The 57671-nt window shown below is 37.1% G+C and carries 65 protein-coding genes, 1 other RNA gene, 1 riboswitch and 1 other annotated feature (2 of these 68 cut by a window edge); of the genes, 56 read left to right on the top strand and 10 right to left on the bottom strand.

Annotation, left to right across the window (positions count from 1 at the left end):
- On the top strand, positions 1-1497 hold the 3' portion of the coding sequence (locus ABM34_RS05190; RefSeq protein WP_048704007.1) for a M13 family metallopeptidase. 729 nt of this gene lie to the left of the window's left edge; only the last 1497 of its 2226 coding nucleotides appear in the window; its start codon lies off the left edge, out of view; the stop codon is at positions 1495-1497.
- An 87-nt stretch (positions 1498-1584) separates the two neighbouring features.
- On the opposite strand, the gene ABM34_RS05185 is transcribed toward ABM34_RS05190, so the two are convergent.
- The gene (locus ABM34_RS05185) at positions 1585-2301 is read right to left on the bottom strand and encodes a DUF5067 domain-containing protein (RefSeq protein WP_048704005.1); all 717 of its coding nucleotides are present in this window, start codon (positions 2299-2301) and stop codon (positions 1585-1587) included.
- A 216-nt stretch (positions 2302-2517) separates the two neighbouring features.
- On the opposite strand from ABM34_RS05185, the gene ABM34_RS05180 reads away from it, so the two are divergent.
- The 4 genes from ABM34_RS05180 (at position 2518) to ABM34_RS05165 (ending at position 4878) form a co-directional block, all read left to right on the top strand.
- The gene (locus ABM34_RS05180; protein ID WP_048704003.1) at positions 2518-2730 is read left to right on the top strand and encodes a hypothetical protein; all 213 of its coding nucleotides are present in this window, start codon (positions 2518-2520) and stop codon (positions 2728-2730) included.
- A gap of 133 nt (positions 2731-2863) precedes the next feature.
- Positions 2864-3742, top strand: coding sequence for a cation diffusion facilitator family transporter (locus ABM34_RS05175; protein ID WP_048704001.1), 879 nt, complete (start codon positions 2864-2866; stop codon positions 3740-3742).
- Positions 3743-3759: 17 nt separating this feature from the next.
- Positions 3760-4119 (top strand): carboxymuconolactone decarboxylase family protein, encoded by a 360-nt coding sequence (locus ABM34_RS05170; protein WP_048703999.1) that lies wholly within the window; start codon positions 3760-3762, stop codon positions 4117-4119.
- Between the two features lie 81 nt (positions 4120-4200).
- Positions 4201-4878 carry a 2,3-bisphosphoglycerate-dependent phosphoglycerate mutase gene (locus tag ABM34_RS05165; RefSeq protein WP_048703997.1) on the top strand — a complete coding sequence of 226 codons (678 nt, stop codon included), beginning with the start codon at positions 4201-4203 and terminating at the stop codon, positions 4876-4878.
- Between the two features lie 37 nt (positions 4879-4915).
- Here ABM34_RS05165 and ABM34_RS05160 read toward each other — a convergent pair whose 3' ends face one another.
- Positions 4916-5350 carry an Lrp/AsnC family transcriptional regulator gene (locus tag ABM34_RS05160; RefSeq protein WP_048703996.1) on the bottom strand — a complete coding sequence of 145 codons (435 nt, stop codon included), beginning with the start codon at positions 5348-5350 and terminating at the stop codon, positions 4916-4918.
- 154 nt (positions 5351-5504) lie between these two features.
- Between ABM34_RS05160 and ABM34_RS05155 the strand changes: the two genes are divergently transcribed.
- Positions 5505-6875: an aspartate ammonia-lyase gene (locus ABM34_RS05155; protein WP_048703994.1), complete on the top strand. Its 1371-nt coding sequence runs from the start codon at positions 5505-5507 to the stop codon at positions 6873-6875.
- A gap of 250 nt (positions 6876-7125) precedes the next feature.
- Here the strand turns inward: ABM34_RS05155 and ABM34_RS05150 are convergent, their stop codons facing one another.
- The 5 genes from ABM34_RS05150 to ABM34_RS05130 form a co-directional block, all read right to left on the bottom strand.
- Positions 7126-9213, bottom strand: coding sequence for a KUP/HAK/KT family potassium transporter (locus ABM34_RS05150; protein ID WP_048703992.1), 2088 nt, complete (start codon positions 9211-9213; stop codon positions 7126-7128).
- Positions 9214-9337: 124 nt separating this feature from the next.
- On the bottom strand, positions 9338-11779 hold the full coding sequence (locus tag ABM34_RS05145) for a Xaa-Pro dipeptidyl-peptidase (protein WP_048703990.1): 2442 nt from the start codon (positions 11777-11779) through the stop codon (positions 9338-9340).
- Positions 11780-12269: 490 nt separating this feature from the next.
- Complete coding sequence (locus tag ABM34_RS05140; protein ID WP_048703989.1) at positions 12270-13613, bottom strand: C1 family peptidase; 1344 nt, start codon at positions 13611-13613, stop codon at positions 12270-12272.
- Positions 13614-13632: 19 nt separating this feature from the next.
- Positions 13633-14322, bottom strand: a complete 690-nt coding sequence (gene rpiA, locus ABM34_RS05135; RefSeq protein WP_048703988.1) for a ribose-5-phosphate isomerase RpiA — start codon at positions 14320-14322, stop codon at positions 13633-13635.
- On the bottom strand, positions 14322-14645 hold the full coding sequence (locus tag ABM34_RS05130; protein ID WP_048703987.1) for a GNAT family N-acetyltransferase: 324 nt from the start codon (positions 14643-14645) through the stop codon (positions 14322-14324). The genes rpiA and ABM34_RS05130 overlap by 1 nt, the downstream gene beginning before the upstream one ends.
- Before the next feature lie 123 nt (positions 14646-14768).
- Here ABM34_RS05130 and ABM34_RS05125 point away from each other — a divergent pair, with 123 nt between their 5' ends.
- From ABM34_RS05125 to ABM34_RS04970, 35 genes are all read left to right on the top strand, one after another.
- Positions 14769-15314 carry a dCTP deaminase/dUTPase family protein gene (locus ABM34_RS05125; RefSeq protein ID WP_048703986.1) on the top strand — a complete coding sequence of 182 codons (546 nt, stop codon included), beginning with the start codon at positions 14769-14771 and terminating at the stop codon, positions 15312-15314.
- 14 nt (positions 15315-15328) lie between these two features.
- Entirely contained in the window at positions 15329-16699 is a 1371-nt protein-coding gene (radA, locus tag ABM34_RS05120) for a DNA repair protein RadA (protein WP_048703984.1), read from the top strand.
- Positions 16700-16709: 10 nt separating this feature from the next.
- Positions 16710-17909, top strand: a complete 1200-nt coding sequence (locus tag ABM34_RS05115; protein ID WP_048703982.1) for a PIN/TRAM domain-containing protein — start codon at positions 16710-16712, stop codon at positions 17907-17909.
- A complete protein-coding gene (gltX, locus tag ABM34_RS05110; protein WP_048703980.1) occupies positions 17890-19386 on the top strand; it encodes a glutamate--tRNA ligase in 1497 nt (498 codons plus the stop codon). Before ABM34_RS05115 ends, gltX begins: the two co-directional genes overlap by 20 nt.
- Before the next feature lie 82 nt (positions 19387-19468).
- Entirely contained in the window at positions 19469-20875 is a 1407-nt protein-coding gene (cysS, locus tag ABM34_RS05105) for a cysteine--tRNA ligase (RefSeq protein WP_048703978.1), read from the top strand.
- Complete coding sequence (locus ABM34_RS05100; RefSeq protein ID WP_048703977.1) at positions 20868-21272, top strand: Mini-ribonuclease 3; 405 nt, start codon at positions 20868-20870, stop codon at positions 21270-21272. The genes cysS and ABM34_RS05100 overlap by 8 nt, the downstream gene beginning before the upstream one ends.
- Positions 21262-22020, top strand: coding sequence for a 23S rRNA (guanosine(2251)-2'-O)-methyltransferase RlmB (gene rlmB / locus ABM34_RS05095; RefSeq protein ID WP_048703975.1), 759 nt, complete (start codon positions 21262-21264; stop codon positions 22018-22020). The genes ABM34_RS05100 and rlmB overlap by 11 nt, the downstream gene beginning before the upstream one ends.
- A 127-nt stretch (positions 22021-22147) precedes the next feature.
- On the top strand, positions 22148-22720 hold the full coding sequence (locus ABM34_RS05090) for a sigma factor (RefSeq protein WP_048703974.1): 573 nt from the start codon (positions 22148-22150) through the stop codon (positions 22718-22720).
- A 93-nt stretch (positions 22721-22813) separates the two neighbouring features.
- On the top strand, positions 22814-22963 hold the full coding sequence (gene rpmG, locus ABM34_RS13045) for a 50S ribosomal protein L33 (RefSeq protein ID WP_083988266.1): 150 nt from the start codon (positions 22814-22816) through the stop codon (positions 22961-22963).
- A 13-nt stretch (positions 22964-22976) separates the two neighbouring features.
- Entirely contained in the window at positions 22977-23162 is a 186-nt protein-coding gene (secE, locus tag ABM34_RS05085) for a preprotein translocase subunit SecE (protein ID WP_048703972.1), read from the top strand.
- Positions 23163-23258: 96 nt separating this feature from the next.
- Positions 23259-23804 (top strand): transcription termination/antitermination protein NusG, encoded by a 546-nt coding sequence (gene nusG, locus ABM34_RS05080; RefSeq protein ID WP_048703971.1) that lies wholly within the window; start codon positions 23259-23261, stop codon positions 23802-23804.
- A 117-nt stretch (positions 23805-23921) separates the two neighbouring features.
- Positions 23922-24347 carry a 50S ribosomal protein L11 gene (gene rplK / locus ABM34_RS05075; protein WP_048703969.1) on the top strand — a complete coding sequence of 142 codons (426 nt, stop codon included), beginning with the start codon at positions 23922-23924 and terminating at the stop codon, positions 24345-24347.
- 102 nt (positions 24348-24449) lie between these two features.
- Positions 24450-25130 carry a 50S ribosomal protein L1 gene (gene rplA / locus ABM34_RS05070; protein WP_048703968.1) on the top strand — a complete coding sequence of 227 codons (681 nt, stop codon included), beginning with the start codon at positions 24450-24452 and terminating at the stop codon, positions 25128-25130.
- A 33-nt stretch (positions 25131-25163) separates the two neighbouring features.
- Positions 25164-25282: a sequence feature (ribosomal protein L10 leader region), on the top strand.
- Positions 25283-25329: 47 nt separating this feature from the next.
- Positions 25330-25836, top strand: a complete 507-nt coding sequence (gene rplJ / locus ABM34_RS05065; RefSeq protein WP_048703966.1) for a 50S ribosomal protein L10 — start codon at positions 25330-25332, stop codon at positions 25834-25836.
- 43 nt (positions 25837-25879) lie between these two features.
- Entirely contained in the window at positions 25880-26248 is a 369-nt protein-coding gene (rplL, locus tag ABM34_RS05060; protein WP_048703964.1) for a 50S ribosomal protein L7/L12, read from the top strand.
- Between the two features lie 74 nt (positions 26249-26322).
- Positions 26323-26931 (top strand): class I SAM-dependent methyltransferase, encoded by a 609-nt coding sequence (locus ABM34_RS05055; protein ID WP_048703962.1) that lies wholly within the window; start codon positions 26323-26325, stop codon positions 26929-26931.
- A 17-nt stretch (positions 26932-26948) separates the two neighbouring features.
- Positions 26949-27251, top strand: coding sequence for a hypothetical protein (locus tag ABM34_RS05050; RefSeq protein WP_048703961.1), 303 nt, complete (start codon positions 26949-26951; stop codon positions 27249-27251).
- Between the two features lie 2 nt (positions 27252-27253).
- Positions 27254-27730, top strand: a complete 477-nt coding sequence (locus ABM34_RS05045; RefSeq protein ID WP_048703959.1) for a nucleoside deaminase — start codon at positions 27254-27256, stop codon at positions 27728-27730.
- A gap of 40 nt (positions 27731-27770) precedes the next feature.
- An RNA gene (gene ffs, locus ABM34_RS13000) (signal recognition particle sRNA small type) lies at positions 27771-27859 on the top strand.
- Positions 27860-27937: 78 nt separating this feature from the next.
- A complete protein-coding gene (dnaX, locus tag ABM34_RS05040) occupies positions 27938-29665 on the top strand; it encodes a DNA polymerase III subunit gamma/tau (protein ID WP_048703958.1) in 1728 nt (575 codons plus the stop codon).
- Positions 29666-29677: 12 nt separating this feature from the next.
- A complete protein-coding gene (locus tag ABM34_RS05035) occupies positions 29678-30028 on the top strand; it encodes a YbaB/EbfC family nucleoid-associated protein (RefSeq protein WP_064505401.1) in 351 nt (116 codons plus the stop codon).
- Position 30029: 1 nt separating this feature from the next.
- Positions 30030-30629, top strand: a complete 600-nt coding sequence (recR, locus tag ABM34_RS05030; RefSeq protein WP_048703957.1) for a recombination mediator RecR — start codon at positions 30030-30032, stop codon at positions 30627-30629.
- A gap of 2 nt (positions 30630-30631) precedes the next feature.
- Complete coding sequence (locus tag ABM34_RS05025) at positions 30632-30919, top strand: YaaL family protein (protein WP_048703955.1); 288 nt, start codon at positions 30632-30634, stop codon at positions 30917-30919.
- Between the two features lie 555 nt (positions 30920-31474).
- The gene (tmk, locus tag ABM34_RS05020; RefSeq protein WP_048703953.1) at positions 31475-32125 is read left to right on the top strand and encodes a dTMP kinase; all 651 of its coding nucleotides are present in this window, start codon (positions 31475-31477) and stop codon (positions 32123-32125) included.
- A gap of 2 nt (positions 32126-32127) precedes the next feature.
- On the top strand, positions 32128-32448 hold the full coding sequence (locus ABM34_RS05015; RefSeq protein ID WP_048703950.1) for a cyclic-di-AMP receptor: 321 nt from the start codon (positions 32128-32130) through the stop codon (positions 32446-32448).
- Positions 32449-32450: 2 nt separating this feature from the next.
- Positions 32451-33404 (top strand): DNA polymerase III subunit delta', encoded by a 954-nt coding sequence (locus ABM34_RS05010; RefSeq protein ID WP_048703948.1) that lies wholly within the window; start codon positions 32451-32453, stop codon positions 33402-33404.
- 11 nt (positions 33405-33415) lie between these two features.
- Positions 33416-33754 (top strand): initiation-control protein YabA, encoded by a 339-nt coding sequence (locus ABM34_RS05005; protein ID WP_048703946.1) that lies wholly within the window; start codon positions 33416-33418, stop codon positions 33752-33754.
- 16 nt (positions 33755-33770) lie between these two features.
- Positions 33771-34646: a 16S rRNA (cytidine(1402)-2'-O)-methyltransferase gene (gene rsmI / locus ABM34_RS05000; protein ID WP_048703943.1), complete on the top strand. Its 876-nt coding sequence runs from the start codon at positions 33771-33773 to the stop codon at positions 34644-34646.
- Positions 34646-35389, top strand: coding sequence for an acyl-[acyl-carrier-protein] thioesterase (locus ABM34_RS04995; RefSeq protein WP_048703941.1), 744 nt, complete (start codon positions 34646-34648; stop codon positions 35387-35389). The genes rsmI and ABM34_RS04995 overlap by 1 nt, the downstream gene beginning before the upstream one ends.
- 66 nt (positions 35390-35455) lie before the next feature.
- Positions 35456-35552, top strand: a riboswitch (THF riboswitch).
- A 61-nt stretch (positions 35553-35613) separates the two neighbouring features.
- Positions 35614-36147 (top strand): folate family ECF transporter S component, encoded by a 534-nt coding sequence (locus ABM34_RS04990; RefSeq protein WP_048703940.1) that lies wholly within the window; start codon positions 35614-35616, stop codon positions 36145-36147.
- Positions 36148-36209: 62 nt separating this feature from the next.
- Positions 36210-36932 carry a tRNA (adenosine(37)-N6)-threonylcarbamoyltransferase complex dimerization subunit type 1 TsaB gene (gene tsaB, locus ABM34_RS04985; RefSeq protein ID WP_048703938.1) on the top strand — a complete coding sequence of 241 codons (723 nt, stop codon included), beginning with the start codon at positions 36210-36212 and terminating at the stop codon, positions 36930-36932.
- The gene (gene rimI / locus ABM34_RS04980) at positions 36916-37452 is read left to right on the top strand and encodes a ribosomal protein S18-alanine N-acetyltransferase (RefSeq protein WP_048703936.1); all 537 of its coding nucleotides are present in this window, start codon (positions 36916-36918) and stop codon (positions 37450-37452) included. The genes tsaB and rimI overlap by 17 nt, the downstream gene beginning before the upstream one ends.
- 10 nt (positions 37453-37462) lie before the next feature.
- Positions 37463-38476 (top strand): tRNA (adenosine(37)-N6)-threonylcarbamoyltransferase complex transferase subunit TsaD, encoded by a 1014-nt coding sequence (gene tsaD, locus ABM34_RS04975; RefSeq protein ID WP_048703934.1) that lies wholly within the window; start codon positions 37463-37465, stop codon positions 38474-38476.
- Between the two features lie 218 nt (positions 38477-38694).
- A complete protein-coding gene (locus ABM34_RS13170; RefSeq protein ID WP_157023222.1) occupies positions 38695-38859 on the top strand; it encodes a hypothetical protein in 165 nt (54 codons plus the stop codon).
- Positions 38860-38889: 30 nt separating this feature from the next.
- A complete protein-coding gene (locus ABM34_RS04970; protein WP_048703932.1) occupies positions 38890-39087 on the top strand; it encodes a hypothetical protein in 198 nt (65 codons plus the stop codon).
- 73 nt (positions 39088-39160) lie between these two features.
- On the opposite strand, the gene ABM34_RS04965 is transcribed toward ABM34_RS04970, so the two are convergent.
- The gene (locus ABM34_RS04965) at positions 39161-41080 is read right to left on the bottom strand and encodes an ABC-F family ATP-binding cassette domain-containing protein (RefSeq protein WP_048703929.1); all 1920 of its coding nucleotides are present in this window, start codon (positions 41078-41080) and stop codon (positions 39161-39163) included.
- Between the two features lie 137 nt (positions 41081-41217).
- Here ABM34_RS04965 and ABM34_RS04960 point away from each other — a divergent pair, with 137 nt between their 5' ends.
- The 6 genes from ABM34_RS04960 to ABM34_RS04935 all read left to right on the top strand — a co-directional run bounded on the left by ABM34_RS04960 (position 41218) and on the right by ABM34_RS04935 (position 46813).
- Complete coding sequence (locus ABM34_RS04960) at positions 41218-41865, top strand: redox-sensing transcriptional repressor Rex (protein WP_048703927.1); 648 nt, start codon at positions 41218-41220, stop codon at positions 41863-41865.
- Positions 41866-41895: 30 nt separating this feature from the next.
- Complete coding sequence (gene manA / locus ABM34_RS04955) at positions 41896-42861, top strand: mannose-6-phosphate isomerase, class I (RefSeq protein WP_048703926.1); 966 nt, start codon at positions 41896-41898, stop codon at positions 42859-42861.
- A 680-nt stretch (positions 42862-43541) separates the two neighbouring features.
- A complete protein-coding gene (locus ABM34_RS04950) occupies positions 43542-44525 on the top strand; it encodes a PTS sugar transporter subunit IIB (RefSeq protein WP_048703925.1) in 984 nt (327 codons plus the stop codon).
- A 46-nt stretch (positions 44526-44571) separates the two neighbouring features.
- On the top strand, positions 44572-45393 hold the full coding sequence (locus ABM34_RS04945; RefSeq protein ID WP_048703923.1) for a PTS mannose/fructose/sorbose transporter subunit IIC: 822 nt from the start codon (positions 44572-44574) through the stop codon (positions 45391-45393).
- An 18-nt stretch (positions 45394-45411) separates the two neighbouring features.
- Positions 45412-46323, top strand: coding sequence for a PTS system mannose/fructose/sorbose family transporter subunit IID (locus tag ABM34_RS04940; protein ID WP_048703922.1), 912 nt, complete (start codon positions 45412-45414; stop codon positions 46321-46323).
- Between the two features lie 97 nt (positions 46324-46420).
- A complete protein-coding gene (locus tag ABM34_RS04935; protein ID WP_048703920.1) occupies positions 46421-46813 on the top strand; it encodes a DUF956 family protein in 393 nt (130 codons plus the stop codon).
- 39 nt (positions 46814-46852) lie between these two features.
- Here the strand turns inward: ABM34_RS04935 and ABM34_RS04930 are convergent, their stop codons facing one another.
- On the bottom strand, positions 46853-47149 hold the full coding sequence (locus tag ABM34_RS04930; RefSeq protein WP_048703917.1) for a hypothetical protein: 297 nt from the start codon (positions 47147-47149) through the stop codon (positions 46853-46855).
- 21 nt (positions 47150-47170) lie between these two features.
- Complete coding sequence (locus ABM34_RS04925) at positions 47171-47800, bottom strand: CPBP family intramembrane glutamic endopeptidase (RefSeq protein ID WP_048703915.1); 630 nt, start codon at positions 47798-47800, stop codon at positions 47171-47173.
- A gap of 94 nt (positions 47801-47894) precedes the next feature.
- Here ABM34_RS04925 and ABM34_RS04920 point away from each other — a divergent pair, with 94 nt between their 5' ends.
- From ABM34_RS04920 to mutL, 9 genes are all read left to right on the top strand, one after another.
- Positions 47895-48179 (top strand): bacteriocin immunity family protein, encoded by a 285-nt coding sequence (locus tag ABM34_RS04920; protein WP_048703913.1) that lies wholly within the window; start codon positions 47895-47897, stop codon positions 48177-48179.
- A gap of 505 nt (positions 48180-48684) precedes the next feature.
- On the top strand, positions 48685-48969 hold the full coding sequence (gene groES / locus ABM34_RS04915) for a co-chaperone GroES (RefSeq protein WP_048703911.1): 285 nt from the start codon (positions 48685-48687) through the stop codon (positions 48967-48969).
- Positions 48970-49024: 55 nt separating this feature from the next.
- The gene (groL, locus tag ABM34_RS04910) at positions 49025-50659 is read left to right on the top strand and encodes a chaperonin GroEL (RefSeq protein ID WP_048703910.1); all 1635 of its coding nucleotides are present in this window, start codon (positions 49025-49027) and stop codon (positions 50657-50659) included.
- Between the two features lie 194 nt (positions 50660-50853).
- Complete coding sequence (locus ABM34_RS04905) at positions 50854-51531, top strand: DUF554 domain-containing protein (protein ID WP_048703908.1); 678 nt, start codon at positions 50854-50856, stop codon at positions 51529-51531.
- 263 nt (positions 51532-51794) lie between these two features.
- Positions 51795-52769 (top strand): ketopantoate reductase family protein, encoded by a 975-nt coding sequence (locus ABM34_RS04900; protein ID WP_048703906.1) that lies wholly within the window; start codon positions 51795-51797, stop codon positions 52767-52769.
- Positions 52770-52868: 99 nt separating this feature from the next.
- Entirely contained in the window at positions 52869-53810 is a 942-nt protein-coding gene (locus ABM34_RS04895; RefSeq protein ID WP_064505400.1) for a restriction endonuclease, read from the top strand.
- 404 nt (positions 53811-54214) lie between these two features.
- Positions 54215-55018 carry a TIGR00282 family metallophosphoesterase gene (locus tag ABM34_RS04890; protein WP_048703904.1) on the top strand — a complete coding sequence of 268 codons (804 nt, stop codon included), beginning with the start codon at positions 54215-54217 and terminating at the stop codon, positions 55016-55018.
- A gap of 15 nt (positions 55019-55033) precedes the next feature.
- On the top strand, positions 55034-57649 hold the full coding sequence (mutS, locus tag ABM34_RS04885) for a DNA mismatch repair protein MutS (RefSeq protein ID WP_048703903.1): 2616 nt from the start codon (positions 55034-55036) through the stop codon (positions 57647-57649).
- Positions 57650-57663: 14 nt separating this feature from the next.
- Positions 57664-57671: the 5' end (the start) of a DNA mismatch repair endonuclease MutL gene (mutL, locus tag ABM34_RS04880; protein WP_048703901.1), read on the top strand. Its footprint extends 1921 nt past the window's final position; 8 of the gene's 1929 nt are visible here — the first part of the coding sequence; it begins with the start codon at positions 57664-57666; its stop codon lies off the right edge, out of view.

Genomic DNA, 57671 nt, shown 5'->3' with positions numbered 1-57671 from the left:
GGAGCAGGTGGGACCTTAGCTGATTATAATAAGGAGTCTAGAGATACAATCGGCGGTTTTTTGAGTACAGCTGGTGTGGATATTCAGACCGTTGAAAATATTGTTAAGAACACTGAAAAGTTTGATTTATTACTTTTCCAAAATTCATCAAAAACAGATCGCGATATAAGTGAAATGCAAGATGTCACGAATGTTAATGGTATTTATCGAACTGGAAACTATGCGCCTGAAAAGTATACTGACTTTTCAAATATCAGTAGTTATATGAATATTGATAAGTTCATTAATACAACATTTGGCGTCACACCAGGTTATGTGTTTAACATGACTCCAAGCTTTTATGAAAACTTTGATAAAATAATTAATCCTGATAATTTCCAAATGATTAAATCATGGATGATTTCAAATTATGTTTTAGACAATGCGTCACGTTTATCTGCATTACAAGTTAATTTTCCAACTGTTCAAGGTGAAACTCCAACACAGTTCCGTGACAGGTATGCTTACTACTTGACCCTTGATACCTTTGGGGAAGTGTTCAGCAAATATTTTGGGGATGTACTTATTAGTACTGAAACGAAGAATGCTGTTAACAATATGACAGAAAATATTTTGTCAGCATATCAGAAAGAAATTAGTGATAGCAGCTGGTTGAGTGAAGACGGCAAGAAGGCTGCTCTTAATAAATTGAACAATATTACAGTTAACGTAGCTGCTCCTTCAGATTCATATTCATACATGAAGAACGTTACTGCAGATCCAAGAACCACTGATCCGTTTAAAATTGCGTTAGACGTTAGAAATGGATCAAATTACCAACCATATGCAGATTATCAAAAACCAGTTGATAGGACTGAATGGGACACATTGTCAAGCCTTTTAACTGGAGCTCAATATGTTCCTACTAAGAATGCAATTTATATAGGTGCAGGAATTATTCAGGATCCATTTTTCGATGTGAATCAATCAGATTCTAAAAATTATGGTGCTTTGGGAACTGTAATTGGACACGAATTGACTCATGCGTTTGATTCAAAAGGTTCATTGTTTGATGCCAATGGTCTATTAAAAACTTGGTTACCAGCAAGTGATCAAGCAAATCTTGAAAATAAAAAAGAACAAATGGTCAAAAAATATGACAATATTGTATTCGATCAAGTCTCATTAAGCGGTAACTTAGTTGTAAATGAAGCTATGGCAGATAATGCGGGACTACAAGTATCTGAATTAGCGTTACAACAAACAGGTGGGGAAAACTGGAAACAATTTTTTGAGAATTATGCGAAAGCTAACAGACAAAAATATTTCATTTCAACAACCGATTCTAAAGCTGCTGAATTAGCTAGGATAAATATTGGCGCTGCGGATCACGCACCATTCCCAGTCCGTGTTGATGTAACTTTGCAAAACAATGAGATTTTTGACAAAGCATATAACGTTAAACCAAATGATGGTATGTGGATAGACCCTGCAAATAGATTTGATTTGTGGAATTAATTATAGTTTTAACATTACGGAAAAAAGCACACTTTCCATTTTTATGGAAAATGTGCTTTTTAATTATCTAGATTTTATAAACTTACATTAAGAAAGTTTAAATGGCTGCATAGTGTTGAGGTATTGACCAGTTTGAATATTCTTGAAATACATATTAACATCTGCATTTGCATCAGGAACTTGGACCAATAGTGCACCTTCAAAAGTAGCTCCAGGAATAACTTCTCCCATGTTTGACTTACTTACGAGTTCAGAATAATCTCCATCCCCACCAGTAGGAACTAATTCTTTATCATTTTGTTTCAGAATCATATTGGCGTATTGAACTTTTTGAGGAATCTGATTTTTCTTTGACTTATTAGTATAAGTGTATTGGATTAATAAAGCTGAATTACCAGTTGAATCTTTAACAAGCTTTACATCATTACCGATTTTAAATTCAAAATCGTCGGTCTTGTAATCCAGATTGTTATAAGAACCGGGATTGCTATATGTTTTCTTTTTGTCAGTCTTTTTGTCGTCAGATTTCTCTTTTGAATCCTCTTTAGCTACTTTTTGGCTGGCAGCTGACTTGGTACCCGAATTCTTCTTCTTAGTTGATTTATTCGATTGAACATTTTCAACTCGATTAGAATTGTTTTCAGCATTTTTTTTATGAGTGTTTCCAACACTCCAATAAATTATACCCGCTATAATAGCTATGAGGATGACCACAAGTGTGATTATGAACGGAGCTTTTTTGTAAAAAGGCGTACGCTGTTTACGATATTGGCCACGTGTCATAGTTGGCTTTTGATTGTCCATATTACTCTCCCATCAGATATGTGTATACCTACTAATGATAACTCTATACGTTACATTTTAGCATATTTCTTTTTCCAAATTTATTCACTAAAAGTTGAGTAAATTTTTTTTACGAAAACGAGCGAAAAGTGTTGAACGTTTTTTTAAAAAATGGTATAAATATCTGGTTGAAACATCAGGGGTGTTTTTTATCAATTTACGAGGGGGTAACACACAATGTTGTTTTTTGGTAATCATGGCGACTATGAAGTCACATGTAAGTTTTTAGATAAGAAAGGCCAAAGAATCGCTAAGAAGCGCATTTGCCACAATGTTTCTAAAAAAGAAGCACGTGACGGCATGATGAACTATATCACGAATCAATTCTCTGAATCGATTGATATCGCCCATCCAATTAAAGTAGTTGCTAAACCTACAACTTCAAGATAGTAAATTAATTTGTATCAAAGACCAGCAGACTGAGAATAATCAGTCTGTTTTTTTATTTCCACAATAATTCTTCTTTGATAGTTTTTCGCGCTCAGTTTGTTATCATAGAAACGTGTAGAGGGGAGCAATTTGTATGGAACACTCAGAAGTTACTGGTAGAAGATTTTTTGCCGTAACATTATTAAATATTATTATCACCATCGCAGAATTCTTTGGTGGTATCATCTCCGGTAGTTTAGGCTTGCTTTCCGACGCCGTGCACAATTTGGAAGACTCACTTTCAATTGTGATTTCCTACGTTGCCAACCTAATTGGACGTAAGAGCACCGACTCTGCCAAAACTTTTGGTTACAAGCGAGCTGAAATTTTGGCCGCATTCGTCAACTCTAGCATCTTGATTGTAATAACCATTCTGATGATTATAGAGTCAATAAGAAGATTTAGAACTCCACAACACATCAATGGTACCTTGATGATGGTCGTTTCACTTATTGGCTTAATAGCCAACTTTATATCTATGGCAGCATTGTGGGGCGGTTCAAAAGATAATCTAAACATCAAGGCAACATTCTTGCACATGCTTTCTGACACTTTGTCATCAGTCGGCGTGGTTATTGCTTCAATCTTTGTTACTTTGTTTCAATGGTATTGGGTTGATCCATTTATTACTATTGTCATCGCCGTGTGGTTGTTAAAAGAAGCTTTTGACGTAGTTAAAGAGACAATTAACATCTTGATGGAAGCCAGTCCGGATATCGATCTAAATGAGGTTAAAAAGGCAGTATTGACTGTTCCTGATGTTGTAGGCATCCATCATATTCACGATTGGATGATCGATGAGAATTATATTATTTTTGATGCTCACATTAATGTTACGAAAAATTGTAATATGGATGAGCTCGAAAAAATTTATTCTCAAATAGAAAAAATTTTGAAAGATCAATTTAATGTATCTCATGTCACACTTCAGGCTGAATGTACTCGGGGCTTGAAAGAACCACTAATTTTTTAAAAAAAGAGGGGCTTAATATGAGTGAAGGAAAAGATTATCAAGAATTTTTAAAACATGCCAAGGAAAATACATCAAGATTACAAAAACAGACTAAAGCTGTAGGTGCAGATTATTTCAAAATGCATACTGATGCGATGAAAGACGGAGCATTGAGTCAAAAGGAAAAAGAATTGATGGCATTGTCGATTGCTATTTCAACGCGTTGTGAGGGATGTATTGTTAGTCATCTTGCTGAAGCTAAAGCATCAGGTGCCTCTGTTCAAGAAGTTGTTGAAACGGTTAATATCGCAATCATGATGAGTGGTGGCCCAGCAATTGTTTATGGTGGAATTGCTTTGGAAGCTGCTGAACAATATTATGGAGCTGATTTAAAGTAAATACTCCTGAGCTTTAAATTAATATTGAATTAGTGATAACATTGTTAGCGTTAATTCATTTGTAAAGTAGGAATTTATTTAATGGTAAAACTAATTTTAGTAAGACATGGCGAAAGTATCGCAAATGCGGAAAATCGTTATACTGGCTGGAATGATGTCGATTTGACTGAAAAAGGAATCGAACAAACTCATGAAACTGCTAAAAAGCTTCAGAATCTCGATATCCGGCATGTCTGGACATCAGTTTTGAAACGAGCAATCTCGTCAGCGTACATAATTCAAGATGACTTGGATTTAAATTATCTGCCAATCACCAAGGCCTGGCAGTTAAATGAACGTCACTACGGAGCTCTTAGAGGGCAAAATAAGGATGCAACTAGAAGGGAGTATGGAGCTAAGCAAGTTCAGATCTGGAGAAGAAGTTTTTATGCATTTCCTCCCAAGTTGGATGCACCTGATCTGCGAGTAGGACCATATAAGTATGTGGATCCTAAAGCAATGCCTGCTTCTGAAAGTCTTCATGCAGCATATTTGCGAATAATTCCTTATTATCTTGATAACATTGTTCCTGAATTAAAAGATGGCAAAGACCAGTTAGTAGTTGCTCATGGAAGCACTATTAGAGCCATGATTAAATATTTGGATAATGTAAGTGATACGGATATTGACGGTGTTGAAGTTGCAAACGGGGAACCTTTAATCTATGAATTTGATGATTCTTTCACCTTAATCAATACAAATAGGACAATAAAAAAATAGTTTTGGAAAATTTCAAATTTTTCCAAAACTATTTTTTTTACTCTATATAATATCCACGGTCTTGAACTGGCGTTGAAAAGACGATTTGTGTGTTTGTACTTCCAAAACGGTGTAATTCTGTAACCAGATCATCTAGGTCTTGTGTAGATTCAAACACAGTTTTAAGCAACATGGAATAAGGACCAGTGATACAATCACATTCCAAAACGTTAGGAATGGCTTTGATGTATTTATAAAATTCAGGTTTTCGGTCAGGTCCGACTTCAAGTTGGATAAATGCTTTGATATTTAAACCGATTTTAGTCAAATCTAGGTTAGCATTATATGACTTGATATATCCGTTTTCTTCCAGTTTTTTGATGCGTTGAGAAACAGCTGGAGCCGTGATAAATAAGGCTTCACTTAATTTTTTTATTGACAATCTTCCGTTAGCTTGTAGGTAGTTTAATATCTTTTGGTCTATATCATTCATAGTTTTCTCCCGGTAGCAAAATTGGTTTGAAACTTTATATTATGTAGCAAATAAAAAAACTATTTTTGTTTTTCAAATTATACCAGTATTACTATTCACTTGTTAAATGCAAGGTGTTAAATTCTTCGCATACATAAATGTGGAGGCATTAATTATGACATATCGAATTGAAAAAGATTTAATTGGTACACTTAAAATAAGTGATGATGATTATTACGGAATCAATACTGAACGAGCCTCAAGAAATTTTAAATTACAAACTAAAAAAACTGATCTAGATTTTATTAAACAAGTCGCTAGAATTAAAAAAGCAGCTGCAACGGCTAATGAAAAAGTAGGCCGTTTGTCTCAAAAGAAAGCTGAAGCAATTCGCCTCGCAGTTACAGATATTCTCGCCGATAAATTGGACAATCAATTTATTATTACCGAAATCCAGGGTGGCGCTGGAACCTCCACTAATATGAATGTTAACGAAGTAATTACTAATAGGGCTTTGGAAATCCTAGGTCACAAAAAGGGTGAGTATCAATATTTGAGCCCATTAGACGACGTCAATGCTGGTCAATCCACTAACGATGTTTATCCAAGTGCTGGTAAACTGACGACTTTAATTAAAACGAATAAATTGACCTTGTCTGTCGCAACATTGATTGATGTTTTACTGGAAAAGAGTGAGGAGTTCGCACATGTCCAAAAAATGGGCCGTACGCAACTTCAAGAAGCTGTGCCTACAACTTTAGGTAATAGCTTTAAAGCTTTTGCAAGCGGTTTAACACGCTGTTTAGATCAAGTTCAAAAAGCAACACAACAACTTGAAATTTTGAATATGGGTGGAACAGCAATTGGTACTGGCGTGAATACATCGGATGGATACGATGAGATCCTGTATTCTGAATTAAAGAAAGACTATGGCAGAAATATCCGTCAAGCCGAAGATTTGTTGGATGCTACTCAAAATTTAGATAGTTATGTGCTATTTTCCGGCTCTCTAAAAGCTTTAGCAGTCATGCTATCAAAGATGAGTCATGATTTGAGATTGCTTTCCAGTGGTCCAAAAAGTGGATTTAATGAGATTGAATTACCTGCACAACAGGCGGGTTCTTCAATTATGCCTGGGAAGGTTAATCCAGTCATTCCAGAAATTGCATCTCAGGCGGCATTTGAAGTAATTGGTAATGATGCCACAATTACATTTGCCGCAGAGTCTGGCGAACTAGAATTGAATGCTTTTGAGCCAGTAATTTTCCATAACTTGTTTGAATCTGTAGACTTCCTTAATTCTGCTTGTGCAATGATGGCGACTGAATGCGTCAAGGGTATTCAAGCTAATGTTAAGGAATGTGCAGATGATGTTAAGAACAGTGCAGAGACTGTTACTGATTTGACTCCAGTTATTGGATATGAAGCCGCTTGTGATGCAGTTAAGAAGTCTTTGAAGACTGGTGTTGATGTTTATCGGATTTTGAAGGATGAGGGGATTTATGATCGTGATGCTGAGGTTGGTGATTTGGATCGGGCTCAGTAGGTTGGAATTTTAGAAAATAAAAAGTACGATACCTCCTAATCGAGATATCGTACTTTTTGTGGTTATACACATTTTGATGAGTTCTAGATTCACTCAAGTTTGTGTGATTCGCATTACTTTTATGTAGTGGAAACGCTAAAAATCAAACTGGCCACTGCACATAAGTTGTCCAGAGCTGCGGGGGTGTTACGCACCCCTCTCCGCTATGGGCGTCTTATGCTCCGCGTCCAAGGGCGTGTGATTTTATGCTCTAATCTTCATCTTCGTCATCGTCGTCTCCGACAGGATTATCGACTGGGATGTCTTTTAATGCTGATCGGTCTTTTCTGACTAATCTTATTCTGTTTAAGGATACTTTTCCTAGTACTAGTGGTACTCGTTCTTCTACTACGTCACTGTAGGATAGTCCGAACCAGTTGGCGGGGGAGATGAACTTTTGTAGTACTAGTCTTAGATGTATGATTCCTTTTTTGACTCCACTGATTCTTGTGTCTGGTGAGAGGACTTCTTTTATTAGTACAAATGAGAAATCTCCTACTTGGCGATCAGGGATTGTTGTGTATTTTTGTGGTTGTGTTTTAATTTCACCGTTTGACATTAAGTCATTAACGATTTGTCTTAGATAGACGTTAACTTTTTGATCAACTCGGAAACCTAAGTACAATTGAACACTGACCATGTAGTCTGTGTCGAAGGTTTCGGCACTGTAGGCTGCGGTATATGGCTCATCGGTAACGTTGACTGTTACGAACCAATATACTTCCGCTCGTTTTGGTCGTTTATCTAAAATTGAATAGAGAATATTTTTCTTAATTCGATATCCATCGTGAACTTTGGTTAAGTAAACCAAGTTTGTAGTTGTTAGTGGATAACTTGGATCTTTTCTCAAGTCGTTTAATTGGTGTTTGAATGCTAATAGTGAGGCAAAGTGACTTCTGAATGTATTGTCATCCATAAGTCTGTCACCATATCTCCAAACGAACATGATACCAATCAAGACACCAGCAATAATCATCGTAATGTAGGCACCTTGGATGAATTTACTACTGTTTGTAATTAAGAAAATACTTTCAATTACAAAGAAGAACCCAATGATGAAGGTGGTGAAAAATTTATTTAGTCGCTTCATCAACATCCATTGGTGCAACAGGATTGTTGTCATTAGCATAGTGATGGTAATTTCCAGACCATATGCATTTGACATATTTTCTGAGTTTTGGAAGAAAATTACTAAGAAGATACAAACAATCCAAATGATTGAGTTAACTGTTGGAATGTACAGTTGACCTTTGAAGTTCGTTGGATAGTAAGTCTTTAATCTTGGAAAAATTCTTAACTTTGTAGCTTCAGATACAAGCGTATATGAACCAGAAATCAATGCTTGAGAAGCAATAATTGCGGCCATAGCTGCTAAAAAGATACCAAATAATCTTAACTTAGGTGGCATTGATTCGTAAAATGGATTAAAGTTTGCAGGCAAATTAATGGCTGTATCACGTACTCTTAGAATCCATGTTGCTTGTCCTAAATAACTTAGAAGCAAACAAATTTTAACAAATGGCCAACTAGTATAAATGTTAGGACGGCCAACGTGTCCCATATCCGAATACAACGCTTCGGCACCAGTTGTGGCAAGGAAGATACTTCCTAAAATGAAAATACCACGTAGATTATATGGGCTGGTCAAAAGTTGAATGGCGTAATAAGGGTTCAATGCTCTTAAAACTGACCAATCATAAGAAAGATTGAATAATCCTAACAAACCAAGGAAGGCAAACCAGACGGTCATAATTGGACCGAAAGCTTTACCAATTAATTGAGTACCGAAACGTTGAATGAAGAACAACGTCGACAAGATAATTATTGTGATAATAATTACTTGGGTCTGGGTGTGAATCAAGACATTGTTGTTAATAGCAATGCCTTTGAGACCTTCAATTGCCGCTGTAACGGTAACTGCAGGAGTCATCATACCATCAGCCAAGAAGGTGGCTCCACCAATCATTGCGGGGATAATCAGCCATTTGGCACGTTTTCGAACCAGAGTGTAAAGTGCAAAGATTCCACCTTCACCACGGTTATCGGCTCGAAGAGCAATTAAAACATACTTAGTAGTCGTAACAATCGTCAAAGTCCAGAAAATAAGTGACACACTACCTAAGATGAAATTGTCGGACATGTTTTTAAGTCCGCCATTTCCGATCATTAGCGAGTGCATTACATATAGAGGCGATGTACCGATGTCCCCATAAACAATACCTAATGCAATAAGAAAACCAGCAACGGACATTTTTGAGTGCGGATTTTTCTTAAGCATATTCAAATCTTTTTTATCCATAAAATATACTCTCCAAATCGAACAATTCGAAGGCGATTATAACATTTTAAAATATCGCTTCAAACTATTTAACTTTAAATATAAACATAGAAGTTTATTAATAAATTTAATCCCTGTTAAAACTTTATTTAGCGCTGTGGAAAGGAACAACTAGTGATGAATATTTTGGATCAACACTATAATTAATATTCTGATTTCCTCGGATGGTCATTCCAAAATCTGTCGCATAAATAACTAGTCCAAGCTGATGACCTTCAATCAAGCGATACATAGTGGGCTGTAGTTCAACCGAAATATCATAAAACTTGTTTGGAGATATTTCTTGGACATGATAATTATTTTTGCGGTTTTGTAAATTGATGTGACCTTTAGTAATCATTTTGTATTCGGAAGGTTTGTGGGAGATTTGAAATTCTCGCAAATCGTCTTCACGCCAATCATAAGTTTCAGCCAATCCCTTTGCTTTAAGAATGCTAGGTGAGACGTTCAATCGTTTGCTTATACCATAGTCAATCACTTGAAAACTAAGCATTCCAATGTTTTGGTCACTAGCAATTCTTAAGTTGATTTTGGGAGTTCCATCCAATAATAATTCTGAGGACAATCGGTCAGATTTGAATATCAATCGATTCTTTTTAAGTGAATTATTATTTTCCGTAACCAAATCATTTTGCCACTTATCTATATTTTTACAATAGTTAGCAAAGATATTTTCTGGTAACTTATCAGAAAAAATCTGAATATCTGAAGTGGGCTCTTTTGTTGGTCTAAGAGTGTCCTCAGATAAGTAATAATTCTTTTCAGCGTTTTGCTTATTGCTCCAACTTGAATAACTGTTCCAAGTTTCAGATTTAACATTATCTTGAACGATAACATTTGGCAAGAGCTTCTGGGCACCGTTATCAACATCCCACAACTCATTGGTCAACCAGAGGTTCGCAATATCAGTAAAATCGATTGATCGGAAAGCATTAATGTAAATATGCTGACCTTGATGAAGAATAATTTTTTTAGAAATATCATTTCCTGCAATGTCGTTCCACAATCTCTCAACGTTACGTGGCTTAACATTCCAATCATTTAGTCCGTGAACAAACATGACGTCAGCTTTAATGTTTTTAGCATTTTTACGATAGTTTCTTGCGTCCCAAAAAGTATTATAATTTCCGGTTGCTCTATCTTGACCCTCGGTAATACTTTTCAGCTGATTATCCCACGTTGTTTTAACTTTGTGATAATCTCCAGCCTGAAGGCGTCTGCTAAATGTTTCTTCTGCAAGTACATCGGCATCCTCGCCAGGGAATCCACCTGGTGCAATGACTAATCCACCATCACGGTAGTAATCATACCAACTTGAAATTGCAGCCTCACATAGAATGGCTTTCAAGCCTTCAACACCAGTCGTCGCAGCGGCAGTTGCCAGGGTACCTAGATATGAGCGACCGGTCATTGCAACATGTTTGTTTGACCAATCTGCTTTGATTGCAATATTGTCAATTTTATTGGTAAAGGCACGTCTATTGCCAGCTAGCCATTCGATAACTGAAATTGTTGATACAGTTTCTTCCGGATCACCGGTTGTCCGCACTCCGTCAGAATCTTTTGTACCTATTCCTGCAGCATATGCAACACCAAAGCCACGGGCTAAGAAATAATCGTTTAGTGTATATGACTGTTCTCTAGCAAAGGTTTCCTCAGTTGATTCAGAAGTGCCTTTGACCGGACGTGCTGCAGGTAAAGTGGATTCACTGTCTGTGTACTCTATGTCAGCATATTTATTTGTATCAGGATTTTTGTGAGTAAGAGGGATGTTGACGTTGTGCATTAACCTGTCGCCAGTCTCATCATTTGTTCCTTGATTATATGGACTTGCAGTATACAAAGTTGGAACTTTAAGTCCATTATTCGATTCAGCAGGACGTAGGATTTCGACCTTTAGTAAATCTAATTTTCCATCATGATCGGTATCTTGGGGTGATTCTACATAAACAACTTCACGAATCAATCTATGTGGATTAAATACCGGCAAGGTTTTTCCGTTGAAGAGTAGGGGCTTTTGAACGGTTTCATCATCATAGAAACTGACGAAATATCCTTGCGCAGCCAATGAGTCCAAGTATGTTTGTCCGTCTTTATTGTGAGTAGCTAGAAGCCAATACCATGCTGATTTTAATTCATCTACTGTTAAAAATTTATCTTGATGATCGACAATTTTTAGCTGAATTTTTTTCATTCCTTCTAATGGGTCAGCAAATGAGAAGTCAATATCAGGTGGGAAACCCAATAATTGCAAGGCGACATTATAGAAAGCAGCAATGTTTAATCTTGAATTTTCTTCAAGATATGAATTCAAATTTACGTCAGGAGTAGCCATTAGTGTAGAAAGTTTTTGTGAGAACACTGAATCGCTATTTGAGTCTAGAAAGCTTTTCCTTAAAAAATTTTTCCAGAGTTTTATTGGATTTGATTCATCCTCATTGTCTGTATCAATGAAGTGAATATCGTGTAGTTCATTTAGCTGAGTTTGGTAGTCAGTTGGCTTTATTGCGAATTGATTGTTTAGCATTGAATAACCTCGTTTCTTTTTACTCAGAGATGATAATAACTTCAATTATATGCTTGCAGGGGAGATTTTTGGGATAAATAATTGGATATTTCAAATTGTTTGATTGTATTATAAAAGGCTCAATATCTGGTGGGTATTGGGCCTTTTTGAGTTTGAAATAAATTTTGACTTGGTGGGGTTATAGGTGAACGACCTTTTTTGGGATGATTGGATCTGCTTTGTTCACTTTTATATAGTGGAAACGCCAAAAACAAAACTGGACACTGCGTGTAAGCTGGACAAAGCTGCGGGGCGTTACGCGCCCACTCCGCTGTGTCGCATCTTACGCTCCGTGCCCAAGTGCGTTTTGTTTTTGGCTGTTTTTTTGAAACGCTAAAAAAAGCACTAAACACTACACATAAGGCGCCCAGAGCTGCGGGGGTGTTACGCACCCCTCTCCGCTATGGTCGTCTTATGTTCCGTGTTTAAGTGCGTGCTTTTTTTGGCTCTTTTAAGCTAGTGCTCCCATTGGATCCCATGGTGCTAATACTTTTGGATCTTTTGCTTCTGTGTCAAATGTTGTTTTTAGTGAGTCGCTTAATAAGTCTTTGTTGATTACTAGTTGGTAGACGAATTGGTCGAACCAGTCGTCGCTCATTACGAAGTAGCCTTTTGTTCCGACTTTTTCTCCCCATGAGTTTTCAACTTTCCATTTTGTTGGTTTGCCGTTTTCATCTAAGTCGACGCCGGTGATTACCATTGCGTGGTCCATCATACTTTCAACATAGTCCAGGCGTTCTGCCTTTGTCATGCTGAAGTCTGTGTTGAATAGGCCTTCTAGGTCATAGATTTTTGTGTCCATGATTCCTAATTTACGGTCTGAACTTTGGACGACGTCACTACCGAACCAGACTGCTTCGCCTGATTGAAGTTGTTTAACTGCTAGTGATTTGAAGTCATCGATTGCTAGGTTAAGGTGACGAACTTGGCGTCCACCGACAACGTTTCCTAGCAATTCAACAGTATAGACGTGATTGTATGGCTTGTCTGCTGTTGGTGCGTTGATTGTTGAAACATAATTATCGATATCCCAACCAACATATTTTTTGAAAAATTCTTGTGGAGTGATGCCCGTTTCTTTGTGATAATTCTTATCATCATCACGGTAAGCCCAGTCGAATTTTGTTGGTGGTTCACCGACTGTGTAAACTAAAATTTTGTAGATTTCACTCATCATTTCATCTTTTTGGCGTTGAACGTCAGTTTCTGAGGCACCATCATTAACTAATTTACGGAGAGTTACGGCATTTTTACGTAATTTAGTGTTAAGAACGGAATTCAATTCACGTGAATTTGTTCTGCTGGCTGTATCTGGCATAACGCTCTTTGGAACGACACCGTATTTTTCAACAAGCGCCATAACCATATCCCATTGACCACCATCTTGTTGAGGTGTGGTCATTAAGAAGTCAACTTTACGGTCGCCAATTGGTAGGGCAGCTGTGTTAATTACGTTTTCATAGAAGAAATTAGATTTTTCTAGTTTATCCCAGAAAAGCATGTATCCTTCAGAAAGTTCAAATCCCTTAATTTTGAAATTTGATTGGATAGGGTGTCTCATAGTATTCAAAGCAGCGAATACCCAGCACAAACCGGATTGCTTTTGATCTGCAACTGAACCAGTTTCAATTTCAACTGAGAAAGTTGGATCCATAGCAATTTTTGATGCTAGAGTTTCACTTGATTTATAAATACCGTTATTTGCGACGGCATTTTTAATAGCAGAAGAACCTGGAGTGTCCTCGAATGCTTTTTGAAAATCTGATAATTCTTTTGATGTGATTTCCTTCGTCATAAAATAGTCTCCTCTTTAATTATCTAATGTTGTCGATGACTTTTGGGCCGTCATCATAACCAACAACTACAGTATTTACTATATCAAGAAATAGTCCGTGTGCAACAATTCCAACTTGGTGATCTAACCAATCAGCCAAAATGTGGGGATGTTCGATTACACCATTTTTAAGGTCAATAATGTAGTTCTTGTTGTGTGTCAAAACTCGGTCACCATTTTCATCTAATCTAAATTCAGGCTTCAAGTTTTCTTTGGCTAAGTCATCAAAAGTTTTTTGGCAACCGAATGGAATTACTTCAATAGGAAGTGGGAAGCTACCAAGTTGGTCCGCCATCTTAGATTGATCGACAATCCAAATGTTTTTGTGAGAATTTGTGGCAACCATTTTTTCAAGTAAATGGGCAGCACCGCCACCTTTGATTCCTTGGAAGTTCTTGTCAATTTGATCAGCACCATCGATGGTCAAATCAATATGGTCGACTTCGTTCAAATCCTTCATAGGAATGCCGAGCCCCTCAGCTTGTTTTTGTGAACGTGATGAAGTTGAAACACCAACGATATTCTTGATCTCGCCAGCTTGATATCTCCTACCAAGTTCTTCTATCATAAAATATACCGTTGAACCGGTTCCTAAACCTACAACTGAATTACTTTGAATGAAATCTACGGATTTTACCCCGACTGCTTTTTTAAGTTCGTCTTGATTCACTATTTTTGTTCCTCCTTGTCGAGTTTTTTAAGTAGTTCTTGATAATTATCAGCTAACAAAAATCTGATTTCTGGGCGTTTTTTGAACGCAACCTTGGCATATTCACAGACTGGAACAATTTTCAAATTATTCAAATCAGCATAGTCCAACATTGAATTCAGTAACCTGCCAGCAAATCCATGACCTTGAAAAGTTTCATCAACTCGTGTGTGGTCAATTGAAATAATGTTATCTTCAACTTTGGAATACACAATTTCGCCAACTTCTTTGTGTGTATCTGTGTCAAAAAGGTAAAAACGGTTTTCACCGTGTCTCATCTCCATAGAAAGCCTCCTAATATCAATATATTTATCTTAATCTTACCGTAATAACTAATGAAAGTCAGTGTATTACCAATGTTTAAATGATATTATTTTAGTAACTAGGATTAAAAAGGAGACCATATTTTGTCAAAACAACGTGGATTTGAAATTGTTGAGAAATATCAAGATAAAAACATTAATTTACCAGTCAGACAAACCAAGAAAGCTGCCGGATACGATATTGAGAGTGCCGAAGATTTTGTTGTTCCTTCTATTTGGAAATTTGGAGTTCTAAATGTTATCAAGTTTTTACTTACAAAGGGTAAAATGGATGACGCAAAAGTCGAAGAAGTGCAAAAAGCAATTAAACCAGTTTTAGTACCAACTGGGGTTAAAGCATATATGCAAGATGATGAAGTTTTGATTATTGCCAGCCGTTCAAGTAATCCATTGAAACGTGGTTTGTCGATTCCAAACGGGATTGGTGTGGTTGATGCTGACTACTATAACAATGACGGTAATGAGGGAGAATTATTTATTCAATTGATCAACTTTTTCCCAAAAGACTTTCATATTAAAAAGGGTGATCGACTCGCCCAAGGAATATTTATTAAGTATTTAACAACTGACGATGATATTGGTGGTCTTAAAGAACGCCAAGGCGGTTTTGGCTCATCTGGTGTTAAGTAGAGAGGATTAAGTACTTGGCAAAATCAAAAAGTAAGTTTGTCTGTCAAAATTGTGGATACGTTTCACCAAAATATTTGGGACGTTGTCCAAATTGTGGTTCATGGAATCAAATGGTTGAGGAAATCGAGCGGGTAGAGTCACCAAAGGCTACGCCTAGCCGTCGTACTAGTGATCTGGAAACCAAAGCGGTTAGATTAAATGATGTCGCCTTTGAAAAGGAACAACGAGTTAAAACTGATTTATCAGAGTTGAATCGTGTTCTCGGAGGTGGCATTGTTCCAGGTTCTCTAATACTTATCGGTGGTGACCCGGGAATTGGAAAATCTACATTACTATTACAAGTATCGGGACAACTACAAAAGTCTGGTGGAAAAGTTTTATACGTTTCTGGTGAAGAGAGTGCGTCACAAATTAAGATGCGTGCGGACAGACTTGATATCAGTGGGGATGACTTATTTATTTATCCACAAACCGATATGAGTTACATTCGCCAAACTATTGATGAAATCAAACCCGATTATTTGGTTATTGATTCCGTTCAAACAATGGATGAACCGGAGATATCATCGGCCGTTGGTAGTGTTTCACAAATTCGTGAAGTTACAGCTGAATTGATGAATATAGCCAAGCAACAAAACATTACAGTTTTCGTTGTTGGACATGTAACAAAGGGTGGCGCAATTGCTGGTCCTAAGATATTGGAACATATGGTTGATACAGTGCTATATTTTGAGGGGGATACTCATCACAGTTATCGTATCCTTCGCTCGGTCAAAAATCGTTTTGGATCAACTAATGAAATTGGTATTTTTGAGATGCAGACTAAAGGGCTATCTGAAGTTGACAATCCATCAGAAATTTTCTTGGAAGAGCGACTTAAAGATACGAATGGTTCAGCGGTTGTTGTATCTATGGAAGGTACACGTCCAATCCTAGTTGAGATACAATCTTTGATTACACCAACAATATTTGGGAATGCCAAGAGAACTGCAACTGGCCTCGATCATAATCGAGTATCAGTTATTATGGCTGTTTTAGAAAAACGTGGTAATTTAATGTTGCAAAATCAAGATGCCTATTTGAAGTCAACTGGTGGTGTCAAACTTGATGAGCCAGCAATTGATCTTGCACTTGCCATGTCGATTGCTTCAAGTTATAAAGATCTTGGTATTTCTGCAACCGATTGTTTTGTTGGTGAAGTAGGACTTACTGGTGAAATTAGACGTGTAAATCGAATTGACCAGCGAGTTAATGAAGCCGAGAAATTGGGCTTCAAACGTATTTTTGTTCCTAAAAATAACCTTGGAGATTGGGTAAAAGACCAAAATATTCAAATTATTGGTGTTACCACCGTTTCTGAAGCTATGAATAAAGTTTTTAATTAGGAGGTGCTATATGCGCAAATTTTTAGTTAATGCAATTTTTGCATTGATTGGTATTGCGGTCGGAGTGACTGTTTTACCTTATCTCTGGCGCGCAACCGGAATGGGTGATCAACGTATTGTTAATAATGGGTATGTCGACGGACTTACTGGTGGCCTTATTTTTTATTTCTTTTCATTTCCTTTCGTCCAACCAATTAACAATTTAAATGCTCGAATCGAGAAAAGTCTTGGTTCGCGTTCACCACAGTACATTATTTTTGGAGCTATTTTCCTTATTGGAGGATTGATTCTAGCAAATATCATTTCGATTCCGTTTTATATGATGTCATCATTAATATTCAACACTATTATTCCTTTGATCCTTATGATCATTTTCGGATTCATCGGATTTCGAATTGGTACGACTAGAAGAAATGATTGGCGCAGTTTTTCTTTGACCAGAAAGAACAAGTCAAATGAAAAAGCTGATAAGGACGGTCAGATAATTGAACGTTCAACTGAGAAAGATTTTTACCCTTACAAAATTTTGGATACATCAGTTATTATTGATGGACGTGTTCACCAATTGGCACAGACAGGATTTTTGGAAGGTAAAATTATGATTCCTGATTTTGTTGTTCATGAATTACAATTGATTTCAGATTCGTCCGACAATCAAAAGCGTGAACGTGGTCGTCGTGGATTAGACATTTTAAATGAAATGAGAATGGATCAAACCATTAAATATGAAACGACAACTAGGGATTATGACAATATTCCGGAAGTTGATAATAAGCTGCTGAAATTAGCCAAAGAAATTGGTGGTGCAGTTTTGACAAACGATTATAATTTAAACAAGGTTAGTGAATTTCAGAATGTTAAAGTTTTGAATATTAACGAACTTGCCAAAGTCTTGAAACCTATGGTTTTGCCAGGAGAGACTATGACTGTTAAAGTTATAAAAGAAGGTACCGAGCGTGAACAAGGTGTAGCATATCTTGAAGACGGAACAATGGTGGTTGTTGAAGAAGGTAAATATTTCATTAATAAATCACTAGATGTCGTCGTTACTAGTGCATTACAAACAGATGCTGGTAAAATGATATTTGCTAAACCTGCTCATTCGTTTAATGGTATCCAAGAAAAGAATCCGAAGAAGCCAACGGATAACAAATCAGGTAATACAACACGTAAAAGGGGAGAACGTAAAAGTGGCAAACAAGGCAAATAATGATATTCGAGTTAGATACGCACCAAGTCCAACAGGACATTTACATATAGGTAATGCAAGAACTGCAATTTTCAATTACCTATTTGCACGTAGTCATAAAGGAACATTCGTAATCCGTATCGAAGATACAGACACTAAGAGAAATGTTGAAGGTGGCGAACAAAGCCAACTTGAAAACCTTAAGTGGCTCGGAGTTGACTGGGATGAAGGTCCCGATGTTGGTGGAGATTATGGTCCATATCGTCAATCAGAACGTAAAGATATTTATCAAAAGTATATTCAAGAACTTCTTGATAAAGGTGACGCTTACGAATCATATACAACAGAAGAAGAACTCACTGCTATGCGTGAAAAACAAGAAGCAAATGGTGAGATGCCTCATTATGAATATGAATTTGCTGGAATGAGTGAAGATGAAAAAGCTCAAAAGATTCAAGCCGCTAAAGATGCTGGCTTAACACCAGTTATCCGTATTCACGTTCCAGTTGGTAAGACATACGAGTGGGATGACATTGTTAAAGGCAGTGTTTCTATCGATTCAAATACTATTGGTGGAGACTGGGTTATCCAAAAACGTGATGGTATGCCAACGTATAACTTTGCGGTTGTTGTTGATGACCACTTGATGAAGATTAGTCACGTTCTGCGTGGTGATGATCACGTTGCCAATACTCCTAAACAATTGATGGTCTATGATGCACTTGGCTGGGAAGCTCCAAAATTCGGTCACATGACATTGATTATCAACACTGAAACAGGTAAGAAACTAAGTAAACGTGATGAATCAGTCCTACAATTCATCGAACAATATCGTGAATTAGGATATCTTCCGGAAGCAATGTTTAATTTCATTACATTGCTCGGATGGTCACCAGTTGGTGAAGATGAATTATTCAACCGTAAACAATTTATCAAGATTTTTGATGAAAAGCGTTTGAGTAAATCACCTGCTAAGTTTGACCAAAAGAAATTGGAATGGGTTAATAACCAATACGTTAAGAACGCTGATGTTTCAGAAATCACTGATTTAGTTCTTGAAAACTTAATCACAGCAAAACGTATTCCAGAAAATCCTGACACAGATACAATCCAATGGGTAAGACACTTGACTGAATTGTATATGCCACAAATGAGCTTTACTCAACAAATCGTTGATCTCTCAGATGTTTTCTTTGAACAACCAGAAGTCTTAACTGATGATGAACAAGAAGAATTGAAAGACGACGATGCGCGTAAGGCAATTGAAGACTTGCGTGGCAAGTTAGAAAATCTTAAACGATTTACAGCTACACAAATTATGGCTGCTATTCAAGGTGTTAGAGCAGATACTGGTGTTAAAGGTAGAAAACTTTACATGCCAGCAAGAATTGCTACAACACGTACAATGCACGGTCCAGCAATTGCCGAAGCTATTGAGTTATTCGGTAAGGATCAAGCTTTGAAGAATATTGATAAAACTTTAGATCAAATGAAATAGAAGTATCGTTTCTTGATACAAAACAAGAGGTTGAAGGAAAACTAAGTTTTGCCTCAACCTCTTTTTATATAGGGTGATATAGATGCTAAAAATATTTAATACATACACACGAGAAAAAGAAGAATTCAAATCAATTCAACCTAATCAAGTGAATATGTATGTCTGTGGTCCCACAGTCTATAACTATATTCACATTGGAAATGGGCGCTCAATCGTTGCTTTTGACACTGTCAGACGTTATTTGGAATATATTGGTTACAATGTAAAATTTGTTTCTAATTTTACTGATGTTGACGACAAGATGATTAAAGAAGCTGCTCGAGAAAATATTACCGTCCCAGAAGTTGCCGATAAATTTATTAAAGCTTTCTACGAAGATATTGATGAACTGAATGTTCAACGTGCAACAGTTAATCCTCGTGCGACTGACAACATTCCAGAAATCATTAACTTTGTAAAAGTGTTGATAGATAAGGGTTATGCTTATGAATCAGATGGGGATGTCTTTTATCGTGCCCGTAAATTCAAAAATTACGGCAAACTTTCAGACATGGACATTGATCAATTAGTTCAAGGTGCCAGTGAACATATTGGTGAAGCTGAATTTGATAAGAAGCAAGATCCGATTGATTTTGCGCTTTGGAAAAAAGCTAAGCCAGGTGAAATTAACTGGGATTCTCCTTGGGGTAAGGGCCGTCCAGGTTGGCACATTGAATGTTCAGTTATGTCGACCAAATATCTCGGCAATAATTTTGATATTCATGGTGGTGGTCAAGACCTTGAATTCCCTCATCACGAAAATGAAATTGCCCAATCTGAGGCTGAGACAGGTGAAAAATTCGTTAATTATTGGATGCACAATGGTTTTGTGACTGTTGAGAACAACGAGAAAATGAGTAAATCACTTGGTAATTTTGTGACCGTTCATGATTTAGTTAAGACAACTGATCCACAGGTGATTCGCTTCTTCCTATCATCAACACATTATCGTCGTCCACTTGAGTATTCAAAGGCCAACCTGCAAAAAGCTGCCGATAATTTGGATAAAATTAAGACTGCTTATAACAATTTGAGTTTTAGACTTGATGATGCTAATGGTCAAAAGGACGCAACAATTGACGAACAAATTGCTAAAATTGTTGAAGAATTTAAGACTGCCATGAATGATGACTTTAATGTTCAAAATGGATTGACGACAATTTTTGAGTTGGTGAGTCTAGCTAATAATTACAGCAGCCAAGATTCAGTCAACAAAGAAAATGCTGAAGCTATTTTGACTGCAATTTCAGACTTGTCTGGAATCTTGGGTGTCACATTTGATGACAAAAAGGAATTATCCGACGAGATTCAATCAATGGTTGACCAACGTGATCAAGCTCGTGCTGATAAAGATTTTGCGACGAGTGACGAATTACGTGATAAATTAAAAGAAATGGGCGTAATTCTTGAAGATACGCCGCAGGGAACACGGTGGCATTTAAATGATTAAGATTGAACAACTAAATGGAGTTACATTGGCATATCTTGGGGATGCTGTTTATGAAGTATATATTCGTGAACACCTTCTTGAAACTGGGAAAACCAAAGTTAATGAACTTCAATACATGTCGAAACAATTTGTCTCGGCCAAGGCTCAAGCATCCTTGATAAATCTGATGATTGAAGAAGATATTTTATCTGATCAAGAAGTTAGGATTTATAAAAATGGTCGTAATGCCAAAAAGTATACGAAAGCCAAAAATACTGATGTAGTGACTTACCACATGTCAACAGGATTTGAGGCAGTGATGGGCTATTTGGACATTACCGGCGATAAAAAACGCTTAGAAGAATTAATTAATTATTGTATTAAAAAAGTTGAGGCAGGTGAAACGAATGCAAAATAATTCAGAAGAAAGTGAACTAGTCTTTGGTCACCATTCAGTTGTTGAATTATTGAAATCACCAACTGCTAATCAACGTGTCAACAAAGTTTTAGTTCAAAAAGATTTAACTAGTGAGCACGTACGAGAAGTAGTCAAGATTGCCAAACGTGACCGCTTGATAGTACAAGAGGTTCCAAAGAGCAAGCTAGACTTAATCTCTGACGGTGGAACTCACCAAGGTGTTGCAGCTTATGTTGCACCATACCAATATGTTGAATTGGACGAAATCTTTAAAAGTGCCGAAAAGAAGGGGACAGATCCATTTATCCTAATTCTCGACAAAATTGAAGATCCACATAATTTAGGATCAATCATGCGTACTGCTGATGCGGTTGGTGTGGATGGAATTATTATTCCTAAACATCGTTCAACCGGATTAACAGCCGTTGTTGCTAAAACTTCAACTGGAGCTATTGAGCATGTTCCAGTAGTTCGTGTGACCAATTTAGTTAACACGATTAATGATTTAAAGAAACGAAATGTTTGGATCTTTGGTACAGCCATGGAAGGTAAAAACTATCGTCAATGGAATGCCAAAGGTGCAATTGCTTTAGTCATCGGTAACGAAGGGAAAGGAGTATCACCACTTGTACAAAAACAAGTCGATGAAACTCTAAGTATTCCCATGGTTGGACACGTGCAAAGTTTGAATGCTAGTGTCGCAACTGGTGTTATGTTGTACCAAGCATTTGCTTCAAGAAACGAATAACTTATGAAATAAAATAAACAGTTGCCAATTTTTGGTAACTGTTTTTTTGTAAACACACGTTCGGTATTAATACTTATTAATACAATGGTAATCTTGTTTTTAAGAAAATATACACAGAATTAATCACATGCGAATAAAAACAGAAATTGAATTAATTGTACAAGTCAGAGACTACGATGATTCAGAAGCCCTTCAATATTTAGTGAAAAAATATCAACCGATGATTGATAAGATGTATAAGCTATATTGGTTGAATGGCTACGATCGAAATGATTGGTATCAGGAATCATTTATTGTGTGTTTACAGACTTGTAAATTGTTTGATGGTAGCCAAGGCTCGAAATTTGCCAACTTCTTTAAGATGCGATTGAATAATCACATTGTATCTTTGATTAGGGCACAAAGAGCTTCCAAGCGCCAAGCAAACAATGATGCGTTTTCTTTTGAGGATTTAATTAGGACAAGAGAAAATCTTTTGGACTTTCTAAGTCAACCAGCACCAGCCATTAGTGATATGTTGGAAAACTTTGAACGACTAATTGAGGACATGAGTGATCTCGAACTTGCAGCATTTCAAATTATCATTGGAGATATTACGGTTGAAGAAGCTTGTATGGCTCATCGATGTAATAACACCCAGCTGCAACGAGCGTCTAGTCGATGCAAGTCCAAAATCCGCAAAAGGATTACCACCTTTTAATAAATATTTTTTGTGTGGACTTTTTTAAATCAAAACGATACAATTATAAGGACATAAACCGTGCTATAAGGCGGAAGATTGTGGAGAAATGATATGGGACTAAGAAAAGTTGCGCTCGCATGTAGCGTTTGTGGCTCTCGTAATTATACGATTACTGAGAATCCAAATAGAACTGAAAGACTTGAAGTCATGAAGTTCTGTAAGCATTGCGGCAAACACACATTACATAAAGAAACACGTTAATTTGGAGGATCAAATGAAACTATTTAAATTTTTTGGCAGTGTTAATAAAGAAATGAAATTGGTTGTTTGGCCAACATGGAAAGAAAACAGAAGAGATACTTGGACTGTTATTGCTACATCATTGCTGTACGCTATCTTCTTTGCATTAGTTGACTGGGCTATCGTTGCAATTCTACAAGCCTTCTTTATGGGTAAGTAATTGTAAGTATGACAAAAATCTGATACTATATGAACAAGCAGAAAACTTCGAACGTCGTTCGAAGTTTTTTATTTTGATATTTTTTTGGAGGAAATTATGGCTGAAGCTGGCGAAAAACAATGGTATGTTCTACATACTTATTCTGGATACGAAAATAAAGTTAAGGAAAATCTAGAATCACGTGCACAATCAATGGGTATGGAAGATTACATTTTCCGTGCTGTTGTTCCTGAAGACGAAGAAACTGAAGTAAAGAACGGTAAGAAAAAGACTGAGATGAAGAAAACTTTCCCAGGATATGTTCTTGTTGAAATGGTTATGTCTGATGAATCATGGTTCGTTGTACGTAATACTCCTGGTGTTACAGGATTTGTCGGCAGTCACGGTTCAGGTAGTAAGCCTGCACCATTATTACCAGAAGAAATTGATAACATCTTGAAAGATCTTGGCGTTTCTACTAGAGACCACGATACTGACTTCACTGTTGGTGAAACAGTAACTATTATTGATGGTGCTTTTGCTAAGATGAGCGGTAAAGTCACAGAAGTTGATGCTGAACACATGAAACTTAAAGTTGAAGTTGATATGTTCGGTCGTATGACTAATGCCGAAGTTGGTTTTGACGACGTAGATAAACAATAATTTTATATTGCTATAGTTAAAATCACGTGCTACACTATTACGGTATGTTTTACATACTGTGGGAGAGAAAATTTACATTCTCATCATGACCACATCACGGACAAGGAGGTATGTTTCGTGGCTAAAAAAGTTGCTAACATAGTTAAATTACAAATACCTGCAGGTCAAGCTACTCCAGCTCCACCAGTTGGTCCAGCTTTAGGTCAAGCTGGTATTAATATCGTTGCATTTACAAAGGATTTTAATGCACGTACTCAAGAACAACGTGGAATGATCATTCCTGTTGTTATCTCTGTATACGAGGATCGTTCATTCGATTTCGTTACAAAGACACCACCTGCTGCTGTTCTTCTTAAGAAGGCAGCTGGTGTAGATAGTGGCTCTGGTGAACCTAACACAAAGAAGGTTGCCACAGTTACATCAGATCAAGTTCGCGAAATTGCTGAAACCAAGATGAAAGACCTAAACGCTGCTAGTGTTGAATCTGCAATGCGTATGGTCGCTGGTACTGCACGAAGTATGGGATTTGAAGTTAAAGACTAGTCTTAACTTTTTAACAGTTTACAGGGATGTGAAAACATTCTTAACAAGTGGGAGGGGAAAATTTAAATCCCCAATGGACCACAAAGCAAGGAGGAACTTAGCATGGCTAAGCATGGAAAAAAATATATGGACGCAGTTAAAGGCCTAGACAAGTCAAAGACTTACTCTGCCGCAGATGCTGCTGAATTACTTAAGAAAATTGATTACGCAAAATTCGATTCAACAATCGAAGTTGCAATTAACTTGGATGTAGATCCAAAACAAGCTGATCAACAAATTCGTGGTGCTATCGTACTACCAAATGGTACTGGTAAAACTTCGAAGGTTATTGTCTTCGCTGAAGGTGCTCAAGCTAAAGATGCTGAAGCAGCTGGTGCTGACATCGTTGGTTCAGATGATCTTGTTGAAAAAATTCAAGATGGTTGGTTAGACTTTGACGTTGCTGTTGCTACACCACCAATGATGGCTAAGGTTGGACGTTTAGGTAGAGTTCTTGGACCTAAAGGTTTAATGCCTAACCCTAAGACTGGTACAGTTACAATGGACGTTACAAAGGCTGTTAACGACATCAAAGCTGGACAAGTTACTTACCGTGTTGACTCAAATGGTTTGATCCACGCACCAATCGGTAAAGCTTCATTTGATACTAAGAAACTTTCAGAAAACTTCGATGCACTTTACGAAGCAATCTTAAAGGCTCGTCCAGCATCATTGAAGGGTGCATATGTTACAAGTGTTAACATGACTTCAACATTTGGCCCTGGTCTTAAGATTAACGCTTAATCTTATTGACTAAATACCAAAATGATGATAAATTACAATAGTTGATTTCTACCGAAGACTCAGGTGATGTATATCTTAATATCCTGCCGAGGCCAGAAGATTGTTAAATAATCTCTGTGCTCATTCGGGCGCAGAGATTTTATTTTATAGCCGATAAATCGTAGAGTTAACTAAGATAATTATGGAGGTGAAACGTAAAATGAAGCAAGAGAAATTAGATGCAAAACAAGCACAAGTTGATGCAGTCGTTGAAAACTTGAAGAATGCTAAGTCAGTTGTTGTTGTTGACTATTTAGGTTTAACAGTTGAAGAAGCAACTAACATGCGTGCTGAACTACGTGAGCAAGGTGCTCACATGGAAGTTATCAAGAATACAATCTTGAGACGTGCTGCTGATGCTGCTGGTATCGAAGGAATTGAAGACTTATTCGTAGGTCCTACAGCTATTGCCTTTTCTGAAGAAGATCCAGTTGCTCCAGCTAAAGTTGCTGCTAAATATGCCAAAGATGTTGAAGCCGTTGAAATTAAAGGTGGAATGATCGAAGGCAAAGTTGCTACTCTTGAACAAATTCAAGATCTTGCAACATTACCATCAAGAGATGGATTACTATCTATGTTGGTATCTGTATTACAAGCTCCAGTTCGTGACTTCGCTCTTACTGTTAAAGCAATTGCAGATAAGAAAGATGACGAACCAGCTGCTTAATTTTTAAACAAAAAATATTAAACTCAATTTGGAGGAAATCAAAATGGCTTTAGATACACAAGCAATTATCGACCAATTAAAAGATGCATCAATCCTTGAACTAAACGATTTAGTTAAGGCAATCGAAGAAGAATTTGACGTTACAGCTGCTGCTCCAGTTGCTGCTGCAGGTGCTGCAGGTGCAGATGCCGGTGCAGAAAAAGACTCATTCGACGTTGAATTAACAGAATCAGGACAAGAAAAAGTTAAGGTTATCAAGGAAGTTCGTGGTATCACAGGACTTGGCTTGAAAGACTCAAAAGACTTAGTTGATGGTGCACCTAAGGTTATCAAAGAAGGCGTTGCTAAAGCTGACGCTGACGAAATGAAAGAAAAACTTGAAGCTGTTGGCGCAACAGTTACATTGAAATAATTAACTTATGTTAAAATTAATCCTCGAAAGAGGATTTTTTTTTACCCAAAATTTATTTAACGAGGGGATTAATCATGGCCAACCAGTATTTCGAAAATGATGAAAATTTAGAACATGAATTAAAAACATTTGATTTTACACTTAAAGGCAACAACTTGAAATTCACATCTGATAGTGGAGTATTTTCCAGGCAGACGATTGATTTTGGTTCTAGAGTCTTGATTGAAGCAATTGATTTCTCTAATGTGCCACAAGGCGACATTTTGGACGTTGGTTGCGGTTATGGACCAATTGGTTTGGCTCTGGCAAAAGATCAACCTAAACGTCAGGTGGCGATGTCAGACGTCAATTTGCGTGCCTTAGATTTAGCACAAAAAAATGCAAAAGCTAATAAAATCACTAATGTCGATATTTTCGAGTCAAGTATTTATGAAAAAATTGAAAATAAATATGCCTTAATTGTTTCCAATCCGCCAATTAGAGCTGGAAAAGAAGTTGTATCCGGAATAATTGGTGGTGCTAACGATTATTTATTAGATAACGGTGAAGTATGGATTGTTATCCAAAAGAAACAAGGTGAACCTTCCGCAAAGAAACTGATGAAAGAAACTTACGGAAATGTTGAAGTAGTTACTCGAGACAAGGGGTATTATATTCTCAGAAGTAAAAAACAAGAATTGTAATTGAGGGGGTTTCCATTTTGGATAAAAAATTATTAATTGGTTTAGGATTATCAGTAGTGACTGGTGGTGTCGCAGTATTAGGATTGTTTGCTTTTAAAACAGTTAGAAAGTTTAAAGTAAAACGTGAACGTAAACAATTAAAAAGATTAATCAAGAAACATCTAAATGGTAATGAAAAGGCTCTTGCAATTGTTGATGGGCTTTCTAATTTTGAAATAAGAATCTTGTTTAAGATTGTTGAAAAAGCCACTGAAAAAATTAGTGATATCAAATTGCCCGCTGCATTGAGTGACAAGATATCCTCAATTGCTGAGGGTTAATTATGCATTTTTCAGATGAACAAAACGAAAACTTCATGCAAATGGCTTTGGATCAGGCAAAAATTGCACAAAGTTATGGGGAAGTGCCAATTGGTTGCACAATTATTGACAATCGTACTTCTGAAATCATCTCGGTTGGATACAATGAACGCGAAGAAACTCAGAATGCAATTAAACATGCTGAAATAATTGCTATCGAGAACGCCTGTGCCAAGATTGGCAGTTGGCGACTTGAACATATGAGTTTGTATGTCACTCTAGAGCCATGTCCAATGTGTGCCGGCGCAATTATTAATAGTCGTGTAGAAGAAGTTATTTTTGGTGCCTATGATCCTAAAGCTGGGTCAGTTGGATCAATTAATAACTTATTCGAAGAAACAAAATATAATCATCAGCCGGATTTCGTTGGTGGTATATTGGCGGACGATTCAGCTAGTTTACTACAAAACTTTTTCAGAGAAATTCGTCGCAAAAAGTAGCATTAATTTGGTATTTATAGTAATATAGTTATTGCCGCAAGGCCTTAGGGCAATGGTGCTCTTACGAATCGTGTCAGGTTCGGAAGAAAGCAGCACTAAGTAAGTTGCAACATGTGCCTTTTGTTATGTATATTAGCCTCCTAATCTAACCGATTAGGAGTTTTTTTGTGGTAAAATTTAACTATTAAACACAAGTTAGGAGAATACATGGCATATCAAGCACTATATCGGGTATGGCGACCTCAAACTTTCGCTGATGTGGTTGGTCAAGAAGTAGTTACACAGACTCTGCGTAACGCAGTGGCTAATAATATGACCAGTCATGCATATTTGTTCAGTGGCCCTCGTGGAACTGGTAAAACTTCCTGCGCAAAGATTTTAGCAAAGGCTGTTAACTGTTTAAATCCACATGATGGTGAGCCTTGCAATGAATGCGAAATTTGTAAAGCAGCCAACGAAAATCGTTTAAATGATGTGATTGAAATTGATGCCGCTTCAAACAACGGTGTCGAAGAGATTCGTGACATTCGTGATAAAGTAAAATACGCTCCTACTGAGGCAAAATTCAAAGTTTACATTATTGATGAAGTTCATATGCTTTCTCAAGGTGCTTTTAATGCACTGTTGAAGACTTTAGAGGAACCGCCAGCTAACGTAATGTTTATTCTGGCAACAACTGAACCTCAAAAAATTCCAGCAACAATTATTTCTAGAACCCAAAGCTTTACATTCAGAAGAATTTCCAAGCAAGATATTTTGGATCGTATGGAATTAATCTTGAATGATAAAAAAGTTGAATATGATGAAGAAGCATTAAATATTATCGCGGCATCTGCTGAAGGTGGGATGCGTGATGCATTGAGTATTTTGGATCAGGCTTTGTCTTTCGGTGATGATACATTAACGTTAAACAACGCTCAAGAAGTTACAGGTGCTTTAAGTAATGACCAAATCGTTGCCTATATGACGGCTGTTTCAGACAACAATCCAGCAGATGCTCTAACAAGTTTGTACAAAATTTTATCAAGTGGACGTTCAGCAATTCGTTTTACCGAAATGATTATTCGAGTTTGTCGAAACATGATTTTGTACAATTCGAATACCGATTTATCTGAACAAATGGATTCAACCATTATGACCAAGGACATGTTGGCTATTTCCAGCAAGTTCGATAATGACAGATTGTTCTATATTGTCGACCAAGTTAGTAACACTCAAAGAAACTTGAAGAATTCCAATCAGACTGACGTGTACATGGAGATTTTGACTGTTAAAATAAGTGAACCTCAAGTTGAAGCTTCTGCTGGACAACCTGTTGCAACGACAGCTGCTGCCCCAGTTGATAATGTTGAAGTAGACAGATTAAGTGATGAAGTGCGTAAACTGAAGTCAGAAATAAAAAATATTTCGACAACAGGTGTTCAACAACCTGCTGCTGCAGTTAAGGTTGATAAACCAGTTCATCGAAATAGTAATAAAAAAACCAAACTTAACATGACTGCTATTTATAAAGTTTTATCAGCGGCAACTAAAGATGATTTGAATGCTGCAAAAGATATTTGGCCGGATGTAATGAACATGTTGTCAGTCACACAGCGTGCGATGATGCGAGTTTCAGATCCGGTTGCAGCAAGTCCGAGTGGTATTGTGATGGCTTTTGACTATGCAATGTGGTTCGAACAAGCTCAAGAGGATCAAGATTTGTTAGATTCTTTGACGGACAATGTTAGTAAGCTGCTGAAAAAAGATTGTTCCATCGTTATGGTGCCAAAAGCAGACTGGCCTGGAATAAGAAAAGAATATATTAATAATAAATTTGATTCTAATAACAATAACGATGTAAAATCTAAACCAGAGACAACAAAATCCGACGAGACGGTTGATGAAGCTGTAAACTTGTTTGGTGAAGATAATGTTGATATCAAAAACGACTAGGAGGAATTAATTATGGCTCAAGGACCTAATTTTGGAAATATGGGTGGAAATATGGCAGACTTAATGCGCCAAGCCCAAAAGATGCAAAAACAAGTAACAGAAGCACAAAATGAAATTAAGAATGCCGAGTACGAAGGTAAGGCAGCTGGCGAATTAGTAACTTTGAAGATGAATGGTGAAAGAAAAGTTACTGATTTGAAGATTGCTGACAAGTTGATTGACCCAGATGATCCAGATACATTGCAAGACATGATTATCATGGCTTTTAATGATGCCAACGATAAAATGACAGAAGATCAAAAAGAAAAACTCGGTCAATACGCTGGTGGCCTTGGTGGCAACGGCTTGAATGGATTGATGTAGAATGAATTACCCTGAACCAATTACGAAATTAATAGATAGTTACATGCTATTACCAGGAATTGGACGTAAGACTGCAACGAGGATGGCGTTTTATACGCTAAGTATGGATAAAGATGACGTCAAAGAGTTTTCTGACAACTTAATGTCTGCCAAAACTGATTTGAGGTCATGTGCGATTTGTGGAAATATCACAACAGAAGAAACATGTTCAATCTGTCGTGATACAAATCGAGATCAATCCACAATACTAGTAGTCGAACAACCAAAAGATATTTTATCAATCGACGACATGAACGCTTATAATGGCTTATACCACGTATTAGGTGGAGTATTATCACCAGTCGACGGAATCGGCCCTGAGAATCTGAACATAAAATTACTACTAAACCGTCTACGAGAAAATAAGGCAGTCAAAGAATTAATCATTGCTACCAACGCAACTCCAGACGGAGAAGCAACTGCACAATATTTGGCCAAATTAGTTAAGCCAGCTGGCATCAAAGTAACAAGATTAGCCAGAGGACTAGCAGTAGGATCTGATATTGAATACGCTGACGAAATGACACTAAAGAGTGCAGTATTAGGACGCAGGGAGATATAAACATGTTTGGAAGAAAAAAAGTAAACGTGCAAAAAATCGAAGACAACCGTCTATTAGACGACATCCGAGAAATCCAAGCACGCGCAAACAACTTACAAAAACTGGTAGATAATTCATTAGAAGTATCCGATGAAACCAGAATAAAATTGCGCCTAGAAATGTTAAAATACCAATTTTTATATTTAGAAGCACGCCGAAGAAAAACTCAAGCGCGTGAAACAACAAATATAATATTCGGTGATGAAGATACATTCCTAAGCCAACCAAACACTGCCGAGAAACACTGGTAAAAGATAATTAACAAGAATGTATAAAGAAACACGAAATAAAATAGGTCGAAAACATTTTTGTTTTCGACCTATTGTTTTACAGTTTGGGAATAAAATAAAATGAGAGAAATAAATTTTTCCATTAGTAAGATCCAAAAATCTGTTGGATAGAGTACCGCAGAGAAAACCACCAAGATTTTGAACTTAATCATTTGATTTTTACTGGTCAACTTCAAAACAAGTGAACACAGGAAAAATGAAAACATCTCATAGTGGAAAAATTTGAGAAACCAAAAACCCACAAACAAATAAGTTTTGAGGAACACAGATGGAGGAAGGAAATCGATTTTGGCTCAGTACTGAAATTTGAGTTAGTCGGGGAACTATCCCGACTTACCTCAAAGACCGAGTTTGGAAACATCTCGAACTGTGAGATGGTTTCAAATCGTGTCCAGTACGTTCCAGCCAAAAAATCGATTTCCTTCCGGAATCGACAGTGAACCGCCCAAAGCCTACATATTTGTCTCAACCCCCAACCTCAAGTAAAATAAACCATAACTAACTAGGAGATAAAAAATGCCAGGAATTTTTATATCATTTGAAGGCCCAGACGGCGCAGGAAAGACCACCGCACTAAATAGTCTACTACCCAAACTAAAAGCCCTCACAACGCAAGAAATTGTCGTCTCAAGGGAACCCGGTGGTAGTCCTATAGCCGAAAAAATTCGTGATATCATTTTAGATGTCAATGAAGAAGGAATGGATGACAGGACAGAGGCACTATTATATGCTGCTGCTAGACGTCAACATCTAATCGATGTCATTTTGCCAACTCTTAATGCTGGGAAAATCATGTTAAGCGACCGTTTCGTTGATAGCTCAATTGCCTATCAAGGTGGTGGACGTGAAATTGGTGAAAAAGAAGTGGCATCCATCAATGATTTTGCTATCGATGGACATTTACCTGATTTGACAATCTATTTCGACATTTCTCCAGAAGTTGGTTTAAGCAGAATTAGAAAAGATCATCAAGAAGCGATGGATCGCTTAGAGAAGGCATCACTTGACTTTCATGAGCGAGTACATGATTCATATCTCAAACTAGTTAAAGCTAATCCAGAGCGTATTCAAACTATTGATGCCAATCAAGCACCTGATAAAGTGGTTTCAGATGCAATCAAATCTATGCAAAAAAGATTCCCAAATGTGTTTAACGGAGGTCAATAATTATGAAAATGATATTAGCAATCGTACAAGACAAGGATAGCCAACAACTACAAACTAAGTTAGTAAAAGACGGTTTCAGATTTACACGACTACCATCAACAGGTGGTTTCTTAAAATCAGGTAACTCAACTTTTATCATGGGTGTTGAAGAAGAAAAAATCGATGCAGCCTTAGAAGTAATTAAGTCAGCTTGTCATACAAGAACACAATATGTGACATCCTCATTCGTGTTGCCAGAAAGTGGCATTGGTGATCCCGTCGAAGTTCAAGTCGGTGGAGCAACTTGTTTCATCTTGCCAGTCGATAAATTCGTGAGATTTTAATAATGGAAGACATTAAGCAAGAGCAACCGAAAGTAATTTCCGAGTTCAAAAAAATTATTCAGTCAAATATGTTGAGTCACGCATATTTGATCGATAGTTCATCATCACATGTGCGCAATCAAGTCGCAATTTGGTTGGCACAAACGCAGTTTTGCGAAAATCTCCAGGATGGAATGCCAGATGAAACTTGTCAGCGTTGTAGAAATATCGCATTGGGGGATAATCCTGATGTCTTGCAAATTACCACCGACAAGCAAAGTATTGGTGTAGATGATATTAAATATTTCAAAAAAGAAGCAAATATGACAGCAACACAAGGTAATCGTCGTGTTCTGATAATAAACGAGGCCGAGAAAATGACCAGTGCTGCCAGCAACAATTTGTTGAAGACCATCGAGGAGCCAGAAGGCAATTTGATGATCATCTTGTTGTGCAATTCTTCCAAACAAGTATTGCCAACAATCCAATCACGAGTTCAAATATTTCACCTATCCAATCAAAGTAATTCAGATGAGATAACTGATTTAGAAAAATTAGGATATAAAGATGCTGCAGCAAAGTTGGCACTGAGCATATCTGATGTGAAAAATTTGTTAACAATGAATGGGGATAATTATCAAGCACTGCATGCGGCGGTGATAACATGGTTGAAACGTTGTAATGGCGGTCAAGCTGATAGCTACATTGATGTGCAGACGGATATTATGCCACTGATTGAGAACAAAAATCACCAACAACTTTATTTTGATATGATGAATCAAATTTTTAGTGATATATTATCAGTTAGGTACAAAATCAGAGATGCAAAATTGATTGATGGGGATGTCTTGTCAAATAAGAGTATTCCCACCATCGTAAAGTTTTCTGAAGAACTATTTCATGCAGAAGAAATGTGGAAAAGTAATGTCGCATTTCAGGCAATCCTAGAAGATTTATCATTAAAATATGTGAATTAGCGGGTACGGTTATGGCAGAAAATGATTTATATAGTGAGTTCGAAAATATATCGAACAAATTGAATGACTTGAGTTCGCAAATGGCTTCAATGAAAGAAAAATTATCAAAAAGTTTAGAAGAAAATGAAGAACTCAAAATTGAAAACAAAAATCTTCGTAAGCGTCTGGAGAAAGATACTGACGGAGGAAAAGATTTTGATCCAAACGATTTACCAAGTTCACGTTTAAACCTCGAAGACTTATACGAGAAGGGATTTCATGTATGTCAGCAATTTTATGGGGCACATCATGATGAACCTTGTATGTTTTGTTTAGACGTTATTTATGGTAAACGTGATAAAAAACAATAGTAGGGGAGCAATTTGAATGAAAGAACAAAAAAGTTTTGTTGATAATTCGAAGGGCTGCCTTTTTTTAGTGCCTACACCAATTGGTAACTTAAACGATATGACTTATCGAGCAGTTCAAACTTTGCAAGATGCAGATTTAGTGGCTGCTGAGGATACAAGAAATACCAAGAATTTACTCAACCACTTTGAAATAACAACAGATTTAATTAGTTTTCACGAACACAATACGGCTCAACGAATTCCTGAATTAGTTGAGAAAATGAATCAGGGTATGAACATCGCTCAAGTTAGTGATGCCGGTACTCCTTCAATTAGTGATCCTGGAAAAGAATTAGTTAAAGCTGCCATCAAGGCTGAAATCGCAGTTGTCCCACTACCTGGTGCGACTGCATCTACCACGGCTTTGATAGCATCAGGAATTAGTCCACAGCCATTTTATTTCTTCGGATTTTTGCCACGTAAAGGTAAGGAACGCACGGAAGCCTTAGTTAATTTGGCCAATAGAGAAGAGACTACCATTGTGTACGAATCACCATATCGTGTGAAAAAAACGTTGGATGATTTATCAGAAAAATTTGGTGCTGATAGACAAATTACTTTAGCACGTGAGTTGACTAAATTACATGAAGCTTTTTTACGTGGAAGCCTTGCTGATGTAATTGAATATTACCAGGACAATGAACCTAAAGGTGAGTATGTCTTAATTATCGCGGGAAAACCTGAAGTCCAGTCCGACACTATGAGTGATGGCCAAATTATTCAAGCAGTGGATAGGTTGATTGAGGCAGGAAATAAGCCTAATAAAGCTATCAAAGAAATTGCTGCACAAAACGAATTGAAGAAACAAGAAGTTTACAACTTATACCACAACATTGAGGGGAGTACCGATTAATGGATAAAGAAGAACAAGCTGAGATTTATACTGAAGAATCGGCTTTTCCGTTTTACTTATCTAACTTCACAGGAGATATTAAGATATCTGCTCTTTTGGATGTGATGTTATTAGCATCAGAAAACCAATTGAAGCAAAAAAATGCTGACAGTGTTTCTATGGTTAAACGAGGATTAGGCTGGGTTGTTACTCAATACCACATGGATATTGATAAAATGCCCGAAGTAGGACAAAAATTACAAGTTAGTACTCGAGCTACCAGCTATAATAAATTTTTCTTTTATCGTGATTTTTGGATTGACGATATGGATGGCAATAGAATGGTTACACTTGAATCTGCATTTGTAATTATTGATATTAATAAACGCAAAATTGTTAGTGCAGCTGACAATCTCCAAGACATGTTTGGATCACGTCAGACTAACAAAATTAAGCGTTTTGCACGATTGAAGGCACCTGATGCGTTTGATTCAAAGAATCCGCAGCATATTGGTTACTATAATATTGATGTTAATCGTCACGTGAATAATACTTATTATTTTGATTGGATGGTTGATTCTTTGGACATCGAATTCATTGCTACACATCGTATTAAATCAATGGATATTAAGTACGAAAAGGAATTGAAGCTTGAAAGTGAGCCTGAGGTTTTTGTTAAACAAGATGACTTAACTACTACTCACTGGATCGAAAATGGTGATGAATTAAATGTTATTGCTAAGTTTGTTTGGGAAAACAAGTAATTCGATGAACTTATCGTTTGGGACTGTGTGATAGTTTGTGCTAGTATAAAAAATGTACTAAAAATTTTTGGGGTAGGATTCAAAGCGTTAAGTGCTGGTGGAACGGAATGTGAACACCGGACAAAGGGGATGTCCCCGCGGTTTTGTTTCCGCATTCGCCACATATATAGTTAATTGCCATATTCTAGTTATATTTTGTGGCAGCTCCGTTGGGAGATGTCAAAATGAACAGAAGTAAAGGAAGCAGTACAGCAATAGGTGTTCACGAATTAACGTGGATGGCATTGTTGATAGCGTTTGAGATGGTGTTGAGTAAGTTTTCACCTGGTACCAACATTCTGAAGGTAAGTTTCACATTTATCGCCATTGGATTGATGGGGTATTACTTCGGACCGTATAAGGCAGCAATTGCCAATGCAGTCGCAGATTTAATTGGTAACACAGTATTTGCCACTGGGGGAACTTATTTCTACGGATTCACGCTTTCAGCAATCATCACCGGTTTGATTTATGGATATTTGCTACATAATCGAAAGGTGACCGTGCTAAATGTATTTCTTGCAGTATTTTTAGTTACTGTGGTTGTTAACACTTTAATGAACACATTATGGGTCAGCATTTTGGCCAGTGCGCCATACAACGTGATGCTGATGACAAGGTTGCCAAAAGAAGCAATCGAATTAGTTTATCAAACAGGACTTCTATACATTATCCTTAAATGGATAAGCAAATCGCGATTCAACAAAATAGGTCATTAGGGCCTATTTTTTTTGCGTGAAACACTTGTGGTAGAATACCTTTATTGAGGAATGATAAAATTATGAAAATATTAGCTTTTGATACATCAAATAAGCCATTAACAGTTGCTGTGGTCGAGGATGGTAAAGTTTTAGCTCGAATGGATTCGACTGAAATGAAAACTCACAGTGTATCGTTATTGCCAGACATTCAAGAATCACTAGCAAAATCAAATTTGGATATCAACGATATAGACAAAATTGCCGTCGCCGACGGGCCTGGTTCATATACTGGAGTTAGAATTGCAGTCACAGTCGCAAAAACGCTTGCTTTCACACTCGATAAGCCATTAGTTGGAATTTCAAGTTTACGTTTGTTAGCTGCCAATGGTGCGGAAGGTGATTTAGTCGTTGCAGTTGAGGATGCCAGAAATGACAACGCATTTGCCGGAGCTTACATCAAAAAGTCAGGTGAGGTTGTCGACGTAATTCCTGATCAACATATTGCAATGGATGATTTATTCGACTTGGTCAAAAACTATGATCAAGAAAATATGCAATTTGTTAATGTCAGCGACCATTTGGCAGAATTAATCAAGCAACGTTTTCCAAAAGCCAATATTTTGATGACCAAAGAAAGCCTGCCAGATGCGGTTAAATTAGCTGATTCGGCAGTAAATGAACCACCAGTCAAGGATGTTAACGCATTTGTACCAACTTACCTCAGATTGACACAAGCAGAACATGACTGGATTAAAAAGGGACACAAGGAAGACGGTAATATTTCTTATGTGGAAGAAATTTAAACAGGCCGTATGGCCAAAAGATGAGACCGAAAAGTACCCATTTGAAAATAAATATGTCACCATTAACGATCACGAATTGCTCCTACGCAAAGCGATTCCCGATGACCTAGAAGATCTCATGAACATACAAGAACAAATATACGGATCACCAGCACCTTGGACATCAGACATTTTTCTCCAAGAAATAAGGAATCGGAGTGCGCTTTATTTGGTGCTGTCAGACGTCGACAAAGTCGTAGCCTTCATCGGTTTGGCTATGAACATGGGCAAAGAATCGCATATTACCAATTTTGCGATTTCACCAGATCACCAAAAATTCGGGTTGGGACATTTATTATTAAATCAGGTAATCGATTTTAGTCGTAAATACGATTACAATCGAGTTTCATTGGAAGTAGATATTACCAATGATGCTGCGATTGATTTGTATGAAGCATTTGGGTTTGAGACTAGACTCGTGCATAAAAAATACTATTATAGAAATCACCACGATGCTTTAGAAATGGTGGTTGAGTTGTGAGGGAATTATTTTGAAAAAAGATACATTAATATTATCTTTTGAAAGTAGCTGTGATGAGACTAGTGTCGCTGTTATCAAAAACGGTAAAGAGATATTATCTAACATCATTGCAACACAAATAAAGAGTCATCAACGTTTTGGTGGAGTCGTTCCAGAAGTTGCCAGCAGACACCACGTTGAAGAAGTGACCCAATGTATTCAAATGGCAATGGATGAAGCAGAAGTCACATATGATGACTTAGATGCCGTTGCAGTAACATATGGGCCAGGATTAGTAGGGTCACTGCTAATCGGTATTATGGCAGCAAAGACAGTTGCATTCGCTCATGACTTGCCATTGATCAAGTCCAATCACTTGGCTGGACATATTTATTCAGCTAATTTCGTAACAAATCTCCAATACCCATTCATGGCTTTATTGGTGTCCGGTGGACATACAGAAATCGTCTATGTCAAAGCGCCAGGTGAGTTTGAAACTCTCGGTGACACAAGAGACGACGCTGTCGGTGAAGCCTATGACAAAATAGGTCGTGTTTTAGGAATAAATTATCCTGCTGGAAAAGAAGTTGACCGTCTAGCTGGAATTGGCAAAGACACGTTCAATTTTCCACGAGCCATGGTTCAAGAAGATAACCTGGACTTCAGTTTCAGTGGCTTGAAGAGTGCATTCATCAATACAGTTCACCACGCAGACCAAGTTCACGAAGATTTGAATAAAGAAGATTTAGCAGCTAGTTTCCAAGCCTCCGTGCTAGATATTTTGGCTAATAAAACTTTCAGAGCAATCAAAACCCATCCAGTTAAGCAATTAATCGTTGCCGGTGGGGTTGCCGCTAATCAAGGACTACGCAAACGATTGGCAGACGAAATTGCTAAGAGAAATGACAACATCGAATTAGTATTTCCACCACTAAGATTATGTGGTGATAATGCAGCTATGATTGGTGCCATCGCCCAAATTCAATATGATAAAAAAGATTTTGCTGACTTGAAAGTCAATGCAGATCCAAGTTTAGATTTCTAAAAAAAAGCTGATATAGGACATTTTTGAAATGTTTCTATATCAGCTTTTTTTGATTAATTGTTAATCGGACATTCACGTTGGAAGTTAGGATAAGTTATTATCATTTGAGGATAGGTTGTAATATTATTTGAATATTTACGTTAATCTAATATTAAATTGAAAAAGAGGAGAATTACATGAATTTGGTATAATGCGAAATATCTGAGGGAAAATTATCTATGATTAACGGTGGACGAGAGAGTTTAGGCAGATGTATAGTAAATTCATACTGGCATGCAGCTGAAGGTGCTGCTACTGGATACGGATTATCAGGAAATGTATACGTTGCCCTTGGAGGAGCGTTAGCGAATCAACTAAGAACCGTTGGTAAGGATTGTAAATAATAATTTTAGTGGGCGCGATGGAGGATAACAATGAAATTTAATAATAAATTCTACAAAGACGGTAATTTCATATTGTCATTATTTCTAATATTGATTTTATTGACCGATTTACTTAATACAGACTTTTTCGGTATGACTTTTACTTTTAGCACTTTGAATATCATCATTTGGACTTTATTAATCATTGCTAGCTTTCTTCGATCCATTTTGAAGAAAGTCAGTAAGTAATCAGTAAAAGCGTGAAAATCATTTAAGAACAAATTAAAAAGCAGATCAACGATATTGTTGGTCTGCTTTTACTTTATTGCATATCTTCTAGCTCCATAGACTTCTCAGTCCAGGCATCTTCTAATTCACTTTGTTTAGCTTTATTTTCTTCAAGTTCTTTCTGCAAATCACCAAGTTTGGTATAAGAAGTAAGGTTCTCATCTTTAGTCATTTCAACTTGAATAGCCTTATTCTTTTCATCCAATTCTGAAATTTGCTTTTCCAGATCATCAACTTCACGTTGTAGCTTACGTTGAGCTTTCTGCTGCTCCTTGGACTGTTGGTATTGTTCTTTCTTCTCACTGACATTGCTTTCGCCAGATTGAGTAGAACTATCACTATCTTCAGATTCAGTAGTTTTCTCAAGATAATAATCGTAGTCACCAAGATAAACTTTGCTACCAGAAGGACTAATCTCAACAATCCTATCAGCTAGTGTATTCAGTAAATATCGATCATGAGAGACAAACAACACTGTTCCGGCGAATTCCTTCAGGGCATCTTCCAGAACTTCCTTACTATCGATGTCCAAATGGTTAGTTGGCTCATCCATGATTAAAAAGTTGTTATGTTCCATCGAGAGTTTGGTTAGTGTCAGTCTGGCTTTTTCACCGCCGGAAAGGCCTGCAACAGGTTTTAGAACATCATCACCACTGAACAGGAATGAACCTAGAATGTTGCGAATAATTTGTTCATCAAGCAGGGGATGTCTGTCCCAGATTTCATGTAGAACGTCTTTTTTAGGATCCAAATCCTTCAAATCCTGATCATAGTAACCAGTTTGGACATTGGCACCAAACTGATAAGTTCCGGCAAGTAGCGGTGTCTTGTTAAGAATAGTTTTTAACAAGGTTGATTTACCGATACCGTTTGGTCCGATAATACCAACACGTTCTCCTTTTTTAACGTCAAGATTGATTGGTGAGGACATGACTTCATCCTTCGAATATCCAATAGCAGCATCTGAAATCAATAGAACGTCGTTTCCACTTTCCTTGTCAATTTGGAAGGAGAAGTGGGCTGAACCTTGGTCACTACCTGGCTTTTCGAGCACATCCATTTTCTCTAACTTCTTACGACGACTCTGAGCCATCTTAGTCGTTGAAGCACGGACGATGTTCTTTTGAATGTATTCCTCAGTTTTCTTGATTTCAGCTTGTTGTTCTTCATAGTGTTTCCAGGCAACACTTTGATTCTTTTTCTTTTCTTGAAGATAGAATGTGTAATTTCCTGAGTAGTGGGTCGCAGAATGTTGATTAATTTCTTCAATTTCTGTAGCAACCTTATCAAGAAAATATTGATCATGGGATACAATTACTAATGCTCCACGATAATTTTTTAAATATCCTTCGAGCCATTCAACTGTATCAATATCCAAATGGTTAGTTGGCTCATCAAGCAAAAGTATGTCGTGATGTTCCAAAAGCATCTTCGCCATTGCCAATCTAGAACGTTCACCACCAGATAGGGTGGATACTTTAGCATCCCAGACATCCTCTTCAAATCCGAATCCTTTCAGTACACTGCGGATTTCTGATTGATAGCCGTAACCATTTTCTTGACGGAAAGTATTTTGCAATTGATCGTATTGTTTCAATAGCTGATCGTAGTCACTGACTGTGTTATCAGCTAATTTCAATTCAAGAGCGTGCATTTGTTTTTCTTGTTTTTTAAGGTAATCAAAGACACCTTCTAACTCATCAAAAATCTGATTATCAGAATTCAATCCAGAATCCTGAGCTAAATATCCGATGTTTGTATCTTTTTTAAGAGAAATATTTCCCGAGTTGTAACTTTCTTGATCTGACAAAATTTTGAGCAAAGTTGACTTGCCGACACCGTTTCTTCCGACTAGACCAATTCTGCTGTTATCTTGAACTTCAAAACTTACATTGCTAAAAAGTTTCTTTGTTCCAAAATTTTTTGTAATATTTTGGGCTTGTAATAATATCAATTTATAACTCCTTTACGTATTCACAAATTATACTATGAATTTTGTCGTTTTCATGGCTTTTTGAAGTAAATTATTGCTTTTTTCACAATGGTTATCTATTATAGTAAATAGTGAAAACACGCACATGGTGGTGGATTATGACAAAAACAACAGTTCCAAACGCAACTATTAAAAGATTACCTATATATTATAGGTATTTCCAATTTCTAAAAGATGAAGGTACTCAAAAGATTTCATCTGGTGAATTGTCTGACGGTATCAAAATCGATAGCGCTACAATTCGTCGTGACTTTTCATACTTGGGTGCACTCGGTAAACGTGGATATGGTTATGACGTTAATGAGTTAGTCGCATTCTTCAAGAAATTACTTAACCAAGACAAGCGTACTAACGTAGCGCTAGTTGGTGTAGGTAACTTGGGTAATGCACTCTTGAATTATAACTTCTCAAGAACTAATAACGTTCGTATCGCCGCAGCTTTTGATATCGACAAGTCAATCGTCGGTACAGTTAAGAGCGGTGTTCCCGTTTATGACATTAGTGAAATCAAAGAACAATTGAGTCTACAACAAATCGATGTAGTTATTTTAACAGTTTCTTCTAATGCAGCACAAACTACCGCAGATGAACTTGCTAAAGCAGGTGTTCGAGGAATCTTGAACTTTACACCGGTTATTATTAATGTGCCTAGCTCAATTCGTGTACATTACGTTGATTTGGCCAATGAGTTACAAACATTGATCTTCTTCTTAGATCGTGATCGTGACGCAAAAGACGCCGAATAATTCAATTTATTTTTTTGGGGGATATTGTATATGAGTGAACCATTATTTTTAAAACCTGTATTCCATGAAAAAATTTGGGGAGGTCGAAAACTAGAATCATTTGGTTATGACCTACCTGAAGGTAAAATTGGTGAATGCTGGGCAATTTCTGGTCATCCACATGGTCGTTCTCAAGTTGAGAATGGTCAATTCGCTGGTCAATACGTAGATGATCTCTGGAAGAACAATAAAGAATTGTTTGGCAATCCAAAGGGTGAAGTATTTCCACTTCTCACAAAAATTTTGGATGCGGAAGATAACTTATCCGTTCAGGTTCATCCTGACAATGAATATGCTGAAAAGCATGAACATGAATTAGGAAAAACCGAATGCTGGTATATTATTGATGCCGAACCAGGATCATATTTAATTTATGGTCACAACGCTAAAAATAAAGCTGAATTGGATAAGATGATTGAATCAGGCGACTGGGATGACTTGTTACGCAAGGTTCCAGTTAAGACTGGGGATTTCTTCTATGTACCAAGTGGCACTGTGCATGCGTTGAATACTGGCATTATGGCGCTTGAAACGCAACAAAGCAGTGATACAACCTATCGTTTGTATGATTATGATCGTGTCCAAAAGAGCACGGGTAAGACTCGTGAACTTCATATAAAGCAGTCTGAGGATACAATCACTGTTCCACATAAGGATCCAGAATTGAATATTGTAAAGCGTGAAGAGGGTAAAAATAAGTTTACAACTTATGTTCAACCACCTATCTCACCATATTTTGCAGTATATCGCTGGCAAATTGCTGAACCAGCAGTCTTTAATCATGAAATAGGTAAGTATACTTTAGTTTCAGTTATTGACGGAAGTGGACTTCTTACAATTGATGGAAATGACTACAAACTGGAGAAGGGCTATCATTTAATTATACCTGCTACAGTCGATCAATGGACAATTGATGGCGATCTGGATATAATTGCCTCAGAGTCTGGTGAAGAATAAGATAATTAATTTATATTTTGGCACAATTTCCTATATCGGGAAAATTGGGCCTTTTTATATGCTCAAAATCTATCTATACCAATTGTTGTTTTCGGAAATTAGTAATTCATTTTTCATTATATAAACGAAATAATAGTCCGTTATTTTGGGTATTTATTTTTTACAGAAATGTTTCAAAATTGTTAAAAATGATTTTAAATCGGGCAAAAATTGCTGTCTTTTTTGTCAAAAAATGATATTATGAAAAGGTTCACAAGAAGGGTGAGCTTAGGTAAAACGATTTTTGCATTATGACAAGTTGTTCATATTTGAACACAATATTTTTTTCAAGCTAAAGAAAACGCTTAAATTAATTTGAAAAATATTTTGTGAAAATAGATTTGATATTTGGCTCATTTCTATTTGTTTTCACATTGAAAGTTGTTGTAAGCAATTGTTTTGTCTTTTCAGCGTACTGATCTTTTGTGTTACAGAATTAGGCATTGTCGTAGTGACCTGATTTTGAATATGGGGGAACAATATGTCAGCCATTTTTTTAGTGGTAGCGGTTTAACTTATTTCATTATGAATTTTATCTAAATAGAATTTTTAGTGGAATGTGGAGCGCTAAACGCTTAGAAACGTGGTATTTTAGTTATGGTTGTTTATCGACTATAACAAAATAAATAGGAGGTAAAAGAATGGTAAGTATTGTCATTGCTAGTCACGGTAAACTTGCTGACGGTATTAAGCAATCTGGATCAATGATCTTTGGTGAACAAGAAGACGTTCAATCAGTTACATTGATGCCAGACATGGGCCCAGATGACTTGAAGAAGAAATTGCTTGATGCAATTGCTACTTTTTCAAATCAAGACGAAGTATTGTTCCTTGTAGACCTATGGGGTGGAACTCCATTCAACCAAGTTAATGGGTTGTTTGAAGAACACAAGGACAAATGGGCTATCGTAGCGGGATTAAATCTACCAATGCTCATTGAAGCTTACGCTTCAAGATTATCTATGGATAGTGCACATGAAATTGCTGCACATATCTTGGAAACAGCCAAAGATGGGGTAAAGGTTCGTCCTGAATCACTTGAGCCTGAAGAAAGTAAAGCTGCTCCTGCAGCTGCAGCTCCAAAAGAAGAAAATGGTGGTCAACCTGGTACATTCAACTATGTTCTTGCCAGAATTGATTCACGTTTACTTCACGGACAAGTTGCCACAGCTTGGACTAAGACAACTAATCCAACACGTATCATTGTTGTATCAGATGCTGTTGCAAAAGATGATTTGCGTAAGAAATTGATTCAACAAGCAGCACCAGCTGGTGTTCACGCACACGTTGTCCCAATTGACCAAATGATCAAAATTGCAAAAGATGATAAGCACTTTGGTGGACAAAGAGCACTCTTGCTTTTTGAAACACCTGAAGATGCCCTTCGTGCCATCGAGGGTGGAGTTCCTTTGAAGGAATTGAACATCGGTTCAATGGCCCATTCAGAAGGAAAAGTTCAACCCAACAAAGTATTGGCATTTAGCCAAGAAGATATCGACACATTTGGCAAGTTAAAGGATCTTGGTGTTGAATTTGATGTTCGTAAAGTTCCTACAGACGGAAAAGACAACATGCAATCCATCCTTAACAAAGCACAAGCCGAATTAGATAAGAAAAACAAGTAATATTTAGTGGGTATGTATTTTTATAAAAAACGGAGGATTAATACTAATGCAATTAAACGTGATTCAAATAATATTAGTCGTTCTTGTATCATTCCTAGCCGGTATGGAAGGTATTTTGGATGAATTCCACTTCCACCAACCAGTTATCGCATGTACATTAATCGGACTAGTAACTGGCCATTTGGTTCCTTGCCTAATTTTAGGTGGTACATTACAAATGGTTGCACTTGGTTGGGCAAATATTGGTGCCGCTGTTGCACCTGATGTTGCCTTAGCTTCAGTTGCTTCATCAATTATCTTAGTACTTGGTGGGGACTTCACTTCAAAGGGTATTAACTCAGCTTATGCTGTTGCTATTCCTTTGGCTGTTGCTGGTTTACTATTAACTATCTTAGTACGTACTATTTCTACTGCTATTGTTCATATTATGGATAGAGCAGCTGAGCAAGGTAATTTCAGAAAAATTGAATTGTGGCAATACATCGCTATCTGTTTACAAGGTTTGCGTATCGCCATTCCCGCAGCATTAATTCTTGCAGTTGGTGCTGGCCCTGTAAGAGCTATGTTAACTTCAATGCCTAAGATGCTTACTGATGGTTTAGCTATCGGTGGTGGTATGGTTGTTGCTGTTGGTTATGCCATGGTTATCAACATGATGGCTTCTCGTGAAGTTTGGCCATTCTTTGCTATTGGTTTCGTTTTAGCTGCAATCGACAAATTAACACTAATTGGTCTTGGTGCAATTGGTTTAGCACTTGCACTTATCTACCTTAAACTCGAGAAGAGCGGTGGTTCAGGCTCAAGTAACGGTGGGTCCGGAAGTTCAAATACCGGAGATCCAGTCGGTGATATCATAGATGACTACTAAAATGGAGGAAGAATAACAATGGCTGATCAAGTAAGATTATCAAAAAGAGATCGTTTGTCCGTTTGGTGGCGTTCAACCTTCATTCAAGGTTCATGGAACTACGAACGTATGCAAAACGGTGGTTGGGCTTATTCATTAATCCCAGCTTTGAAAAAATTATATACAACTAAGGAAGACCGTGCCGCTGCATTAAAGCGTCACTTGGAATTCTTTAACTGTCACCCTTACATGGCTTCACCTATCTTAGGTGTAACTATGGCGTTAGAGGAAGATCGTGCTAATGGAGCCCCTGTTGATGACGTTGCCATCCAAGGTGTTAAAGTTGGTATGATGGGTCCTTTGGCTGGTATTGGTGATCCTGTGTTCTGGTTTACTGTAAAACCTATTATTGGTGCCGTAGCTGCTTCATTAGCTATTGCTGGTAATATCATGGGACCAATCCTTTACTTCGTCGCATGGAATGCTATCAGAATGGCATTTATGTGGTGGTCACAAGAATTCGGATACAAAGCCGGTTCAAAGATCACTGAAGATTTATCAGGTGGTTTGTTACAAGATGTTACTAAAGGTGCTTCCATTCTAGGTATGTTTATCTTAGGAGCATTGATTGATCGGTGGGTTGTCGTTAAGTTCACGCCGGTTGTTTCAACAACAAAACTTCAAAAAGGTGCGTTCATTGATTGGGCTAACCTGCCAAATGGACTTTCCGGAGTTAAAGAAGCATTGATTCAACAATCACAAGGTCTTTCATTAACAGCTTCAAAAGTTACAACATTGCAAGATAACTTGGATCTATTGATTCCAGGACTTGCTGGATTACTATTAACATTCTTATGTATGTGGTTATTAAGAAAGAAAGTTTCACCAATCGTTCAAATTCTTGGACTATTCGTAATTGGTGTTGGATTCCACTACATTGGTCTTATGTAATAAATTCGTTAACAAATCAGATGAACTCTTTGGAGTTCATCTTTTTTTGTATATAATGTAGGTAAATTAGAAATGAGTATTTAAGGACGGAATATAAATGGTTAAATCTTTAAACAAGACGTCAGAATTAGTAATAGCCGGAAACTCACATATAGGATTGACAACTTACGGAAAAATCATGGTAGGTGACAAAGCCTTCGAATTTTACAATGACCGTGATAAAAAGGATTTTATTCAGATTCCATGGGACCAAGTAGACTACGTAGTAGCTTCAATCATGTTTGGTGGTAAATGGATTCCAAGATATGCCCTCAAAACAAAGAAGAACGGAATGTTTACTTTCTCTTCAAAAGACCCTAAGCGTGTCTTAAGAGCTATCAGAGAACATATTCCAGCTGACAAGATAGTTAAATCATTAACCTTCTGGCAAGTCGTAAAACGAGGATTAACGACTAAACCGGCTATATTTGACCGTAAGAAAAAGAAATAACAAAAAAGCATTAGTTCTGAAAACTCAGAACTAATGCTTTTAATTTTGGAATCCTGCAAACCAATTTCTCTTTGAACCTGAGTTAGCATTAACCTCACTCAGTATATCAAGCAAGTCACTTAACTGTTTAGGCATTTGGAAATTGTGATTTCGAACATATGCGCCAACTTGTTTTCGCAAGTCAGTAGAATTTTTAAATCGTTTTTGATAAGTAACTTTCTGATTAAGGTCACCAAGTAATAAATTCAATTTATCATCACTAGAAATTTCAGGATCATCTAAACATTCATTTGTAAGTTGTAATATTTTTTCAGCAGCATCTTTATTATATTTCATTATTGACTCCCAACTGATTATTTAAGCAATGCTAAGTCCGAAAACTATCGCATTCATAAGAATGTGACTGGCTGCACTGACGTAAATATTCTTTGAACGGTAATAAACAAAGCAGAACCAAGCTCCCATGATTAAATAAATAAGGAAACGCGTATCTTGATGCATCATAGCGAACAGCAGTGACGAAATAGCAGTAGCCCAATAAATATTTGTAGGCTTGATAAGGTTAGCAAAGAATACGCGCCTAAAAATAATTTCTTCCATAATTGGTGCACAAATTAACATGTAAACCAGATAATATGGATAACCCTTTGCGGTAGTAAGCAGGGTAGCAGTATTTTGCGAAGCAGTAGTCATATGAAGCCAGTTCTGTTCGACAAAGCCAAGACCAATTTGGATCAGAATGGCACCAAGAGTACCAATCAAAGTCCAAGTAATAGCTCGACGCGACTCAAACTTACTACTTTCAATATCATTTTTTCCATTAATATGCACTAAATAAATCATAATGCCTGTAACAACGATTGCGGCAGTAGTAATAATTCCAAAATAGGGATGTCCAGAAAGCCGCATAATGGAGAGCATTGTGCTAACAAACATAAGAGCAATGTAATCTAAAATCGTAACAAGCTGATTAGTAGAGTTTTTCATGTAAAATCCTCGAATCTTAAATTCAAGCTACCAAAGTAGTAAAATTAGTAGCAAGCAATGTGTACATTATACCGTATTAAAGAAGGATTCGAAGATGAAAACAAATAAAGCCGAGGAACTGTTAACCATAATCAACCAAGATATAGAATTAGACATCAGCAACGAAGAAAAAGGTTATCTAGAAACAGCCAAGAACCAGCTAATAAAAAAAGAGTACCTACCAAAAATAACTTCACAATTAAGAACAAGTTTAACACCCATAGCAATGAGAAAAGAATTGTCTAAACCACTATCAGATCTATATCTAAAATTAGTTAGTCAAGAATTTCAAAGCCGAGGATTCGGTGGCGGCTTAGGAGTAATATTCGGACAGATATAATTAATTAAAATATCGAACAAACAATAAAGTTGAAAGCAAAAATGTTTTCAACTTTTTTATTTGTATTTAGTGGCTGTAATTAATTCAAACAAACCAAATAGCATAAACTATTACCAAAAATTTTCAGACAAAGACCGCTTGTAAAAGAGTTTAATGGATCACCAGATGGAGGAATGAAATCGATTTGGGCTAAATGGCCAAATTATTCTTAGTCGAGTGGTTTTCTCGGCTTAGAATAAAGCACAGTTTGAAGACTTTTCGTACTTTGAAAAGGCTCCAAATGCGCTGGCCATGTTCCAGCCCAAAAATCGATTTCATTCCGGAATCGGAAGTGAACATCCAAAAACTAATTTTACGAAGCAAATCTTTTCAGAAAAACCAGCTCTTTTTAGGGGGAAATACTTGCATGTTCTGAAGAAAATGTTAATATAAAAGTTGTGATTAGCACAAGGAATGTTCGAGTGCTAAATAATATAAAATTAAAAATTCATCGGAGGGATATAAATTGTTAAAACCACTTGGAGACAGAATCGTTGTAACAGTCGATAAAGAAGAAGAGAAGACAGTTGGTGGAATCGTGTTGGCCAACAACGCCAAAGAAAAGCCACAAACTGCAGAAGTAGTTGCCGCAGGTCCTGGTGCAGTTTCACCAGAAGGTAAGACAATCGCAATGTCAGTTAAAACTGGAGACAAGGTTCTCTTTGATAAGTATGCTGGCTCAGAAGTTAAGTATGATGACAAAGATTACCTAATCCTTCACGAAAAAGATATTATGGCAATCGTTGAATAATTAATCAGGCAAATTAACAGACAATTTATCAAATTAAATGGAGTGTGAAATTTAAATGGCTAAAGAAATTAAATTTTCAGAAGATGCACGTTCTAAAATGCTAGAAGGTGTTAACAAACTTGCTAACACAGTTAAAACTACAATCGGACCTAAGGGTCGTAACGTTGTTCTTGAAAAGAGCTATGGCTCACCTGAGATTACAAATGATGGTGTAACTATTGCTAAGAGTATTGAACTTGAAGATCACTTCGAAAACATGGGTGCAAAGCTTGTTTCTGAAGTTGCTTCAAAGACAAACGATATCGCTGGTGATGGTACTACAACTGCTACAGTTTTGGCACAATCAATCATTGCTGAAGGTATGAAGAACGTTACTGCTGGTGCTAACCCTGTTGGTATCAGAACTGGTATCGAACAAGCTACAAAAGCCGCTGTTGATGAACTACACAAGATTTCTCACAAGGTTTCAGGTAAGAAAGATATTGCTCAAGTAGCTTCAGTTTCTTCAGCTAGTGAAGAAGTTGGTGGATTAATCGCTGACGCCATGGAAAAAGTCGGTAACGATGGTGTTATCACAATTGAAGAATCAAAAGGTATTGATACAACACTTGATGTTGTTGAAGGTATGCAATTCGATCGTGGATACATTTCACAATACATGGTTACTGATAACGACAAGATGGAAGCTGATTTAGACAATCCTTACATCTTGATTACTGACAAGAAGATTTCTAACATTCAAGATATCTTGCCATTACTACAACAAATCGTTCAACAAGGTAAAGCTTTGTTAATCATCGCTGATGATATTGACGGTGAAGCATTACCAACACTTGTCTTGAACAAGATTCGTGGAACATTCAACGTTGTTGCTGTTAAGGCACCTGGTTTTGGTGATCGTCGTAAAGCTCAACTTGAAGATATTGCTACATTAACTGGTGCACAAGTTATCACATCAGACCTTGGTCTTGAATTAAAAGATACAACAATGGACCAATTAGGTACTGCAGGTAAAGTTACAGTTACAAAAGACAACACAACTATTGTTGAAGGTGCTGGAGACAAAGATGCCATCAACGAACGTGTTGAAACAATCAAGAAACAAATCGCTGAAACAACATCAGACTTCGATAAAGAAAAGTTACAAGAACGTTTAGCTAAATTAGCCGGTGGTGTTGCCGTTGTTAAAGTCGGTGCCGCTACTGAAACAGAATTAAAAGAACGTAAATACAGAATTGAAGATGCTCTAAACGCCACACGTGCAGCTGTTGAAGAAGGTTACGTTGCTGGTGGTGGTACAGCACTTATTGATATTCTTGATGCCGTTAAAGCTGTTAAGGCTGAAGGCGATGTACAAACAGGTATCAACATTGTTGTCAGAGCACTTGAAGAACCTGTACGTCAAATTGCTGAAAATGCTGGTCTTGAAGGTTCAGTTATCGTTGAACACTTGAAGGGTCAAGATAAAGAAATTGGTTTCAACGCTGCAACAGATAAGTGGGAAAACATGGTCGACGCAGGTATCATCGATCCTACTAAAGTTACACGTTCAGCATTACAAAATGCTGCCAGTGTTGCCGCATTGTTATTAACAACAGAAGCTGTTGTTGCTGACAAGCCAGATCCAAAAGGTGACGCACAACCAGCTGCCGGAGCAAATCCTGCCGCAGGCATGGGCGGAATGATGTAATCACTCCCCATACAATAACCCCGACAAACTTGTATGATGAGATATAAGTTAGTTCGGATACTAGAAATGAGAAACAAATAGAGACAAATACCGAATAAAGAAGTGAGAACAAATAAGTTCTCACTTCTTTTTTTGTTGACCTTGTACTTGTAAGTAGTTCACAATATTAAGTATTACAAATGTAGGGGATCATTATGATAGGAACTATTTTCAATGTTACGATGATAATCATCGGTAGCGCCATTGGTAAATTCTTGCACCATGGATTAAAGCCGTCATATCAGAGGATTTTGACGCAAGCACTGGGTTTGGCTGCCATGGTCATCGGAATCAATGCCGTCGTCCAGAACATGCCAAAAAGCCATTATCCAGTCCTGTTCATAGTCAGCCTCGCAATAGGTGGAGTCGTAGGACAATGGATTAACATCCAAAAACATTTTGACGATGTAGTAGGTAGATTTTCAGGCGGAAATCTCGCCGAAGGATTAGCCACAGCAATTTTACTCTACTGCATTGGTTCACTATCGATTCTAGGTCCAATCCAAGCAGCCTTGAAGCACGACTACACATTCCTATTCACCAATGGGATGCTTGATGGAATCACCTCAATCGCCCTAGCATCGACCTTCGGATTCGGTATAGCAATCGCAGCTGGAGCCGTATTAATTTGGCAGGGAAGTATCTACGCAATTGCCATGATGCTGCAAGGGTCAATCGACACCAGCATGATAACCGAATTAACAATTGTCGGTGGAATATTAATTTTAGCCTCAGGATTAGGACTACTTGAAATTAAAAAAATAAGTGTCTTGAATTTATTGCCATCCTTGGCGGTGCCGATAATAGCAGTATTAATCCTGCAGGCTTTTTAAGGACGGCTTCCAATACTGTATGCAAGACTAACGGAAGCAGTGTCACATATCGAAAACAGTTAAAAGAGTTTAATTGTGTATACAATATACAATTAAGCTCTTTTTGATTTCCAATTCATAAATTATTAATCACTGTAATTTATTTTTAATGTAAAAAATGATATTTACCACAGAAAAGTAAACAATTTATTCGAACGAGGTTGACTTTGATTATAAAAAGTCTAATATTTCTTTACAATTACTTTTCTAGGAGGTAGATAGATATGAAATATGCAGTATTAGGCGCAGGTGCCATGGGGTTGAGATACGGATTACTCTTGCAAGATGCAGGCTTTCCAGTGGACTTTGTCGAAATTTGGGACAAGTCAATTGAGACAATCAAACAACAAGGTGGAGTATATCAATCAAGAGATAGAGAAAATAAGCATTTGGTGCCGGTCAATATTTATTCTCCAGAAGAATATCAAGGTGATCCAGATGTTTGGATCGTATTCGTAAAACAAATGCAATTAGCAGATGCTTTGAAGCGATGCAAACATTTATTTAATGACAAACAATATGTAATCGCACCAATGAATGGCATTGGTCACATCGAAAAACTAAATCAATATTTTGACTCAAATAAGGTTTTAAGTGGAACAGCAATGATTGCTACAGTCTTGAACGGACCTGGGGATGTCGATTTCATGGGACCAGCCGGAGCCGGAAGCATGAAGGTCGTTAATCAAAACGAAAAACCAGATGAAATGACCCACAAAATTGTCGAAGAGTTCACCAAAGCAAATTTGAACCCAGAACTAACAACTAATTTCATGGGAACATTAATGTCAAAAGTAATCCTGAATTCAGTTTTAAACACATTGTGTACAATGTTCGAAATTAGAATGGGCGAGTTCATCCAAGCACCCACAGCAGAAAAATTAGGTCGACAATTAATCAATGAAGCCTTTGACGTCTGCGAAAGAGACAACATCAAATTGTTGAATACAAGAGAAGAAGAATGGCAAGCAATCAAGTACGCAAGTACAACCAGCATGCCATTACACTTCCCATCAATGTATCAAGACTTGTCAAAGAACAGACCAACAGAAGTGGATTACATCAATGGATACATCTATGACTTGGGATTAAAACATCACTACGAAGCAACCACACATGATTACTTACGAAATCTAGTTCACTTAGCTGAATTTACAAAAACATTCAACGAAGACAGTTTGTTAGCAGTTGAAAAATAGAACGAAAAAGCCTCCTGGAGTTGGAGGCTTTTTGTTTTGAACATTAAATGAAGACTGTATAATCAAGTCGATAAAACCTTATATTTGCAGGTGATTATTATGAACTATAAAGATTTACAGATTGGAAAACACGGACTCCCCAGATGGGATGCAATGATACCCAGTGTTCTACACTATTTGAGTAATGGTGAAACAGTTCAGGGGAGAAAGATTGCAATGGATATTGCTGATTCTTTGGGGCTTCCCCCAGCCTTGCGTAAGGCGAACTATGAGAATAGGCAGAAAGCTAATATGATTGAGGATCGGATAAACTGGGCAGTTAGTGAATTGTATACATCTGGTTCTTTAAATAGACCTAAACGAGCAATGTATACAATATCAAAAGTGGGATTAGAACTTCTAAAATTAGATGACTCTGAAATAACAGAGGATAAAATTCATTCTCTGCCGGAGTATGTGAAGCACGTACAAGAATTGAAGCAGCGTGATAAGCTAACCAAAACCGTGGAAATACAAAAATCTGAAGATGATAGCGGGATTGATGAATTAATCAGAAAGACAACAAAATATAATAATGAAGTCGCATCGAAACTATTAAAAATGATTCAAGAATCTGAACCAACATTTTTTGAAAGACTGGTGATTCAATTACTTTCAAAGATGGGATACAAAGGGAAAAACGGGTCTTCAATTATCACACCATCTACAAACGACGGTGGAATAGATGGAATGATAAACCAAGATCCATTAGGAACGAATACTGTATACATTCAAGCTAAAAGATACAGTGATGGCAATGTAGTACAGCGTCCTTCTATAGAAGGATTTTATGGAGCGTTATCAAGAGTACATGCTGATAGAGGAGTGTTTATTACAACTTCCCATTTTTCAAAATCTGCTGAAGAAACAGCCAAAGGATTTTCGATAGTTTTAATAAATGGTATACAATTAACAAATTTAATGTTGCAGTACCAAGTAGGTGTTCAAATAAAACAAGAGTTAAATCTTTTCGAAATAGATGAGGATTTTTTTGATTTATAAAATTATCCACTAGACAGACTAAATCGTTAACTTGGTAAGCCTGTTTTTTTCTTACAATAATTTTAAAAAACGCGGAGGATATAAATTGAGGTGAGTTGAGGCAAGAAAGTAGCTGATGAAATCAGCACGCAGGTCAGGTTCCGCGGGGGCCCAAGCCGTGGCATTCATGTTTGCCTGCCAAAGGGCAGGCTTACATGAAAACCGAGTTCCGAGATTTTCGTGTACTTCGAAAAGCTCGGAATCGTGTTCACAGCGACCACGGCCCCCGCGGAACCTGACCGGAGTGCGGCATCCTTCACCAGCACTCCAACACCACAATAAATAGGAAATTAATAACCGTAGAAAATACCCGAACAAACGTTTCTTTGGTACAATAGTTAAGTACAGATTGGGGAAAATAATTAATGAAAATACTTTTTGTCGGAGACGTAGTAGGCAACATAGGAATCAAATCACTAGAGACCTACTTACCACAAATAAAAAAGGTTGTGAAACCACAGCTAACCATCGTAAACGGAGAAAATGTTAACGGTGGAAAAGGAATCAAAGTAGAAGATTACCAGAAGATTCAAGTGGCCGGAGCAGATGTAGTTTCCGGTGGTAATCACAGTTGGGACAAAAAAGAAGTATTGGATTTCATTGATGATCCCAAGAAAAACATTTTGCGACCATATAATTTTCCAGGAAAAAATGTTCCCGGTCGTGGATTTATTGAAATTAAAGTAAATCAGAAGAAAGTATACGTAATTAATATGCAGGGGACAGCTTTGATGGCTCCTCTGGATAACCCTTTTTATGCATTTGATGAATTGTTACCAACACTTGAGAAAGATGCAATTAAGTTTGTTGATTTTCATGCCGAGACAACTAGTGAAAAAATTGCGACAGCAATCTATCTGACTGGGAAAGTTTCCGCAGTTGTTGGTACACATACGCACGTTCAAACAAATGATGCACGAGTATTTAATAAAGAAACTGCATATTTAACAGATGTTGGAATGACTGGTTCATATGATGGAATTCTGGGAGTTAAAAAAGAACCCATCATCAATCGTTTTCTAACTCAAAGACCAAACAGATTTGAAGTTGATGAAGATGGAAGAATGCAGATTGGTTTTTGTGTTGTAGATGTCAATGATCAAACCAACAATGCTCGAAGTATCAAAAATTATGTAATCAATCCTGATAATAAAAAATTCTTAGAATAATGGTGGGGGAAATTTATGCCACAAAAAACAAAAGAAACTCCAATGATGGAACAATATCTGGAATATAAGAAACAATTTCCAGATGCTTTTTTGTTTTATCGAGTCGGTGATTTCTATGAAATGTTTTATGACGATGCAGTCAAGGGTTCACAAATCCTTGAATTGACGTTGACATCAAGAAATAAAAAAGCTGACGATAGCATTCCAATGTGTGGTGTACCCCACAAGGCTGTTGAAAGTTATATTGATATCTTAGTTGAAAAAGGTTATAAAGTGGCTGTTTGTGATCAGTTGGAAAATCCTGCTGACGCCGAAGGCAAAATGGTTAAACGTGGTGTTACACGTGTTGTAACTCCAGGTACTATCATGGACAACTCAAATCAAGCGACTGAGAATAATTACATTACTGCCATCACAACTAATAAAGGACACTTCGGATTAGCATATGCGGACTTATCAACTGGTGAAGTCAAAGTAACTTCTATTGAGAACCAGCTTGATTTAATTAATGAAATGCAAAATCTAGATACAAAAGAAACGGTTGTATTAGACACATTTCCTAAGAAGTATCTTGATCCTATTCGTAAGTTAGGAATCATGATTTCACGTTTGGGAGATCTTGAGGATAACTACAGCTTCGATTTCTCACAAGTTGAAGACGATAAAGAAGTCGATACTCTCAAACTTTTAATCAGCTATTTAATTAAAACTCAGATGCGTTCACTTGACCATCTGAAGGCTGCTCAAACTTATGAGACTTCAGCTTATTTGTTAATGGATCATAATGCCCAAAGTAATTTGGAATTGTTCAAGAATATCCGGACTTCGAAAAAGTCGGGTACTTTATTGTGGTTATTGGATGAAACAAAAACTGCTATGGGTGGCCGTCTGCTAAAACAGTGGTTGGCGAGACCATTAATTAGTTCAAGCAAATTACGCAATCGCCAGCACATAGTGCAGGTATTCATGGATAATTATTTCCAAAGAAGTTCATTCCAAGATTATTTGACAAAGGTTTATGACTTGGAACGTTTGGCCGGTCGAGTTGCATACGGAACTGTTAATGGACGCGATTTAATCCAATTGAAGACTTCACTTCAACAGGTGCCACAAATTAAGGCGATTTTACTTGATATCGGGGATGATCAACTTAGTTCATACGTTGAAAAAATTGATGAAGTTGCTGATATTCGTGATTTAATTGAAGATTCTATTGAAGAGGAAGCACCTATTTCAGTCACTGGCGGCGGCGTGATCAAGGAAGGTTACAATGACCAACTTGATCAGTATATTGATGCATCCAAAAACGGAAAACGTTGGATGGCTGAGCTTAAAGTTAAAGAGCAAGAAGCGACTGGAATCAGTAATCTAAAAATTGGTTATAACAAAGTTTTCGGTTATTACATCGAAGTTAGTCGTGGAAATGTTGATAAAGTTCCAGAAGGCAGATATCAAAGAAAACAAACTTTGACGAATGCTGAACGATACATCACTCCCGAACTTAAGGACAAGGAAAGCATTATCCTTGAGGCACAAGAGAAATCACAAGCTTTGGAATATCATCTTTTTGATGAAATTAGAAAGAAAGTTAAAGATCAAATTCGACGACTTCAAGCTTTGGCAAACATCTTGTCACAACTTGATGTCTTGCAGAGTTTTGCCGTAGTCAGCGAAACTTATCACTATGTTGCTCCCGACTTCGTAGAAGGTCACCAGCTTAAAATTGTTAATGGACGTCACCCCGTGGTGGAAAAAGTTTTAGGGAACAACACTTATATTCCCAATGATGTGACTTTTGATCCGGACACCGACATTTTGTTGATTACTGGTCCTAATATGTCAGGTAAAAGTACATATATGCGTCAAATGGCATTGACGGTGATCATGGCACAAATCGGATGTTTTGTGCCCGCTGAAGCAGCAACATTGCCAATATTTGACCATATATTCACACGTATTGGTGCTGCTGATGACTTAATTTCAGGTGATAGTACTTTCATGGTTGAGATGCGTGAAGCTAATGATGCACTGAAGAATGCGACTGACAATTCTCTAATGATTTTCGACGAAATTGGACGTGGAACTGCAACGTACGATGGTATGGCATTGGCGCAAGCAATAATTGAATATATTGATAAGAATGTTAATGCAATGACTTTGTTCTCGACTCACTACCATGAATTGACGGTACTTGAGAGTCAATTGTCTGGAGTTAAAAATGTTCACGTTGACGCTTCAGAAGAAAATGGAACGCTCGTTTTCTTGCACAAAGTTTTACCTGGCCCTGCTGACAAATCTTATGGTATTCACGTTGCTAAGTTGGCTGGTTTGCCAGATCAAGTTTTGTCACGTGCTGACAGTATTTTGACTCGTCTTGAAGCTGAAGGTGGAACTGAAATTACTGCTTCTGAAGATATGAAAGTTGCGGAACCAGTAGCAGAAGTCGAAACTAAAACTCCTGCCAAAAGTAAAGATGTCGATGATGGACAACTTTCTTTATTCCCAGAGGATGATCCAGAAATGCTTAAAGCAAAAGAAGTTGCAGAAGATTTATCAAAACAAGATTTAATGAATGTCACTCCAATAGAAGCAATCAATTTACTCTATAAGTGGCAACAAAAACTTAAATAAAGAAGGTGTAGTGTGTGGGTAA

Origin of the sequence: Companilactobacillus ginsenosidimutans, from assembly GCF_001050475.1 — a bacterium.
GTDB lineage: Bacteria > Bacillota > Bacilli > Lactobacillales > Lactobacillaceae > Companilactobacillus > Companilactobacillus ginsenosidimutans.
This window is presented reverse-complemented; position numbering and strand designations above follow the sequence as displayed.

Bases quoted from the DNA above. Each gene is read 5' to 3' on its own strand.
- ABM34_RS05185 (WP_048704005.1), bottom strand. From the start codon at position 2,301: ATGGACAATCAAAAGCCAACTATGACACGTGGCCAATATCGTAAACAG.
- ABM34_RS05180 (WP_048704003.1), top strand. From the start codon at position 2,518: ATGTTGTTTTTTGGTAATCATGGCGACTATGAAGTCACATGTAAGTTT.
- ABM34_RS05175 (WP_048704001.1), top strand. From the start codon at position 2,864: ATGGAACACTCAGAAGTTACTGGTAGAAGATTTTTTGCCGTAACATTA.
- ABM34_RS05170 (WP_048703999.1), top strand. From the start codon at position 3,760: ATGAGTGAAGGAAAAGATTATCAAGAATTTTTAAAACATGCCAAGGAA.
- ABM34_RS05165 (WP_048703997.1), top strand. From the start codon at position 4,201: ATGGTAAAACTAATTTTAGTAAGACATGGCGAAAGTATCGCAAATGCG.
- ABM34_RS05160 (WP_048703996.1), bottom strand. From the start codon at position 5,350: ATGAATGATATAGACCAAAAGATATTAAACTACCTACAAGCTAACGGA.
- ABM34_RS05155 (WP_048703994.1), top strand. From the start codon at position 5,505: ATGACATATCGAATTGAAAAAGATTTAATTGGTACACTTAAAATAAGT.
- ABM34_RS05150 (WP_048703992.1), bottom strand. From the start codon at position 9,213: ATGGATAAAAAAGATTTGAATATGCTTAAGAAAAATCCGCACTCAAAA.
- ABM34_RS05145 (WP_048703990.1), bottom strand. From the start codon at position 11,779: ATGCTAAACAATCAATTCGCAATAAAGCCAACTGACTACCAAACTCAG.
- ABM34_RS05140 (WP_048703989.1), bottom strand. From the start codon at position 13,613: ATGACGAAGGAAATCACATCAAAAGAATTATCAGATTTTCAAAAAGCA.
- ABM34_RS05130 (WP_048703987.1), bottom strand. From the start codon at position 14,645: ATGGAGATGAGACACGGTGAAAACCGTTTTTACCTTTTTGACACAGAT.
- ABM34_RS05115 (WP_048703982.1), top strand. From the start codon at position 16,710: ATGCGCAAATTTTTAGTTAATGCAATTTTTGCATTGATTGGTATTGCG.
- cysS (WP_048703978.1), top strand. From the start codon at position 19,469: ATGCTAAAAATATTTAATACATACACACGAGAAAAAGAAGAATTCAAA.
- ABM34_RS05100 (WP_048703977.1), top strand. From the start codon at position 20,868: ATGATTAAGATTGAACAACTAAATGGAGTTACATTGGCATATCTTGGG.
- rlmB (WP_048703975.1), top strand. From the start codon at position 21,262: ATGCAAAATAATTCAGAAGAAAGTGAACTAGTCTTTGGTCACCATTCA.
- ABM34_RS05090 (WP_048703974.1), top strand. From the start codon at position 22,148: ATGCGAATAAAAACAGAAATTGAATTAATTGTACAAGTCAGAGACTAC.
- rpmG (WP_083988266.1), top strand. From the start codon at position 22,814: ATGGGACTAAGAAAAGTTGCGCTCGCATGTAGCGTTTGTGGCTCTCGT.
- secE (WP_048703972.1), top strand. From the start codon at position 22,977: ATGAAACTATTTAAATTTTTTGGCAGTGTTAATAAAGAAATGAAATTG.
- nusG (WP_048703971.1), top strand. From the start codon at position 23,259: ATGGCTGAAGCTGGCGAAAAACAATGGTATGTTCTACATACTTATTCT.
- rplA (WP_048703968.1), top strand. From the start codon at position 24,450: ATGGCTAAGCATGGAAAAAAATATATGGACGCAGTTAAAGGCCTAGAC.
- rplJ (WP_048703966.1), top strand. From the start codon at position 25,330: ATGAAGCAAGAGAAATTAGATGCAAAACAAGCACAAGTTGATGCAGTC.
- rplL (WP_048703964.1), top strand. From the start codon at position 25,880: ATGGCTTTAGATACACAAGCAATTATCGACCAATTAAAAGATGCATCA.
- ABM34_RS05055 (WP_048703962.1), top strand. From the start codon at position 26,323: ATGGCCAACCAGTATTTCGAAAATGATGAAAATTTAGAACATGAATTA.
- ABM34_RS05045 (WP_048703959.1), top strand. From the start codon at position 27,254: ATGCATTTTTCAGATGAACAAAACGAAAACTTCATGCAAATGGCTTTG.
- dnaX (WP_048703958.1), top strand. From the start codon at position 27,938: ATGGCATATCAAGCACTATATCGGGTATGGCGACCTCAAACTTTCGCT.
- ABM34_RS05035 (WP_064505401.1), top strand. From the start codon at position 29,678: ATGGCTCAAGGACCTAATTTTGGAAATATGGGTGGAAATATGGCAGAC.
- recR (WP_048703957.1), top strand. From the start codon at position 30,030: ATGAATTACCCTGAACCAATTACGAAATTAATAGATAGTTACATGCTA.
- ABM34_RS05025 (WP_048703955.1), top strand. From the start codon at position 30,632: ATGTTTGGAAGAAAAAAAGTAAACGTGCAAAAAATCGAAGACAACCGT.
- tmk (WP_048703953.1), top strand. From the start codon at position 31,475: ATGCCAGGAATTTTTATATCATTTGAAGGCCCAGACGGCGCAGGAAAG.
- ABM34_RS05015 (WP_048703950.1), top strand. From the start codon at position 32,128: ATGAAAATGATATTAGCAATCGTACAAGACAAGGATAGCCAACAACTA.
- ABM34_RS05010 (WP_048703948.1), top strand. From the start codon at position 32,451: ATGGAAGACATTAAGCAAGAGCAACCGAAAGTAATTTCCGAGTTCAAA.
- ABM34_RS05005 (WP_048703946.1), top strand. From the start codon at position 33,416: ATGGCAGAAAATGATTTATATAGTGAGTTCGAAAATATATCGAACAAA.
- rsmI (WP_048703943.1), top strand. From the start codon at position 33,771: ATGAAAGAACAAAAAAGTTTTGTTGATAATTCGAAGGGCTGCCTTTTT.
- ABM34_RS04995 (WP_048703941.1), top strand. From the start codon at position 34,646: ATGGATAAAGAAGAACAAGCTGAGATTTATACTGAAGAATCGGCTTTT.
- ABM34_RS04990 (WP_048703940.1), top strand. From the start codon at position 35,614: ATGAACAGAAGTAAAGGAAGCAGTACAGCAATAGGTGTTCACGAATTA.
- tsaB (WP_048703938.1), top strand. From the start codon at position 36,210: ATGAAAATATTAGCTTTTGATACATCAAATAAGCCATTAACAGTTGCT.
- rimI (WP_048703936.1), top strand. From the start codon at position 36,916: ATGTGGAAGAAATTTAAACAGGCCGTATGGCCAAAAGATGAGACCGAA.
- ABM34_RS13170 (WP_157023222.1), top strand. From the start codon at position 38,695: ATGATTAACGGTGGACGAGAGAGTTTAGGCAGATGTATAGTAAATTCA.
- ABM34_RS04970 (WP_048703932.1), top strand. From the start codon at position 38,890: ATGAAATTTAATAATAAATTCTACAAAGACGGTAATTTCATATTGTCA.
- ABM34_RS04960 (WP_048703927.1), top strand. From the start codon at position 41,218: ATGACAAAAACAACAGTTCCAAACGCAACTATTAAAAGATTACCTATA.
- manA (WP_048703926.1), top strand. From the start codon at position 41,896: ATGAGTGAACCATTATTTTTAAAACCTGTATTCCATGAAAAAATTTGG.
- ABM34_RS04950 (WP_048703925.1), top strand. From the start codon at position 43,542: ATGGTAAGTATTGTCATTGCTAGTCACGGTAAACTTGCTGACGGTATT.
- ABM34_RS04945 (WP_048703923.1), top strand. From the start codon at position 44,572: ATGCAATTAAACGTGATTCAAATAATATTAGTCGTTCTTGTATCATTC.
- ABM34_RS04940 (WP_048703922.1), top strand. From the start codon at position 45,412: ATGGCTGATCAAGTAAGATTATCAAAAAGAGATCGTTTGTCCGTTTGG.
- ABM34_RS04935 (WP_048703920.1), top strand. From the start codon at position 46,421: ATGGTTAAATCTTTAAACAAGACGTCAGAATTAGTAATAGCCGGAAAC.
- ABM34_RS04930 (WP_048703917.1), bottom strand. From the start codon at position 47,149: ATGAAATATAATAAAGATGCTGCTGAAAAAATATTACAACTTACAAAT.
- ABM34_RS04925 (WP_048703915.1), bottom strand. From the start codon at position 47,800: ATGAAAAACTCTACTAATCAGCTTGTTACGATTTTAGATTACATTGCT.
- ABM34_RS04920 (WP_048703913.1), top strand. From the start codon at position 47,895: ATGAAAACAAATAAAGCCGAGGAACTGTTAACCATAATCAACCAAGAT.
- groL (WP_048703910.1), top strand. From the start codon at position 49,025: ATGGCTAAAGAAATTAAATTTTCAGAAGATGCACGTTCTAAAATGCTA.
- ABM34_RS04905 (WP_048703908.1), top strand. From the start codon at position 50,854: ATGATAGGAACTATTTTCAATGTTACGATGATAATCATCGGTAGCGCC.
- ABM34_RS04900 (WP_048703906.1), top strand. From the start codon at position 51,795: ATGAAATATGCAGTATTAGGCGCAGGTGCCATGGGGTTGAGATACGGA.
- ABM34_RS04895 (WP_064505400.1), top strand. From the start codon at position 52,869: ATGAACTATAAAGATTTACAGATTGGAAAACACGGACTCCCCAGATGG.
- ABM34_RS04890 (WP_048703904.1), top strand. From the start codon at position 54,215: ATGAAAATACTTTTTGTCGGAGACGTAGTAGGCAACATAGGAATCAAA.
- mutS (WP_048703903.1), top strand. From the start codon at position 55,034: ATGCCACAAAAAACAAAAGAAACTCCAATGATGGAACAATATCTGGAA.